48 protein-coding genes and 2 tRNA genes are annotated in these 41342 nt (G+C 39.9%); 14 read left to right on the plus strand and 36 right to left on the minus strand.

What is annotated here, in order from left to right:
- The 9 genes from WC753_04565 to WC753_04605 all read right to left on the minus strand — a co-directional run.
- The coding region (locus WC753_04565; GenBank protein MFA6080717.1) for a hypothetical protein at positions 1-376 on the minus strand (376 nt) is incomplete at its 3' end.
- 140 nt (positions 377-516) lie between these two features.
- The gene (locus WC753_04570) at positions 517-1311 is read right to left on the minus strand and encodes a hypothetical protein (GenBank protein MFA6080718.1); all 795 of its coding nucleotides are present in this window, start codon (positions 1309-1311) and stop codon (positions 517-519) included.
- 43 nt (positions 1312-1354) lie between these two features.
- Positions 1355-2680 carry a hypothetical protein gene (locus WC753_04575; GenBank protein ID MFA6080719.1) on the minus strand — a complete coding sequence of 442 codons (1326 nt, stop codon included), beginning with the start codon at positions 2678-2680 and terminating at the stop codon, positions 1355-1357.
- Between the two features lie 63 nt (positions 2681-2743).
- Complete coding sequence (locus WC753_04580; GenBank protein ID MFA6080720.1) at positions 2744-3415, minus strand: hypothetical protein; 672 nt, start codon at positions 3413-3415, stop codon at positions 2744-2746.
- Between the two features lie 135 nt (positions 3416-3550).
- The gene (locus tag WC753_04585) at positions 3551-3763 is read right to left on the minus strand and encodes a hypothetical protein (GenBank protein MFA6080721.1); all 213 of its coding nucleotides are present in this window, start codon (positions 3761-3763) and stop codon (positions 3551-3553) included.
- A gap of 252 nt (positions 3764-4015) precedes the next feature.
- Positions 4016-4156 (minus strand): hypothetical protein, encoded by a 141-nt coding sequence (locus WC753_04590; protein ID MFA6080722.1) that lies wholly within the window; start codon positions 4154-4156, stop codon positions 4016-4018.
- 18 nt (positions 4157-4174) lie between these two features.
- Positions 4175-4300 carry a hypothetical protein gene (locus WC753_04595; GenBank protein ID MFA6080723.1) on the minus strand — a complete coding sequence of 42 codons (126 nt, stop codon included), beginning with the start codon at positions 4298-4300 and terminating at the stop codon, positions 4175-4177.
- A gap of 180 nt (positions 4301-4480) precedes the next feature.
- Positions 4481-6628: a portal protein gene (locus WC753_04600; GenBank protein MFA6080724.1), complete on the minus strand. Its 2148-nt coding sequence runs from the start codon at positions 6626-6628 to the stop codon at positions 4481-4483.
- A gap of 15 nt (positions 6629-6643) precedes the next feature.
- Positions 6644-7822, minus strand: a complete 1179-nt coding sequence (locus tag WC753_04605; GenBank protein ID MFA6080725.1) for a hypothetical protein — start codon at positions 7820-7822, stop codon at positions 6644-6646.
- Between the two features lie 1507 nt (positions 7823-9329).
- Here WC753_04605 and WC753_04610 point away from each other — a divergent pair.
- The gene (locus WC753_04610) at positions 9330-9506 is read left to right on the plus strand and encodes a hypothetical protein (GenBank protein ID MFA6080726.1); all 177 of its coding nucleotides are present in this window, start codon (positions 9330-9332) and stop codon (positions 9504-9506) included.
- 6 nt (positions 9507-9512) lie between these two features.
- Here WC753_04610 and WC753_04615 read toward each other — a convergent pair.
- The 6 genes from WC753_04615 to WC753_04640 all read right to left on the minus strand — a co-directional run bounded on the left by WC753_04615 (position 9513) and on the right by WC753_04640 (position 12575).
- A tRNA-Asn gene (locus tag WC753_04615) sits at positions 9513-9585 on the minus strand.
- A gap of 202 nt (positions 9586-9787) precedes the next feature.
- A complete protein-coding gene (locus tag WC753_04620) occupies positions 9788-9997 on the minus strand; it encodes a hypothetical protein (protein ID MFA6080727.1) in 210 nt (69 codons plus the stop codon).
- A 135-nt stretch (positions 9998-10132) separates the two neighbouring features.
- Complete coding sequence (locus WC753_04625; protein ID MFA6080728.1) at positions 10133-10423, minus strand: hypothetical protein; 291 nt, start codon at positions 10421-10423, stop codon at positions 10133-10135.
- Between the two features lie 2 nt (positions 10424-10425).
- Complete coding sequence (gene dcm / locus WC753_04630) at positions 10426-11301, minus strand: DNA (cytosine-5-)-methyltransferase (GenBank protein MFA6080729.1); 876 nt, start codon at positions 11299-11301, stop codon at positions 10426-10428.
- A gap of 395 nt (positions 11302-11696) precedes the next feature.
- Complete coding sequence (locus WC753_04635) at positions 11697-11945, minus strand: hypothetical protein (GenBank protein MFA6080730.1); 249 nt, start codon at positions 11943-11945, stop codon at positions 11697-11699.
- A gap of 354 nt (positions 11946-12299) precedes the next feature.
- Positions 12300-12575, minus strand: coding sequence for a hypothetical protein (locus tag WC753_04640; GenBank protein ID MFA6080731.1), 276 nt, complete (start codon positions 12573-12575; stop codon positions 12300-12302).
- A 1368-nt stretch (positions 12576-13943) separates the two neighbouring features.
- Between WC753_04640 and WC753_04645 the strand changes: the two genes are divergently transcribed.
- Positions 13944-14159, plus strand: coding sequence for a hypothetical protein (locus tag WC753_04645; protein ID MFA6080732.1), 216 nt, complete (start codon positions 13944-13946; stop codon positions 14157-14159).
- 65 nt (positions 14160-14224) lie between these two features.
- Positions 14225-14295, plus strand: a tRNA-Thr gene (locus WC753_04650).
- Between the two features lie 193 nt (positions 14296-14488).
- Here the strand turns inward: WC753_04650 and WC753_04655 are convergent.
- From WC753_04655 to WC753_04665, 3 genes are all read right to left on the minus strand, one after another.
- The gene (locus WC753_04655) at positions 14489-14659 is read right to left on the minus strand and encodes a hypothetical protein (GenBank protein ID MFA6080733.1); all 171 of its coding nucleotides are present in this window, start codon (positions 14657-14659) and stop codon (positions 14489-14491) included.
- 1072 nt (positions 14660-15731) lie between these two features.
- Positions 15732-16154 carry a terminase small subunit gene (locus WC753_04660; protein ID MFA6080734.1) on the minus strand — a complete coding sequence of 141 codons (423 nt, stop codon included), beginning with the start codon at positions 16152-16154 and terminating at the stop codon, positions 15732-15734.
- A gap of 254 nt (positions 16155-16408) precedes the next feature.
- Positions 16409-16723, minus strand: a complete 315-nt coding sequence (locus WC753_04665; protein ID MFA6080735.1) for a hypothetical protein — start codon at positions 16721-16723, stop codon at positions 16409-16411.
- 797 nt (positions 16724-17520) lie between these two features.
- Between WC753_04665 and WC753_04670 the strand changes: the two genes are divergently transcribed.
- The 5 genes from WC753_04670 (at position 17521) to WC753_04690 (ending at position 19511) form a co-directional block, all read left to right on the plus strand.
- Entirely contained in the window at positions 17521-17811 is a 291-nt protein-coding gene (locus tag WC753_04670; protein MFA6080736.1) for a hypothetical protein, read from the plus strand.
- Entirely contained in the window at positions 17812-18138 is a 327-nt protein-coding gene (locus tag WC753_04675) for a hypothetical protein (protein ID MFA6080737.1), read from the plus strand.
- A gap of 280 nt (positions 18139-18418) precedes the next feature.
- Positions 18419-18676: a hypothetical protein gene (locus WC753_04680; protein ID MFA6080738.1), complete on the plus strand. Its 258-nt coding sequence runs from the start codon at positions 18419-18421 to the stop codon at positions 18674-18676.
- Between the two features lie 53 nt (positions 18677-18729).
- Positions 18730-18861 (plus strand): hypothetical protein, encoded by a 132-nt coding sequence (locus WC753_04685; GenBank protein MFA6080739.1) that lies wholly within the window; start codon positions 18730-18732, stop codon positions 18859-18861.
- Between the two features lie 365 nt (positions 18862-19226).
- Positions 19227-19511, plus strand: coding sequence for a hypothetical protein (locus WC753_04690; protein MFA6080740.1), 285 nt, complete (start codon positions 19227-19229; stop codon positions 19509-19511).
- A 239-nt stretch (positions 19512-19750) separates the two neighbouring features.
- On the opposite strand, the gene WC753_04695 is transcribed toward WC753_04690, so the two are convergent.
- The 4 genes from WC753_04695 to WC753_04710 form a co-directional block, all read right to left on the minus strand.
- On the minus strand, positions 19751-20230 hold the full coding sequence (locus WC753_04695; protein ID MFA6080741.1) for a hypothetical protein: 480 nt from the start codon (positions 20228-20230) through the stop codon (positions 19751-19753).
- The gene (locus WC753_04700; protein MFA6080742.1) at positions 20205-20762 is read right to left on the minus strand and encodes a glycosyl hydrolase 108 family protein; all 558 of its coding nucleotides are present in this window, start codon (positions 20760-20762) and stop codon (positions 20205-20207) included. Before WC753_04700 ends, WC753_04695 begins: the two co-directional genes overlap by 26 nt.
- 222 nt (positions 20763-20984) lie before the next feature.
- Positions 20985-21296, minus strand: a complete 312-nt coding sequence (locus WC753_04705) for a hypothetical protein (GenBank protein ID MFA6080743.1) — start codon at positions 21294-21296, stop codon at positions 20985-20987.
- Between the two features lie 100 nt (positions 21297-21396).
- The gene (locus tag WC753_04710; protein MFA6080744.1) at positions 21397-22338 is read right to left on the minus strand and encodes a hypothetical protein; all 942 of its coding nucleotides are present in this window, start codon (positions 22336-22338) and stop codon (positions 21397-21399) included.
- 330 nt (positions 22339-22668) lie between these two features.
- Here WC753_04710 and WC753_04715 point away from each other — a divergent pair, with 330 nt between their 5' ends.
- The 6 genes from WC753_04715 (at position 22669) to WC753_04740 (ending at position 28344) form a co-directional block, all read left to right on the plus strand.
- Complete coding sequence (locus WC753_04715) at positions 22669-23001, plus strand: hypothetical protein (protein MFA6080745.1); 333 nt, start codon at positions 22669-22671, stop codon at positions 22999-23001.
- A 1376-nt stretch (positions 23002-24377) separates the two neighbouring features.
- Entirely contained in the window at positions 24378-24719 is a 342-nt protein-coding gene (locus WC753_04720) for a hypothetical protein (protein ID MFA6080746.1), read from the plus strand.
- 3 nt (positions 24720-24722) lie between these two features.
- The gene (locus WC753_04725) at positions 24723-25622 is read left to right on the plus strand and encodes an AAA family ATPase (GenBank protein MFA6080747.1); all 900 of its coding nucleotides are present in this window, start codon (positions 24723-24725) and stop codon (positions 25620-25622) included.
- On the plus strand, positions 25622-26128 hold the full coding sequence (locus tag WC753_04730; GenBank protein ID MFA6080748.1) for a siphovirus Gp157 family protein: 507 nt from the start codon (positions 25622-25624) through the stop codon (positions 26126-26128). Before WC753_04725 ends, WC753_04730 begins: the two co-directional genes overlap by 1 nt.
- A 143-nt stretch (positions 26129-26271) precedes the next feature.
- Positions 26272-26751 carry a hypothetical protein gene (locus WC753_04735; GenBank protein ID MFA6080749.1) on the plus strand — a complete coding sequence of 160 codons (480 nt, stop codon included), beginning with the start codon at positions 26272-26274 and terminating at the stop codon, positions 26749-26751.
- A gap of 156 nt (positions 26752-26907) precedes the next feature.
- Positions 26908-28344, plus strand: a complete 1437-nt coding sequence (locus WC753_04740; GenBank protein MFA6080750.1) for a hypothetical protein — start codon at positions 26908-26910, stop codon at positions 28342-28344.
- A gap of 48 nt (positions 28345-28392) precedes the next feature.
- Here WC753_04740 and WC753_04745 read toward each other — a convergent pair whose 3' ends face one another.
- The 14 genes from WC753_04745 to WC753_04810 all read right to left on the minus strand — a co-directional run.
- A complete protein-coding gene (locus tag WC753_04745) occupies positions 28393-28992 on the minus strand; it encodes a hypothetical protein (GenBank protein MFA6080751.1) in 600 nt (199 codons plus the stop codon).
- 10 nt (positions 28993-29002) lie between these two features.
- The gene (locus tag WC753_04750; GenBank protein MFA6080752.1) at positions 29003-29596 is read right to left on the minus strand and encodes a hypothetical protein; all 594 of its coding nucleotides are present in this window, start codon (positions 29594-29596) and stop codon (positions 29003-29005) included.
- An 11-nt stretch (positions 29597-29607) separates the two neighbouring features.
- Positions 29608-30321 (minus strand): hypothetical protein, encoded by a 714-nt coding sequence (locus WC753_04755; protein MFA6080753.1) that lies wholly within the window; start codon positions 30319-30321, stop codon positions 29608-29610.
- A gap of 35 nt (positions 30322-30356) precedes the next feature.
- On the minus strand, positions 30357-31304 hold the full coding sequence (locus tag WC753_04760) for a hypothetical protein (GenBank protein ID MFA6080754.1): 948 nt from the start codon (positions 31302-31304) through the stop codon (positions 30357-30359).
- A gap of 32 nt (positions 31305-31336) precedes the next feature.
- Positions 31337-31756 (minus strand): hypothetical protein, encoded by a 420-nt coding sequence (locus tag WC753_04765; GenBank protein ID MFA6080755.1) that lies wholly within the window; start codon positions 31754-31756, stop codon positions 31337-31339.
- 10 nt (positions 31757-31766) lie between these two features.
- Complete coding sequence (locus tag WC753_04770; GenBank protein MFA6080756.1) at positions 31767-32117, minus strand: hypothetical protein; 351 nt, start codon at positions 32115-32117, stop codon at positions 31767-31769.
- Between the two features lie 184 nt (positions 32118-32301).
- Complete coding sequence (locus WC753_04775; protein ID MFA6080757.1) at positions 32302-32679, minus strand: hypothetical protein; 378 nt, start codon at positions 32677-32679, stop codon at positions 32302-32304.
- Between the two features lie 10 nt (positions 32680-32689).
- Positions 32690-35071 (minus strand): hypothetical protein, encoded by a 2382-nt coding sequence (locus WC753_04780; GenBank protein MFA6080758.1) that lies wholly within the window; start codon positions 35069-35071, stop codon positions 32690-32692.
- Positions 35055-36920 carry a hypothetical protein gene (locus tag WC753_04785; protein MFA6080759.1) on the minus strand — a complete coding sequence of 622 codons (1866 nt, stop codon included), beginning with the start codon at positions 36918-36920 and terminating at the stop codon, positions 35055-35057. Before WC753_04785 ends, WC753_04780 begins: the two co-directional genes overlap by 17 nt.
- Positions 36883-38328, minus strand: a complete 1446-nt coding sequence (locus WC753_04790) for a hypothetical protein (GenBank protein ID MFA6080760.1) — start codon at positions 38326-38328, stop codon at positions 36883-36885. Before WC753_04790 ends, WC753_04785 begins: the two co-directional genes overlap by 38 nt.
- A gap of 9 nt (positions 38329-38337) precedes the next feature.
- The gene (locus WC753_04795) at positions 38338-39006 is read right to left on the minus strand and encodes a hypothetical protein (GenBank protein ID MFA6080761.1); all 669 of its coding nucleotides are present in this window, start codon (positions 39004-39006) and stop codon (positions 38338-38340) included.
- Between the two features lie 10 nt (positions 39007-39016).
- Positions 39017-39175, minus strand: coding sequence for a hypothetical protein (locus WC753_04800; protein MFA6080762.1), 159 nt, complete (start codon positions 39173-39175; stop codon positions 39017-39019).
- A 147-nt stretch (positions 39176-39322) separates the two neighbouring features.
- A complete protein-coding gene (locus WC753_04805) occupies positions 39323-40954 on the minus strand; it encodes a hypothetical protein (protein MFA6080763.1) in 1632 nt (543 codons plus the stop codon).
- Positions 40955-41009: 55 nt separating this feature from the next.
- Positions 41010-41342 (minus strand): hypothetical protein (locus tag WC753_04810; GenBank protein MFA6080764.1); only part of this gene is annotated, 333 nt, incomplete at its 5' end.

The following is a 41342-nucleotide window of genomic DNA, read 5'->3' on the forward strand; positions in this document are numbered from 1 at the left end:
GATAGTCTACGTAATATTCATCGTATATGAGAAGTAAATCTTGATTAAACGTAACGTTATCAAAGCCGAATTTACCCCAGATCTTGATAGGGTAATTCGTATTAGGGACGAAATATAAAAATATATTCGATCCACCAAGTACACGTTCTGCGTGCCAATCAAAAGGTAATGATTGAATATTATCGACACGACCTGATCCGAAATATGCTTTACGACCCATAGGCGATGTTGAGTAACGCACGGGGCCGATATTAAATGTTAATGTCTCTGCGTTAACAAGATTAGGAACGAAATATTCTTCTTGTCCTGCTACCGCATCGAAATCATATTCTTGATAGTAAGGAATGACGCGTGTGTAAGCTGACTTTAACGACAATAACGCATTCAACCATATCAACGCATCTGCTTGTTGTTGACCCGTGACTTGTTCTAGGTCACGGGAGACAACTTGAGATAAATAATACGCTCGATTTATCAGCTCTATTGTCGTATAGCTCATCGGTCATTCCTTAGACCTTACAGTGCAAATTCAAATCCAAGTACTAATACATCACTGTCACCAGTTGCCGCTGAGTTAATGTAGAGAATCTTAGCGGTTGTATCTAACTTGGAGATCAATTCGACTTGTCCAATTTGTTTCACTGTAGAAACAGCGCCACTGAACGCAACTAAGTTAGCAGTAGCAGCAGTTGATCCAAATGGTGCGAATGCAACGTAATCAGCAGCAACGTTTGGTGTAAATTCAACACGCAAACTTACTGGCAATAAATCGATTGGCGGAACTGCCCCTGCTAGATCGACTGCTGTTAATGCTGTTGCTGTACCATTTGATAAGACAGAAATCGCAACATCCCAATACTTCTTACGATAATTTCCGTTGCCGTAATTATAGTTAGCTAAGAAGTGTGCTGAACCATCAGTACGTTGGATATCGATCCATCTAAATGAATCATAGCCAAATGGCATAACTGGTGCTGTACGACTGGTTGATAACATAGCCGCAACTGGCATTTTGTTTGATGAATCGCCGATCACATGAACGTAATACCAGGTTGAGTTCGCAAGTGATCCAGTGTCTAAACCATTCGCACCATTTACTGCTGCGTTTAAAGTTGTCGCACTGTTTGCACTAACAGACGGATTACCTTGGCTTAAGTAATTACCTAAGTTCATGTCGATTACATCGTTTTTGTCTTTAGCAAGACCTGCTGCGATAGACAAAGTTGTGTTTGATGCAACAGAGACTTGCATATTTGTAATAGACAAATACGCGTCATTGATGATTGGATCTAATTGACTCATGATTTTCATCCTTTAAAATCAGTGAAAGAAATGGGGGACTAGCCCCCACACATTAGTTATTTGGGAATGCAATACGCATGGAATATTCAGGTACTAACACTGATCCCCAAGTAGCGTCATGGATAAGACCCATTTGGTTTTGACCAAAGAGAGAACCATAAGTCATACGCATGGAGACACCGGTGTCAGCATCATATTCCGCTGCTGTTGGGAACGGATATTGATCTGGCAAACGTGGCATAGCGAGATAGAACGCATCACCACCAATAACAAGACCGCAACGATGGCTTGGAAGAATTTTCACTTGCATTCCAGCAACGATGTTGTTGTTAATGTTTTGTGTTCCACCTGCAGTTGATTGCAATGCTGGTGCAATGCTGATTGTCACACTGCCAGCACTTGATGCAGCATTCGCAGTTGCACGTACTTGCACAGGTTGATTTGATACTGAGTGACCGATGAATGTCAGGAAGCGCATATTTGGCTGACCAGATACTGCGTCTTGGAATTGTAACAAGTCACCTGATTTCACGGCGTTAGCATCTGTGCCTGCACCACTGAAAGTAATTTGAGTGATGTTTGCACCTGTTGGATCATCAGTTGATACGACAGTTAATACTGTACCTGCATCACCCAATGTTCCTGCTGTGTGAATTGGCAACAAGTTTGATTGGTAGTACATGACAGGTGGTGTACCAAATTCACCGACTTCCCATGACATTGCCATGTTGTCGTTACGTTTTGGCGCAAATTGATTTAAGCCAGTACCAACGATTGGCGGAACAACAGTGTCAGGAAGAATAACTTTAATTCCTTGTCTGACAGCACCGTAGTTCTTAAAGTTCGCAATCATCTGAGCGAGCTGTTGGAAAGAATTAATCGCTGTGAGTCCATCACCGAAGAAACGATATGGGCCTGATTCCGTATGCAACGCACCTGTTGGAACTGTTTGTCCATTAACAACAGTATTAACTGGCACATGTGAATTTGAATTCAGTGCAAGATTAACTTCGATGTTTGCACCCATTTCTGCAATTGCAGAACGACCGAATTGTTCCATGTAACTTTCAGTGTCTTTTTCGACATTGAAAATTCTTTCTTGTGCGGTAAACGCATAAGAAGTATTGGTTGCTTGGTCGCAAGTGAGTGTTAACAAACGTTGCACTGCTGGTTGGAATGACGCAACCAAACCTTGCGCGGTTGTAAAACGTGGTGGCAAATCGAATGTCACACTAGAACCAAGGTTCGCAGTTTCATTCTGGAAGTTTTTGAAACGAGTATTCGAAATGTTCATAAAACAATTCAAATTTTCGAGTAATGCTAGGTTTGCACGTTGATACGTTTGTACCTGTGTTAAGATATTTGTTGGCGTAGCCATCTCTATTTCTCCAAGTTAAAAAATCCATTTTTTGGAGGTAACGGCACGCTAAGAACTAATGGACTATCCTCTAGCCCATGATTTATTCCTGAAGTCCTTAACATTATACTCGCCATTATCCTTTCCAACCGTAGAAGGTTTTACTTGGCTTAATGGTTCGGAAGCTGAAGGAGAATCTTGTGCTGAGTCATTCATCTTGATTGAGTCAGCTAGTTTCTTCATTTCCACTTTAGCGAGTTGAGGATTAATATACGCAAGCGTTGTTAACGATGCTACTTTGCCAGGATTCTTTCCTAGCTCGTACATCACATCACCTGCCATCCCTGTTTCTGTTGCCATCTGAACTACATGAGAAATGTTTTGCAAGTCTCCGAGTCCACCAACAGTCTCGTCAAAATCAGAATATTTCCCTTTCCCTGCACCCATTTGTTGAGCAAAGTTATTCAGCATATTATGTGCTGCTGTGACTTGAGTTTGCCGTTGCGCTTCGTCTGCAATCATTTGCCTGACTTGCTCTTCCGTGAGCTGAGGCATTCCACCCATGCTTCCACTTTGTGGTTGCTGAGTATGTGCATCAAGTGCTTCACGCTTCCCTTTTTCATAAGCTGCGTGTTTGGCTTTCCCTATTAACTCATTCACATCACTTTGTCTTAACATCTTCTCTTGAGCGGACTCTTGAGCTGATGACCCAACTGGCGCTATATCCTGAAGTGGTAATCCTTCGGCTTGATCCATAAGCCTTATCCCTCTATTTTGACGATTTCCGTTGTCAACGTGCTTCCTCAGAGTTTATGTCTCGAGTAGACAGCTATTTATTCCGCGATAGCTTCGTGTAATCACTGTAACAACAAATGATCAACTGTGTCAATACTAAGCAGAATCGAAATTATGATCTATATTTTCGACAATGTTATTATCTTTGAGAGGATAGGAGTGTGCCATTGCATTAATCCACATCACTGCTTCTTCTAAACGAGTGATAGCGATTGATCCGTGGCGATTTGGTTCGTAGGTGTTAATGATTTCGATAATACTATCAACGTGCGCAACTGTATCAGCAATAACCTTTTTTGCATCTGACATAAATTGTCCTTTTTAGTCAAAATTGTATATTCACACATTTCACGTGGAACATTTCAAATGGGTATTTCAATGAGATTTGAATCATTCAAATCCAGTTTACACACTACAGTGAAATTTCTGCACTTGCAATAACATGAATCGGGAATTGTTCCTTGCCAGACAGGGCTGTGACAATGACAACCACATGAATGTGAGTTGTATGGAGTAGCTCTAGGCGTGACATCTAAAGCATTATTACCGGTGAAATAAGGGTTATGACATCCGCTCATTATTCTTATTCTCTTGACGTATTTCAAACATTCGAGAAATCATCGTTTTAAGTAAATCGCTAGAAAGAGTTTTGTATTCTTCAGGTGGATCATCATCCAGATACCATCCTCTTCCTATAGACATAAAATTACCTGCAAATTGTTAACGCTTGTCTTTTCGTTCATATCTTTTATCATCTTCCTTTCTGTCTTTTTTCTCAACTTTCTTTTGGAACTCTTTTAAGTCTTTCTTCTTCACAATACGTTTCTCATCGTTACATTTTTTCATGATCTTTCCTTACAAGTGATTTTATCCAAGCAACCATTAATCGCCATTTCACACACGCGCGCAATCGTATTGATTTCACCAGATTGAAAAAGACTGCCATCAATTGCTGTATGTATACAATTATCATCGTTAAATTTATCCCCGTTACAAAATGTAAAAACTATCATTTCATTATCATTTTTAATCATACTCTCTATTTTGCATCTCATCTTTTGACGCTTCCTTGATATTATGATCAATTTCTTTCTCTTTCAATCGATGCGTGTGTTGCATATCAGCATGTTTAATCGCAAGATCGACAGCAGCTCGCGTTTCTTCAGCCTGCGCACGTGCTTGTGCTACTTCTAATTCTATCTTGCTGCTTTGCATCTCTGTTAAGACTTTTAGGAAGTTCGTATCAGCTTCTTGTTTCTCGATAGCAATCCCTGCGGCTTTTAATTGATTCTCAACCTGATCTTGTTGAGCGTCTAATTGCAGCTTCATCTGTTCGTTTCTAGCCTTCATCGCCATCGGATTATTCTGCATCGCTTGTTGTTGCTGCTCTTGCTGCATCTGTTGTTGCTTAGCCATTTCTTCCATGAACTGATCGGCTAATTCTTTTAATTGCTCTGTACCTGAAATCTCAAGATTATCGATGAGTACTTTTAATCCCTTGGAATTCATGAACTGACCAAAAATAGGCATCGCTTGAGACATTGTTACAATTTGATTCAATGATCTCGACTTTTGGATCGCAAAGTTTACACCCGCTTCGACTTTGACACTCAATGCGTTCTCATCGTAATTGGTATAAACACCACCTGGCTGATTAATCTTTTGATATTCGCGTTCACCTTCGCCATTAACGACAGGAATGGTTCGAGGCGTAACGTAATATTTCGGAATGAGCTGCACTACGATGTTCGCAACCTGCGTTAATGCTTGCAAGAATCCCACAATGTATGGCATTGCAGCAGCATTTGATTGCGTAGCACCCTCGACAATGGCAGTACCAGATAGCTGATTATCGTTAATCCCAAGGGACGCATCGTACGAACCCAAAATAGATTGCGCCATCTGATCGACCAACGTGAATGTATTAATAACTTCTGCTGGTGGCGGAACACGTTGAATCTCCATTGGCGCTGGGACTGCTTGTGTCGGATCATTATCTTTGAACGCTTTATAGACGAGCGTATTAGCTAATTGAATATTCGTATAAGCATCTAAATATGCTTGTTCATCGGGTAATGATTCTTTAGCGACTTTGAATTTATGCTGTACGAGGTTTTCTAATTCGTTCGCAAGTGTTTGTCCTGCGAAATTCTTTAATTGTTGCAGTCCTTTCAGATGATAAATGTAAGGTCTTGTCATCTGTATGAACGATCCTTGGTTTGATCCATCACGAATCAAGATAGAATTACCGTCTACAAAGACGATAGGAAGCGCAGGATAGTCTGTTTCTACATACTCAATTACTTTGTTCTCTATGAATCGGTACCGGCAGATCGTCTCTATTTCAGTCCAGCGTGGTTTCCCTTTAATCTTAGGTGCTTGTTCAATCAATCCTGACTCATTCCAGTGGAATAGAAACTGTTCGTAGTCATCGACTGTCATCGTGTAACCATTAACAAGTTCTACAATTCTCTTTTTTCTCTTTTTCTTCTCATAGTAGTCACATAGCAATAACACGTCTTCTTGATTATTACTGTATGACCAGTTAAACCCTTCTACATTGCGTGTGAAGTCTATTCCGTGAAGATCGACATCAGGGTGTTCCTCTTCAAACTCTTCCCTTGATTTCGGGAATAACTCAAAACACCATCTGCCATCACCCTTGTGTGGTAAACGTGCTAAAGGATCAAATCCCACGAGTGTAGGATCATATACTCGATCAAACTTAATGACTTGATTGAATGACATGGGATGAGCGTACTCAGTCCAAATCTTGATAGCAGAGAACCCACCACTCAATATGTCTGTGTAAACGTTATATTCGCAACTGTTCTTATTAGCATCGAATAATATGTGTTTTAAGTGTGCGCCGACAACATCGATTAATTCTGCTGATACTTTAGCACCGTCATCTGCTGTCACTACGATTGATGGTTGTTGTTTGGAGAACTCGCCACGTAAGCGGCTAATATAAGCCTCACCAATGTTGAACTCTATTTTAGGCTTCTTTAAAGCATCCAATATCATTCTATCGTCATCAGTTAATGATGAGTCAAATACGAATCGTCTGAATTCATTGAATCGTTTGTAATTTGGCTGAAAGTTCTGATAACTGTTACGAACGTTTTTCTTTAAACGATCTAACTCTTTGGAATACCTCTTCGCAACATCCATGTTGCTTTCTCCTTGCTAACGCTGTCCTCTCAATTGAAGTACTTTCTGGAAAGTACCCATGATTCCCTTGGCTACACGTTCTTCATCTTGAAGTCTCTGAGGATTATATGCCATAATAACGTTATCGATAATACCTAATTTAATCCCATCATATATTGTATCGCAAATATCATCTTTCCTGTGTGAGTTATTAGCAGTAATCTTCCTCATGTGTTCTATACACATCTCAGTATGCTTGCCATCTTTCGGAAGAGACACCTGACCACTTGCAATATACGGTTGAATCTCTAAGAACCGTGCCGTCTTACTACCCGATACTCTTGTCCTTGGGATATCCATTATTTGTAATCCACGAACATTCTTCAGTACTGACAGTAATGTCACACCTGTTGATTTTCTTTCAATCGCAGCAACTCTTGGTCTTACTTTATAGCGCATACAGTCTGTATAGAAATTCATGAACTCAGACTCAAGGTCTTTAGGTTCAATCCGTAACTCAATACAGTTAAGCCAATGTATACCCATGAGATCAGTCTCAATGTTTCCATGTTTAATCTTGTATAGTCCAAAGAATGAGAACACGGTTGCATCATTGTAAGACTTATCTGTCTCTGCTGTATCTGCTGTAATGAACGTTGTAAGTATCTCTGGTTCCTCATCTAATACGTAAAACCAATCAGCCTTAAAGATACCACCACCTGCTGGCATTGGGTCTTGTTGATACTGTGAGGCATAAACGTATGGCATCATCTCACGCATCTTAGCGAGCGACTCAGCATTGTGCATACTTGGGTGAAGTGGGTTCCCAGCTTCATCTAAAGCAGGAATGATCACAGTCTCCCAATCACCCGTCTTTATCAGATTAGCCGCAAGGTCATCTTCATGCAGTCTTTGCCCAATGAATATAATGGGTGTCTTGTCAGGATCATTTAATCGAGACTGTAATGTGCTGAAGTACCATTCATTGACTGATTTACGGATAGTGTCAGAAGTAACTTCAGATGGCTTATGAATATCATCGATGATAATACAACCACCAAAACGATTAACACCTTTAATCCCTGCACCACGGCCTGTGATCTCACCGTCTGCACCTGCAGCATAGACTGTACCCCCAAGTGTTGTCTCAAAGTTCCCTTGAGCTGACGTGTCCCCAGAGACACCTAAGCCAAACAAGTCCCTGTACTCTAACATCCCGACTATTTGCCGTATCGTCTTAGTCTGTTTCTTAGCAAGTCCGAGTGAGTACGACACGTATAAGAAGTTCGAATCTGGGTATTGTGCAAGTGCCCATGCGACAAAGTTTATTAACAGTTCTGTATTATGTGTGAGTATTAACCCTTCACCCACAGCAAACAAATGGTCATGTGCATCTACCGTAAAGCAAACCATTTCTGTCGGTTCGCAATCAACGACTGACTCGATCAGTCTTCGAGGTGCGCATCGTAAGCCTTTAGAGACATATTGCTGCTTTCTTGCCAGTCTGAATGGATCGATATCATCTGGTAACCTGATATTTAAAGTCTGAGTACCACACCTTCTCGTATATACCTTGTACGTGCCACCTAGTGAGTTGACTAGATACCCTACACCATCAATGATGTTATGGTTTGTATTAGTAAATGAGACTTGCCCGTTCTTTCCGCAAGTGCCATCAGTATCCATTAGTCCCTGAAGTAACGCCAATCTGTCCCAAGGTGCCCATAAATAACAATCGACTGGAATGTGTTTATTCTTAAGTAAATTACTTTGTCTTAATATTCTACTTAACCCCAATATTCCGTACGTCTTTGCTTGTCCACTGTTTTGATGAGTATGCAGTCTCATCTCATAACCCTTGTCACGGAACGCTTGTATAATCTCCTCATCCATAGAAGTGATAGCAGCATAGTGTGAATGACCATCACCAAGCCAACACCCAAATAAGTATGGGTCTATGAATGGCATATTATTCCCATAGTCCCCATTGACTAGTGGTACTCTCCATCTCTTATGTCCATCTGGCTCATATAATGAGTGCGCAATCTCCGATGTTAATAGCGTCTTAGGATGATCTGGAAAATGTCTATTATAGACAGTCCACATGTGTTGATCGTTACATACAACCGACTGGCCATCTGAGAATAAGACTTGTTTTGCGGGTAATACACCTTGGGGAAATACGCCTGTTACCTTAGTAAAACCCTGTGAACCCACAAGGTAGTCACCTATCTTTATGTCCCCTGCAGCACACCATCCTTCAGAGGTAAGCATCATAGTATTAACGTCTATTGCCTTACCATATCGCGGTGGTACGTTGATTATAAGCCTTGTGGTCTCACCCATCATCACCTTGGTTAGGGCTCGACAGATCGTTATGTAATGACTCTCTCGTCCTGAAGGCTGGGATAGTTCGAACTTTCTGCCTGTACGTATGAAGAAGAATTGCTGGGTAAACCTAAGAAGGGACGAGAATAGAGATTCCTTCTCTGTCATAAGACTCTTTTCAGCCATAACATTCCTTGTTATATGATCTTTAGTAGTTATACTACGTTACCGTAAGTACAGTAAACACAGTGAGTACGGTAAACATGGTAAACACAGTGAGTACAGTAAGTACAGTAAGTACAGACAACACTGTGAATACAGTAAACACAGTAAAGACTATAAACTAAGACGAGTAGGTATAACAATGAAGAATAGTAAGTACATACTAAAGAGTGTGTCGATACCCATAACACAGGAAAGTCTTAAGAGACTGAAGATACAGGCAATACAGGAAGATAAGTCTATGTCGACACTTGGTCAAGAATTGCTCGAAAAGGCGATTAATACTAAGAGGAAAAAAGAGGTAGACGAACCCTCGGAAGGCGCTGTTACTGCTCAATTATTCGACTAATCATATCTGGCATGGACGGGCTCGAACCGCCGACCAAGTGGTTAACAGCCACTTGCTCTACCAACTGAGCTACATGCCATATCTGTTGTAGTAATAAATGAATTCGATTAATTTGTAAATTAATTGTAATAACCAGATTACACCAAAACATAACATTACTGAAATAAAACAAGCATAGGAATACGGTTTAATCGCTAATGTGTAATCAATAAAATAATTACATACACACATATATATTATCGCGCCTAGGATATATAAAATACGATTAAAAATACGCGGCATTATTCGTTTTCCTCTAATCCTTCAATTAATGACAAGAAATAGTCTTTTAAATCATCACAAACCATCCCTTTTAATAATTCTTTCGCTTGTCCTAATCTATGGGTTTTATTTTGATAATTGACTAAGTTATCTTTTACAATTAAATACCATTCACCTATTTGATAGCAAATCCAATCTTTTTGTTCTTGAGTGAAATGCGGTCTATTCATAATGTGTATCAATCCGCATCGCAATTCGTTGTAATGTTAATGAGATATAAAACAATGAGAATAATATACTTGATTCATACACCGAGCAATCAATGATGAATCTCATAAGAAGACACCAAATCGCCGTAACAATAATTAATGATGCAGTGTGCTTAATACTATTGTTCATTCACTCACCTTCTTGTCTGACACTTCTGACTCATGTGTGCGTATAATTTCATTCAATCGTTCTCTTGCACGTATTAAATGCTCATCTATCTCTCTTTCGAGTAAAATAATTCTGCCTTGTTCATGAATCGCAAGTATATCGTCTAGCATTTTAGACATTTTATCAGCATTCTTAGCGTCTATAGTTGTTTTTATAATATTAATAATGCACATGACAATAATAATTAATATTGCGATTATTTGAGCGATGGTTTCCATTATTATGACCTCTCTATTTCATAAATTAATTTCATAACAGGATAAATAACTTGTGGAACTATCGCGTTGCCTAACGACTTACATCTGTGTAGTCCTTCGGGTAGCCCATCATCCATTCCAGAAACTGGGGGTTTATCTTTTTCCCATGCACCGTACTTGTTAATATCATCGATAACATTATTTGCTTCCCGTTCTCTATCCTCTTTTGTATACATTGATTGTTCAGTGTCCCCCGTGATCGATTGTCGCTCGCTTGCGGTGTTGGAAGTAAACCATTCTTGAGCATCAAAAGTCTTCCAAGACTCAGGGACGAACTGTGTCCATTCTTTGTATATCGCCTTAAAGTATTGTTCGATGTTATCTTGAATGTGTCTTCTTTCCCTATTATCGATGCGAATGTTGCATCGCTCACTGTCACGGTTGGCAATAATCCATACCCGTTCCCTTTTGTGCGGGGCTCCGATAGTGCTAGCTGGAATAATAAACGCTTGTGTTTCGTAGTCTTCTCTTTCCAAGTCTTCGAGCATGATGTCAATATTGGGTATAATGCCAGTAACATTTTCCGCAATAACCCAAGTTGGCTTACATTCTCTGATAATTCTGAACATTTCTGGCCACAGGTATCTGTCATCGTCAATTCCTTTTTTCTTTCCAGCAACGCTGAATCCTTGACACGGGAAGCCACCTGTTAATAAATCAATATTATCATGATAGTGAAACGTCTTTACATCATCATGAATAGGTACGTGAGGCCAGTGTTTTCGCAATACTTTCTGACAAAATAAATCTTTCTCTACGAATTGTACTGTCTCAAAGCCAGCCCATTGTGCTGCTAATGAGAAACCACCAATACCAGAGAATAGATCGAGTAATTTCATCGTTTATTGTCCATGCAAATATTAGTTAACACGTCTAGTCGTTCGTTTATTTTGTTATAGCTATCATCAGATACTGATAAAACAGCTTTCAGTATAAATGTATTACTTATTAATAAACCTATCGCTAAAATAATAATTAGTAATTGTTTATTCATTAGGTTTCTCCGGTAATTCCATCCAATGTGTAGTTACAGATTCAAATTTACCGTTTCGCAATGCGCCTACGCCGATCCATAGCATGCGATTGTAATTTTCGCAAACTAAATATCGCCCGTCTTTATCGGGCAGTCGATCTTTGGTGCTGATCCACTCAGTCATGTTTTTTTCTACTATGAATAAAAAAACACAACACAGTAGAGACACATATCATGCCCATCATAATCGCGTCATACGCATTAGTCGCATTGCACATTCATCTTCTCCCCATTTTCTATCATAAGATGAAGTGTATCTAAGATATTTTCTTTTGTGAAAAAAGATTCGTCCATTAATACAAAGCTTCCTATAAGTGCTTTTAATGCAGCTTGTCTTCCTTCTATGAATGCCTCTTGCTGGAATTTAAATATTTTTTCCTTTACCCATTCTTGCATTTCTTTTGATAAGTTCATTCACCCACCTTCACATGGCCGTTCACGATTAGCCATATCAGCATCTTTGCGCGTGCGTTGGCTTCGTTGTCATCATATATTGCATGGGTTAATAATTTATCAAATAACCAGTTGCGAAATTCATTCGTAGAATCACATATATAATTAACAGTCCACACAATAATAGGAATTGATTCTTTTATTATTACATTTTTACCAGTAACCAATCTAAAATTACAAAATTCTGTTTTATTTTCTTCTTCTGAAATGATAGACACTGCTCTAGGTAATATGTTGCCGAGTTCTGCTACTGTGAATGCAGAATATACTTCATAATTATTTATGTCGTCGATCTCAGCGAAATGATCAATGTACATAATTCCGAATATCCGATCACTATTAGCGAATAATTTATCTCTTTGTGCTACCCAATAAAATAATGATGATTGTATTACACCAAGTTCTTTCAACTGTTGCGCAAGCTCTAGGCTGCATACCTGATCATATAGGTTCATCTGGTGATTCGTCCATAACACGATTATTTATCTTGGTGATATCATCTAATAAACTTAATACGTCTATTTGGGGATCTTGTTTTAATGCTTGAGTAATAACAAATACGATATTCTTTGTCCCAGCATAATATCCTTGTCTAAACGAATTTAACTGAATGCGTTCTTCACTCATTTTCTTCGTACTCGTGCTTAGTGTTTTTTAACTGTTCGAAATCTTGCAAAAAACCATTCATAAAACATTTAGATTGATTTATGTAATCATCATACATAATATAGATACGATTTCGTTCTTCATCATTTTCGAAATCATCGAGTGATATTTTCACTGAGCAAACTAACAATGACCAAAGTGTGCATTCAAATAATTCAAAGTTATATTTATATTTCATAATATCATGAATAGGAAACCTAACTGACATTAATGTACCAATACTACTCATCGTTGATTCTTGAATTTGAATAATCGATTTTGGAGTAAGCACGCCTTCATGTTTAATCGTTTTTTCTTTAATACCGATACCCATAATATTTCCTTTATTAAGCTCACCCCTCGTGAGAGGGGGTACGTTGAGCGGATTGACTGGCGAATAATAACACAGTTTATGGTTGAAACAATATATATTGCGTTACCAATGGTTATTGATTATTATTTCATCGACAACAGAAACTCAGAAAGACATGCGCCTTGATTCAAGCATATGATCGAAGAGTCTCTGCTAGTGCGGTAACGCGAGGTCGTGCCCCTTAAAAGATGTGGGTTGAATGGATTGGTACCAGCGGCTAACCAGAGAGGTCGTAGGTGAAAACCCTACCTGTTGTCACCCAAATACATAGCATACGATTGCGAGTCAATTTTAACCATTTTTAGCGCATCATTTATTATCACAACTCGTTCTGGCGATAATCCTACTGGGGTAGTAGACAATTGTGTAGCAGACATAAAACCACTCAGCCAAAATATGAATTGTTCGGGTGTCATACGTACTCCAATGTGATAATATCCGCGTGGTTATAATTATAAGGAAAATAACATGAAAAAATACATTCTTCTAGCTGCTATATTAATGAGCAACTCTGTCTACGCAGAAAGTGGACACGGCTATACAGTGACAGGCGAAACCTTTACTTGCTCACCAGGGGCTAATTGCGGATTGGAACATTTACCAGCGAATCATAGTCTAAAAAAAAACATGAGCGCGTCGACAAAAGCCCAAGCACCCAACAGAAACGGGGTGATACGAAACTATAACCAAGTGGATGGGTACCACGACATCACTATCGTGAATCGCACGCATGTCTCCCAAAGCTATCAGTATTCCTATAGCCTAGATTGCGCAGACGCTAGATTCAACTACTCCAAATACGTTACATTAACCCCAGGTGGCACGTATAGCACCAGCGACCACTCATACGCGACTGTGCAGAAAGATCGCTCAGGAAGCCATAGAATCACGGCTAGCACGAAAGTGACAGGAGAGTCCTCTGACAGCGCTACAGGTACAGGTACCCTTACTATCAGCAATAGGTAATGGAGAATATTATGCTAGAAATTAAAGACCCATGTGATGAGATATTCAGCGCATTAAGAACCGTCAATGAAGAACAGGCTGCGTTTATTGTATCCTTAAGAGACAAGGCGAATGAGATTTTAGAACTGTTAAACGAATTACCAAATTCTCGTCGTAAATCGATTGCTATCACAAAACTGGAAGAATGTGTCCTATTCGCCAATAAAACAGCAACGTATGGCGCTTAAATAGCGTATTATGGGGGGATTTCGGAACTGGGGGGCTATATTAAAGCCCCTCACCCAAATGACATGCCCTAATAGTACAATGGTAGTACAGGTGACTTGTAATCATCAGACGATAGTTCGATTCTATCTTGGGGCATTATTTATTCATCATATCGAGTAAATCTTCGAACCGTTCGACAGTTGTTTCTACGTCATCGAAATTTTCGATTAACATTAAATTCTGATCATTTATACCCATAATATACATGTCAATTTTTAATAAATCGTCATAATTAACTACATATATTATTCTATCAACAGGTATTATCGTGTTGCTGAATAGGATGAATTTAGACATCTTTGTCCTTGTTTAGCCATTCATTTGCATTAACTCTTACTTCATCAGTTATTCTGCCATGAGTCATAACATCAGTTGCTGCACTCATTAATAATTCATCAGGCATCTTTTCTAAAAACTCAATTAACTTTTGTCTTAGTATATTAGCGACAATTGTACTCATTCACCATTACCTCTAATCTGATTGCGAAGTGGGTATCGTACTATATAGGACGGAGTTTCACTACTATCGAAGAACTAGCACAGGTTTGAAGTGCTAGTGATGAGATAGTATACGACTATACCCTGTTAGGGATAATACTAGCGGGTGTGCGTGGGATAGGACATATACAGGACAACCATAGGACAACCATAGGACACGTATAGGACAACCATAGGACAAGTGTACGTGGGGCGAATGGGGCGAATGGGGCGAAATTACTTAACCCCAAGCACCGGAGTAGAATCCGTCGGATTTTACTCCTATCGTAACTTGTTGATAATAAATTAATAAACTTCGCCAGGAACCAAATCTACTCTGCCGAAATCGTTCGTGCCGAAAAATATCATTGAGTGCATAGGGATGCAATCATATTGGATAGCCACGCGAGGATACTGGGATGATACGAATATACAGGGATGATATGTGGATGGGTAACTGTACGGACGAGATATGTGGATGGGAGTGTTTCACATAACGAAATATACGAGGATCATATGTGGGTGTGTGATAAAACCATATAGACCAGCGCCGAAACCTTATATTACACCGTTGACATATGGGGTTATTTATCGCAAACGTGGGGACGAGATATGTGGGTGCGACGAATCTACTAGGGTACGAGACCAGATTCGAGTCAATGTGGAATGGCGTGAACCGAAGGAGACTATATGTGGGTGTGTGTAAGTACCCACTTCATTCCCTCCATTAAGCCCCCCTGTTTCTCCAGATGCTATCCCCCTGCCCTGCCACCCCTAGCGGCAAAACCCTAGCCACAGGGGCACACGTGCCTCTTACGAGGCGATCGCGTATCCTAATCGGAAGGCTAGATGAGGTAGCAACTTCCTAGCCCTTCTCGCATTCTTGGTATTGATTCCTATCTCTGCGTCTTGCTTAGCGAACATCTTGCCGGTCGCATACCACCATCTTAAACTGTACTTCTTCATCTTCTTTCTCTCTCGTCTCGTTAATGTGAGAGTAGAATAACATGGTTGACTTATTACGTCAACACTTATTATCAATTAATTTAACTTATTTAATACTCTTCATACACTCTCTTTGCTTCGATCAACTTCTCCTTGGTCATATCCACGTTAACGCTTAGCTTCTTGTCTGGTGCGTAATCACCTTGCATCTTGTTAAGCTCAGCAATCGCAGCAAGTGCTACCTTGACTTTATCTGTCTTCATGTCTATCTTGTCGTCGTCTGGTATGTAGCGATCAATGACTTTCTTTAGCTTGCCAGCCTTGTATTCCCAGCTCAAGCCAAGACAAGACTTCTCATCCGCTGTTATCTCAGTGATACGTTTCTGTATGCGAGGATTAGCGGGTAACTCATGCGACTTGATCTTTGCGAATGACTCACTGTACCCAGCACCGAGTGCAGCTTGATAAGCGTTGAACCCATTGGCTATATATAAGTGTGCGAATTTGTACTGTAATTCAGTTAACTTGGCCATATTTTACCCATGTAATAGACACTAATTGTGATAAAACGAGTGAAAGAACCTCCTCGTCGTCGCACCATCATCCTATCACACACATGCGCATAATATACGCACCATTGTCGCGTGGCTATTCGTCCCCTCCTCCCACACGCCCCTCGTCCCTGTTACCATCCCCCCGCCATATCATGCCCATCGCGGCCACGAATAGTATCAACACGGTCGCGCACCACACGCTCGCCATGCCAACAACGATCATCGTAATCATGCTACTCGCCATGGGCTTTATCCACCATAGGTTCGACAACGATCTCGCCCTCAGCCTCGGCCTTCATCTTGTCGATACGCCTTTGCTCGTGATATGCCTTCATCCTCTGAGCCCTCGCTGCATTGACCTCTTCAGCCCTAGCCGCACGCTCGATAGCACGCTCAGCACGTTCCCGTTCCTTCTCTTCCCACGTCTTTCGCCTGATGGCCTCTTTGGTGACACTCTCGCTATCAGTCTCAGCCTCGACAACACTAGGCTTAGCAGACAATGTAATATCATCCCGTTTAACACTCGCATACCCTATGCCATCACACATGACACACTTATGCTCAATATGTCCAAGTGGTGCATACTTCTTACGTCCTTGGCACGTATTACAACGTCTATACTCTTTAACGATCTCACTAGTCATTCCATTATCCCTGTGTAACCCGTTATTAAATATACACATTACACACTACCGACACAATAATGTAATAATACATAAATAATAGTTGACTTAATAGATCAACTATACTATCATTCTCTTGTCATAAACATTAACGAGAGATTAATCGAATGTCATATACATACTACAAAGTGATAGCGCAAAACAAACAGGGTGCAACAATAGAATTTAACGGTCACACACAAAAAATGGCATTAGATAAATTTGACAACGAATACACTCGCAAGGGATTTAAAATAACAATAACTAAAAATGGCGAATTAATAAAAACCATAAAAAAGACATATAAATAACGAGAGAGAATGAAAATGATTAAAAACACGAAACAAAATTGGTCAATCGGAAATACAGTAAAAATAGGCTTTCTATCATTAAGAGTATTAAGCGTACGTGATGAATATGATTCCATGCCGGACATATACACGCTCGAATCATTAGATGGTTCTAAGAAATATGAATTCATCCCACACAATGGCCTATCAAGAATCAACTAACAAGAGAGCATGACCATGACACAACAAGAAATGATTAATAACCAGCACCACAAGTGTGAGGACATAAAAGATAAAATCGCACACTTGCAGAATGAATACAATATCCAGCTAGCATACCTTGAACATATGAGTAAGACATTAGGCTTAAGCGCAACCGTGGGGAATGTATAAATGAAATATGAATTAATCGCAACTAATCGTGAGTCTGAAGCACGTAGATTAATGCCGTGGGCTGAACATTTCATTAAAACATCATACGGTTACTATGGCTTTGAGGTTAAATATCACATAGTGACTATGCAAATTAATATTAATAATTATTATCATGTGAGTAAAGACTTAGAAAATAGAATTAAATTGCTTCAGAAAGAACACAAAGAATTACTAGCTAAAATAAATAATATGTGTGCCATTTCTGGTTTAAAAGTAAGAGTATTAAAAGAAATAGTGGAGAGTGTATAAATGACTACGATAAAACAATGGGTACTCGAAAATTATGAATACGACGAAGTTGTCAATATCAATCAACACGGAATGGTTGCAGGATTCGCAGGGCTCACATACTACAGCGAAACGTGCGCATTCTACGACACCCACAAAGATGAAATATGGGACATGCTAAACGAAGACGCAGACGACCAAGGTGTGACTATCATGGAATTAATAGCCTCATTCAATGGTCAGAAAAACGTAGGCTCACATGACCAATTTAAGAATCTACTTACATGGTACGCAGTAGAACGCGTGTGCAATGAAATAATATCAGACAAAGAAAATGAGGATGCTTAACAATGAATAGAATCACAGAAAAAATGATAAATAAACGTGTGGAATATTTAAACGAAATAACCAATAACCCAAAAGAATACATGACAGATGGCAAAATAAATATCGGTTATTATCATGTAAGTGGTTGTTATGGTGGCTGGGAGTTGCACCAAACAATGAACGAAACGGGTGGAATACATGTTATATCAACCGGTGGCCACATTACTAAACGTGAGTTAATGAATCAAATTAACTGCATTATCAATACTATTTTTGAGTGCAAGGTTATGAAGGTTAAACCATGACTAAATACGAAGTATTAACTGACACTCTATGCCAAGGATGGGTTAATTGTTGGACTATCGTAGAAGATAAACCAATGACATTCGATACGATACAATCAGCACAAGAAGAAATTGATACGCACATTAAAGACATAGAAGAAAGTATTGCTTATGGGTTTATGAGTGAAGATAGCAAAGTAACACACGACGACTTTAAGATAGGAGAGGTCACACCATGACATACCGAAAAATATCAGGCAATAAGCCCGTCTTAACTTCAATCTCGATCACATGGCACATAGACGACGTGATAGAAGAATGTAAGGACATGAATATAAATACCGATATCGCACAAGAGGTATTGCGTAGACTAAGAGATAATCATGACGCATCAATAGGTATCAACTGGGAAGTAATACGCGCTACATGCGAATGTGTAATTTATGACTGTGAAAATTAACGAGAGGTAACCATGAATAAATTAAAATGTACATATGTACGAAAGACATTAAACAATCGTTTCGAAGTAGTCGCTAAAAGTACCCTTCGACTCTCAAAAGTCATGGGTCGATACGATACATTCGAGACGGCTAATCAGCAAGCGATTAAACTCGCCGAGAAGTTATCGTATCAGCATGTACAACTGGCGAGGTATTAATGGTTATCATTCTTATCACACTTGGGATTATTTTCCTTTTCGACGACGAATATTTGCTATCATTCATCTGTTTTTGTGTAGCAAATCAGTGTTAACAAACTTATTGCCCATCCCACTATCACCCTGTACAATCCGCACACAATAAAAGGACAGGGACTAACAGGGTGATGACAAATATAAAAGAAATAGTAGATGCTGTGAAATTAGCCAATAATACCGAGAGTGTACGAATGATGAATAAAAAAGAATTACAGCATGCCGTATTTGCAAGAAATGAAACCGTTTTGATAGAAAAAATAGAATCTATTAGGGCGGATCTTAATCAAGTTTGCGACTTAATACCACATGAAGAACAAATAACTAAACAACTTTCTCATGTTTACTATGCACTCGGTAATTTATGCGCAGAGATAGCAATATATGCGATAGGAGAGAAACATGACAGAAACTAATGGCACGTTGGTAATTGGTGAATTTCACCCCGCGACACACTCAGCATATAGATACGCTAAATCTAGATTAATGACCGACCTATATTTGTTAGAAGCTCTCGCGTCAACCGCACTCTCAGGAAATAGACAAAGTGAGATATGTTACGAAACCGCGCAACGAATATTGAGTAGCGCACCAGTGAGCGATCGATACGTTTTAGGCTTAGCATGGACACTTAAGATGATGGAAGAAATGGAATCTATTTCTCAATATGCTTGTGACTCGAACCAAAGTAATAACTTATAATCATTATCAATACGTCCTGAAACCTTGCGCTAATAATATCATTAGCGCTTGATTGATGGCTTACGACATAAAATTGCATCAGCGCGTAGTTAATGAGAAATCCTACGGCCAATATCGTCGGTACCCACGATTGCAACGTATGATTCTGCACGAGTGATGATTGAAGCTCTCGCGCACTCTTGCGATCGTCTACCTCCGTTTTGTAATTGGTAGCTTGAACATTTTCTAGCGCCTCCTTGTGATCGTATTCCAGTTTCTTTAACTTAGCGTCCGCCTCTGGGTCGCTCAGAATCTTTGCTACAACGTCTTGCGTGTCCTTTGGGTCAGCGCCAAATAGATTCGCGATGAGTCCCACGCCTAAGCCCGCAACCGGTGTTCCTAGCGCGCTCGCAAGTAAGGGTGCCGCTTTACCTACTATGTCCGTTAGATTCATACGCACGATTCAGCCATCCATCAATGTATCGTTCTTGGTCATAATCCTTTGCTGCGATAATGCGATAGTAGCCCGCGCGTTCTGAACGCATGGCTGGAAGCAACATAAAGTCGCACATCTTGATTGCGTTTAGAGTCTTATCACCCAAAAGGCCATCGTCAAGTATTTCTCGTCTGCGTTTGACAGCCCAACATGCCCGTTGTGCGCACTTGATCGCTGGCGCAATACCCATGTTAACCGACATGTCGAATATATAATTGCAGATATCTTGATTATTGATCTTGTCGAATGCGGCATGTTCCCAGAATTCGCCTTTGTAGATGAGCTTTGCTTGGTCAACCGTCAACTCTCTAATAGTTTGTTCCGTAACTTCGCCGAAAATCCCGTATCGTCTGAGATTTTCCGGTAACACGTTCCGCAAGAATCGCAACGAAATACCAAAGTGCGTAGTTCCCCCATGGTCATACGGGCTTTCACTGAGGCCGCCTTCATTTCTGAGCAAATAATTCACTGCTTCGTCAAAACTGGCCATGCTAATTCCTTTCTGTCAGATTCCTAAGATACAAGACTACCTCATCAATTGAATTAATTATAGCCACTTGACCATGCCACTCGTCAAAAAACGATTGTTCTTGAGGTGTTAACCTACGGGCTGATGGTGGTTTGCTACCGTCCTTCAGTTCAAAAAGTAGGTTTAAACCTTTCCAGCCCACCAAAATATCCGGACAACCTTTCCCCACATTGCTTAATATTCTTACACTAGCACCCATGTCTCGTAGCACCGCAACAATATGTTTCTGATTAGCGTCAACTCGTCTCGCCATCACATTGCATCCTCAATGTCTTGTTTCGTCCATGTCCGTATTTCATCGATTACCTGCGGCTCTGTCTTATCAGCAAAAGCAATACGTGCGCGTTTCTTGAGCAACGTGTACTTTTCACCAACAGCCCAATAACACTTTTGCCACTTGATATCAGCGAAGTATATCTCTTTGAGCAATTTGCAAACATCCGCACCCAATACGATACGCTGGTACTTCGGTTTTCCATTCGGCGCAAATTCCATCGCTTACAGTCCTTTTCTGACCTACCCCGCCTCTCGGTTGTTTTTACCGAGACAATCGATTGTAGAGCCTCCAATTGCGTTTAAATGGCATCCTTGCCCATTATGCAAAGTCTTTTTGTGGCAGCTTGCCAGTCTCCTGATAATACGCGAGTCGTCGTTTAGCCAACTCTGGGTTATTTATGTACTCTTTAACAGTATGTGAATAAATTTGATCAAGCTTGCGTCTTAAATCATAATCTTTGCCATTTCTCAACTCAAATGACCCGATTTGCTCGTACAACATAAACAATAATGGATGTATAAACCTACGATTGATCAATAATGGTAATACGTCTTCTTTCTTGGGTAAATTTTCATCAACCTCCGGAACATTCGCTACAGCTTCGATCTCATCTTCCCAACGATTGGCATTCAGATATGACGACGGTAGCGGTATAAATCGCTTTTCTTGAGCCTTCCATTCGCCTGCTAGCCGCTTCTTGACCGATTCGATGATCTCATCTGCGATGTCGTCTAACTTTCGCGCCCTCCATATCTTTAACGCCATATGCCTATTCTGTTTGCGTGGGTACAATTTCCAAAACTCATCAAATCGAACGTGTTCAGCTTCAGATGAACAAGAGCTTTTTAGCTTTTTGTTTTCTTTGTTATTTGTTTCTATTTGTAGTCCGCTATCTCCACTGGGGTGGATTTCCACCCGAGTGGTTTTATCTTCTTGAATATTAACGAATTTACTACCGTTCAAAACCAAAATTGAAATGTTTGAAATCTGACCGTTTGGAGTGCGATGCTTAACATATGAAATGAGTTTTGATTTGTTTAAAAAGCTCAAAGCATCGTTGAGTTTGTCGTCTCCGATTCTCAATTCGCGCTTTAAATGGACTTTGTTTACATTCCAATCGGGGGGAAGACTTGATAGATATATCCACAATGTCAATGCAAAATGATTATAAGCTATAGACTGTATTACCTTTGTACACACCATCGTGAATGGAATGTTTTCTTGCATTACTGTATTGAAACTTAATTTCTCAACGCTCATAAAAAATTCCTTGTATTAAGCATTGCACTTTTTATAATCCTAGTTATAATCCGTGATGCTTGTAATAAATTTAATAGATGTAATAAACGCATGTGTATTATACCTAGTGATACCATGTTGCTTGTATTAAACGTATTGCTTTTATTAAATGTAATTTCTTGTATTAAACTTGTAAAAAATGTTCTTGTAGTACAGTCAGTAAAGATTCATGATGAGTCTTCATTGACACCATTGTTGGAATAAGGGGCGCTAATCCGAGCCCCTTTATTCTTTAGACACATTCCGCTAAAGTGTTAATTCCGTTCGCAATGTTATCAAGGAAGAGATTAAATGAAAATAGAAATTAAAAGTACAGTTGATAAAGAATACGATGAATTATACTCAAACCTAAGAACACTCGATCAAATTATCGCCGCAAACCTTGCAAACAGTCCAAGAATTATCAATTTAATCGACTATCGCAGTAAAGTTTTTGAACACTACTACAAAAATTATATTGTCGCTGTGATTGAAGACAATACCGAAATGCGAGTACATGTGATGAAGAACATCAAAAATATGTACGATGAGTTAATAAATGACTTAAAAGAATTCAAGGGATATTGGGAAGATCACAAAGACTGTGATGGAAGTTGTAATCAAAAAGACAAAACGTTAAATTAATTACACAGCCTCTAGAACTTAACCCCTGTGTCCGACAGGGGTCTTTTTTTACTCATTCATTATCAATAGTAAAAGACAAGTATCCTTTTTCGATGACATGATCGATCATAGCCGATGGCTTGAAAGGTTTTTTTAATAGATTATGCCAGGGGATATTGATAGACCCCACTGCTGATTGTGTTTCTTTTGAGATCGTATAACCAGTATGATGACCAGATTTGCACAATAGAAATTGAAAAATATTATCAGGGTTATACATGGGCACGATTTTATCGCCATAATCCCAATTCAATTTATTTAAGACATGTGCCCCAATCCTGACGGTCATTCTGTCAGCAAATTCATTATCTTTTTTGCTCTTAGTAAATGCCACCGCGATATGATCAGGCGGTAGCTTACCACCGACACCACGATTCGCTTCGATAGTAACCCACTCAACCTTTTCGATTAAGTCTCGTAACGATGATGTCTTTGAAGTCTTAACAGGTGCAGCGTTAATATCATTTCTGTCTTTCTTTTTTACGTAAGCCATTTGAACCCCTTTGCTAATATACCGGCACCAGCGCCGGCTAAAGTGAACATTGTTGCAAGTAGCCAATAGAAGTTTGTCCACATTCGCTGATCAATCTTGCTTATATAATGATCAACTTTGTCCAGATTCTTTTCAATCTTATCGGCTTTCTCGTCTATGTGTTTTGTAAGTGTGTTAAATCGTCTCTCGGTGTTATCAAATCCCTGTAGCGCTACTTTCTCAAATCTATCTATACTATGATTAATATGTGATATCGATTGCTCAACTAGCGCTAGTCTCGTTTCCTGTGTGCTTTTCATCGGTAACTCCATTTTCTCTGCTACACTCATGTGATCATCCTTAACTGACTTGTATTAATGAGATCGAATATCTTCGATCCTGATCTTAACACCATATTTCTTCGCTATATTTACTAGGCGCAACATGACAGAGAAGCTAGGCTGCATCTGATGTGTCTCGCTTTCGTAACGAGATATAGTGAAATTCGTTATACCAAGCAATTCAGCCAGCTCTTTTTGGCTGAAACGTAATTGTTTTCTTATTTCCTTAAACCTGTTTTTAGTTTCCATGATTGCCTCCCCTTTTGACCAATTACTTATATATAAAGTGATTGTTACTGTCAACAATTAGATAGTACCTGATGATCTTACAGGATATTATAGTTTAACTATTTTAATCTATAATAGTTGACTATCAGATCAATGATATGTTATCGTCTCTCTCGTAATGTAAATAACAGAGAGAGTGAAATTATGATCAGTAGACAAATTATAACCAAGATTGTACCCAATGAGACAGCATTTTGGAGTTCTTTTGGATACTCAAGTGATGTATATTGTATCAAATGTGAACTAGGTCAAGACGACTGCAATTGCTCAAATGACAACGGATGGTATCCATTATGAATATCAATAAATACATCGATTGCTACTTAATCAATGAGTACGCAAATAAGTCACTGGCTGGCTATACGCTTGATGTAGAAACATTACCCGACAACGAACTATCTAGCTTTCTTGATCTCCTCATGAGTAAAGACGCGGCTCTCAGAGAGAGCGTCGTATCACACATGCAGGATTTGATCGATCAGCGCTTACCACTGTATGAAGCTGATGAGATGCGAGATATGGGTTATCGGGCAATGCAAGATAGTAATAATGGCGAATTAATTTGGATGAGGGCATAAATAATGATTATTAGAAAAGCAGAACGTAAGAAGATTAAGTTGCGTCTTGGCATATCAGGCGCACCCAATAGTGGCAAGACAAGATCAGCACTTGAGATCGCACGTGGTATTGGTGGAAAGATAGGCTTGATCGATTCAGAACATGGTAGAGGTGAGCTATACGCTGGCATGTTTGACTATGATGTTATTCGTCTTGAGGCACCCTTTACACCTGAAAGCTATATCAATGCGATTCTAGCGTTTGAGAGAGAAGGATACGATGTCTTAATCATCGATAGTATGTCTCACGCGTGGAATGGTAAAGGCGGCATCTTGGAAGAAGTAGATCAGTCAAAGGATAAGTTTACCAGTGGATGGAAAACCGCTACGCCTAAACAGAACGCGTTAATCGATACTATCATGAGTAGTAAAATGCACATTATCGCAACGTTCAGAGCGAAGACTGAATACGTCATTGAGAAGAACGAATATGGAAAAAATCAGCCAAGGAAAATAGGATTGGCACCAATTCAACGTCCTGAGATTGAATATGAATTCATGTTATTCATGACAATGAATCAAGATCACTTCGCGCAGATATCAAAAGACAATACGCGAATGTTTGATGAAAACACATTAATTCAGCCAAACAGAGAAATGGGTGAGAAGCTTTTAGAATGGTTGAATGAAGGAAGCGATGAGCCAGTAGTAGTAAAAAGAGACTTATTATCCATTGTCGAAGAAATAAATGAATGTGTCGATTTAGTTTCATTAGAGAATGTCTTCAAGAGCTTGTATACAGAGTTTCCCGATATGAGAAACCAGATAATCAGATCGAAAGACATGAAAAAAGAAGCTCTAATCAACGGTAGTATTATTCAACCAAACGAAATTGGTCACACATATGGCGGGAGATTATTGTAATGAATTTATATCAAATTAACAGCGAATACGAACAAATCCTAAATCAATTATACGATGATGATGGAATGATTAACGAAAATGCAATGGTTCAACTTGAACAAAACGAGCTAGTAATGGAAAAGAAGGCAATTGCTATCGCTTGTTATATTAAGAACATGGATGCTGAACGTGAAGCTATTGAGCAAGCTAAAAAGGCTATGGCTGAACGTGAGAAACGATTCAAGAAACGAATCGAATATCTCGAAGATTATCTGTTATCAGGTATGGAGAAACGGGGTATTAATCATATCAGTTGCGCATACTTTGATATCAAGTTAAAAAAGTGTCCCCCATCGGTTGATATTATCGATGAAGATTTATTACCGGAAGAATACAAACGAGTAAAAATAGAAACTTTACCAGACAAAATTAAAATAAAAGAAGAAATGCAAATGGGTGTCGTCATTCCAGGTGCATCACTCAAAACAGGAATGAGGCTTGATATAAGATGATTGGTTCTATCATAAAATTTATTGTTAGATGCTTATTTGCATTAGCGATCATCTTGATTTTTTGGTCTCCACCAATTGCCTTCATAGTATTTTTTGTAGCTATGGCGGGTTACTGTGATCTTGAACCATTAATGTAATATTTACTTAGGAGAGAATACATGCACGCATTTTCATTCACACCGTTGTCAGATGATGAGTTAGCAAGGATTGAGAACGAGAAAAATGGATTGTTACCCATCGGCACCTATAAGTTTCAGGTGAAAGAAGTAACGAGAGAAATATCAAAGACTAGTCAGAATGCTATGCTTAAAATACGTCTTTCTGTTAAAGCAGAAAATGGTGATATCGCAAACGTAACTGACTATCTTGTTAACACGCCAAAAATGTTGTTTAAATTGAAACACTTTCTGGAATCGATCAACATGCCTCATTTGTATACACAAGGGAATTTTGATCCACAGGTATTGGTTAACAAAGTCGGATATGCTAATATCGGCATTCAGAAAGGTAATCCAAAAGACGATGGGTCAGGTAACTTTCCTGACAAAAACAACGTTAAAGATTATGTTAAGTCGATTGAAGCAGTGGTAAAACCGGTTGCGAAACCCGTTCCAGTGTTCGATGATATTCCATTCTAAGAGCAATGGCAGAAGGCACAAAATGACAAGTCATATTACTCTCTCGTTATATTACCTTGTCGTGCTCTCTGCCGCCAAATAAAGTAGCGTAGATTCTCGAATGTCCCTATAATATGTTTAAATGGATTTTTTAAACTCTCAATAAGGACATTCGAGATGGCTATCGTACAATTCAATACACTGACACCAGGTTTAGTTGGTGTTAATCCACGCACACTTCAATTATTAACTACAGATAATCTCGCAACTGTTACTGCAGCGGGATATTTAAACCGTCAAGGAAATGTCTTACAAGGGATTGCGCTTTATCCTACGGATATTATTAACTGTATCTATTCATACGATGCCGCTTCTAATGATGGAACTTTCGCGATATTTCAACCAGACATCGCGGCAAATAATCAAATCACATTAAACGCATGGGAAAACCCAGGGAATGTGTTATTACCTGTTGTTGATGGTGATTTTGCAAACTTCAACGGTACAACTGGTCAAATCAAAGATGATGGATTCTTGCCATCTGATGCAGCTAAAACAAGAGTCGTTATGGCAAGCGCTGCAGTTCTTGCAAACCATATCGCATGTTTCTCTGACGTTAACGGTACTGTAAATGACGATGCAGCAACCGCAATTAACGGTGGTAATATCGAAGCTGGTCTATCAGGTACCGCTGGCACATTAGCGTCTTATCCAGCAACTGCAGCACGTGGTAAATTGATCGTAGCTGGTGTTGCAAATACAGGTAATACAAACGTTACAGTCAGTAACGCAGCACATGGCCAAGCAACAGTCGTTAGCATTCCAGATGGTGGTCAAGCAACCGCTAACTTCATTTTAAGCGAAAGCGCTGCAGGCCAAACGATTAACTCCGGTGGCTTAACAGTCGCTGATGGTAATATCACATCCGGTTCTTCTGGTGATGCAGGGACTTTTATTTCATTTCCAGCAACAGCAGCTAATGGCACCCTTATTGTCGCAGCAGTTGATGCAGGTGCCGCATTCAATACCACAATCAGCAATAGCGCAATGGGTCAAGCAAGTGTTGTTAGCATCCCAGATCCTGGAGTTGCTACTGCTAATTTCTTATTAGACACAGGCGCTGCCAATATTCTTGCGATGCAGGAATTCGTTGGAATCTCTGAAGTATTAACATTCGGCACAGGTACATGGACTGTTACACGTATTGCGCAAGGCAATTACGTATCACGCCATACACCAGGTAACGAAACGAGTATCATCGGTGTTGATATTACACCAATCATTCGCGTAGCTGCTAATAAAGGGTTCAGACTTGATAGTTTCGATCTCGTTTATGCAATTGCAGCAAACGCATTAGACGCTCATTCCGTTACTTTAGACAGAATTGCATACGCAAATAACGTTGCTGTCAGCGTAACAGCAGTCCCTGTGACAGGTGCATTGGCAACAGCAACACAAGCTAACCCTTATGTCACAAACGTTACTGTTAATACCCCAGCTTTCGATGTGACAGCAGATAGTAAATATATTATTGAAGTGACAGTAGATAATGCTGCCGCATCTGAATATGATTATTACGGGATTATGCTGAGATTCTCACAAACAATCGGATAGTAATAAACATCATTGAAAGAAAGCCCCTTTTGTTTCAGGGGCTTATTATTAACGTACACGTCTTGCACATATTTTTCCAAAACCATCTAATGTTGATACCAAAAAGGCATAGCTTGCTACTAGATAAATTGTTGTTGTTGCATTAAGACTCACTCTACATGGGCTTAAAGACAGACTTGGGACACCAGATCCCCCAATCGTCCAATTATTACCAGCAGTTGACGAAATGTTTTGAAATGACGCTCCATCTGCAGGAACTGTCGGAATGGTATTATCGACTGTGCTTATCGCTCCGACAATTTGATATACCTCCGTTACACCATTACCAGAAATATATACCTCTCCCCACACATCCCAATCTCCTGCAGTTAATGATATTGATGTTATTGTTTTATCGGTTAATGTGGTCATCGAAACTGCACTTCCACTAACAATAACAGAGGAAATATATTCGCCAACTTTACCAGCCCCAGCATTATCATTAGTGGTTGTTCCAACAATGCCACCAGTAGTGGGGCTGAATGTGAGTGAGGTGCCTGTTGCAGCCCCTAATGTTGGTGTAGTCAGACTTGGCGAAGTAGAACCAACAAAACTACCTGATCCGGTTTGTCCGGATAACCCTACATTTACCGTGTTATTCGTAGTCATATTTAATCCCTTATACGATAGTAATATTTCCAACCGCTGCTATGATTGTCCATTCAAGATTGGTGGCTGTACACACCATCGTAATGCAATCACGTGCATTGGTTGTTGCAAGTGATCCACCAACACCGACAGTCGTGGCGGCATTGCCTAATACAATTTGCTGACTCGCAGCTTGTGCGACTGTCCATCCATTTTGTTTACCAACAATATAAATAGTGTCACCGACAACTGCAGTCGCAGGAAGAGTGAATGCGACATTGCCAGCACCACGATTAGCGATATAACCATTGTTTACCGCAAGTGTTTGACTTACACCTGTCACATCAGTCCATCCAGTACCAGCACCGCTTACGCTAATTGTGATAGTTCCTGCGCCATTTGATACGGTAATACCGGTTCCAGCAGTGATACTTGCTGCAACAGGGTCGACACCCGTGCTACCAATGAGTAATTGACCATTAGTAAGTGGCCCTAAGAAGTTATACGCTGATGCACCTTGTGCAATAGGTAATGTGTGAATCGTTGGCGCTGATACACCAGATCCACCATTGGTTGCGTTTAATGGAGATGATGCGTTTGCATTAATCGCGTTATTAGTAGCCATTGTTAATCCCTTTAAACAATTGTTAATACGCCTTGTACGCCGCCTACTGTCACCCAAGTACTATCAGCTACAGTACACACGAGTCTGATGCTATCGTATCGATTGGACGATGAAACGCTTCCACCTACGCCAACGGTACTAGCGACATTGCCGACATTAATCACTTGACCACCATTTTGTGCGATAGTCCAACCGCCTGCGCCATTTCCTACGACTACAACTTCGCTACCAACTGCAGCAGTTATCGGTAATGTGAGTGTGACTAAACCTGCGTTATTTGCAATGTAACCAGAATTGATGGCGATAGATTGTGTAACGCCAGCGACATTTGTCCAGCTGAAACTTCCTGAACCCGTTGCAGCAATAACGATAGATCCTGCGCCGTTAGTGACAGAGATATTTGTACCAGCAGTAATGTTTGCAGCGACAGGATTAGCAGCAGTATCGCCAATCCATAACTGACCGTCTGTTAATGCGTTGAGTCCAAGATTAATGCGCGATGTCGCAACGTTAGCAACATCAGACAAGTTTGATGCTTTATCCATCTTGAGTGCAAGGCTAGCTGTTAGACCAGTTACCTGAGCTTCTGTGATTACTAATGCTGCGGAGATATACGTATTGACTAAAGATGCCGTAGCCTTCTTAGTCGTACTACCTTGCACGATAGCAAATAAGTCTGCTGCTGCAACTGATGTCGCTGCTGGCAGCTGTGATATCTTTGGCATAATTTACTTCCTTGTAAATTAATTATTAAATTCTATTACCACCATTCTACTATAATACAGCCTGGGCCACCGTTACCGCCTGTTCCACCTGTTGTTCCAGCACCGCCACCACCACCGCCTGAACCTATGCCACCGTCACCACCACGACCACCAGTTCCAGCAGAATGGCCACCACCGCCACCACCACCTGTACCATAAAAAGGAAAGCCAAAAACATTATCGATTGAATGAAAATTTAAATTGGTAATTCCTTGATTCCCAGCGTTTCTAACACCACTTGTTGGAATTAAAACAGTACTATTGTTTTGTAAAATATTAACTGCATTATCAAATGAGATACCACCACCTGCTGTTTCTAAATCAGCAACAGTGACAGCGCCACCACCCGCACCATTGCAAAAATATGCTCTCTGTAAACCGTTAGTACCAGCAGTACCTGTGGCACCACTACCTCCAGGTGCAGTACTATTATTTGGTGCTGGTGCCCCACCACTATATGAAATAAAAGCATTTGTGCCACCAAATGGCATACTTAATCCATTAGTACTAGCACTACTATTACCACCAGCACCGCCCCCTGTTCCTGAAGAACCAGCACCAAAAATACCACCGACTGCAACAAGTAATGTATTTGATACAGTAGAGGACACTGATGGGCAAAGATAGACTGAGCTCGCAGCTCCAGATGAGCCTGCACCACCAGCAGCCGCAGCACCAGCACCGCCACCACCTGGAGATAAAAATATAGTAGATGGAATTGCAGTTGATCTCATAGTAAGTGAAGTATATCCGCCAGCTCCGCCACCACCACCTCCACCTTTCGCTGTTAACGCAGCGGCTGTTCTACCGCCACCACCGCCACCACCACCTCCAATACAAAATATATAAATAAAGCGCGCTTCTTTTGGTATGGTAAACGGATAAATATCATTATCTGCTGTAGCACCAGTCCCTTTTCCCATACAGACAAATTGTCTAGTCATTAATCCATGAATATAACCAGGCATATACATTACTAATAGTCTCCACCGATGGCTGTTAACGCAAAACCACTAGAACCTGCAACAGTTGCAATCGTCGCAAATATTTTATAACCTGCTGGCAACATAAAGTTAATTGGAAATTCCCAGTTTAGCGTTGCAGTTGTATCGCTAGCCGTAACAGTAGTTAATACAAACTCACGAATCAAAGTATTATTAGCAGGCGTTGCATTAGTTGAACCATTATTAATGAACAATCTTAACGCACCTGCTGCACTGGTCGCAGTCGTAGTATTTGATTTAACGATAATATTTGTAACATACGCACCATTGCTTCCTGCAGTATAAACAGTCGCAACCGTACCTGTACCATCCAATGCAGTATTCGCTGCTGTGATAAAATCCCATTGAACCTTAGGTGTTAAAACATAAATAGGTGCTGTATTCGCTGCCATGATAAATCCCTTACATGAAAAATCCGTTAGATATTGCTAATGCTAAACCGTTTGATATACCACTACCTGCACCTCCAGCCTGCCAGCTCGGCAATGCTGCAGCGCCATTTGATGTTAACACTTGTCCAGCACTGCCAAGTCCAGATACGTTCTGTAATGCACCTGTAGCTGTAGTACCTGCGCAGATAACAGCATAGGCAGTAAAATTTGGCGATGGTGTGAACTGTGCTGAAAAGCTGCTATATAACATAGCACAATCGTCTGTTAGTCCATAAGGTGATCTGCCAAAATACATTAGATCAGTACCGTTATTGGTAGTTATCGGATTGGCTATGTATACCTGATTAATGTTTTTTGACATAAAAATCCCTTTTTACTCTAGCAATAAGAAAAACGTGTTATCGAGTAATGAAAATGGCTCACCATCAAGTAACAAAAAAGAATTTGATGGAACGATTCCACCACCACTACCATTATTATAGGGTGTTTTAACTATTGGGTTATCTATAATGCCAAAATATTTATCGAAAAATATCATAAGTCACCTAGTCCAATGAGTAGAACATAACGCTAACGTCTGTATTAGCAGTCGCACAGAAAAAGTGTAATACGTCACCGCTTTTTACATATCGTACTGCCGGATTCATCTCAGATGATGTCGCGCCGAATGATGCAGCAACTGGCACTGCAGCAGTTGCACCGACTGCAACCCAAACGATTGCACCAGGTTCAAACGTAAATACTGCCATTAAATTAGGAATACTATTTCCATATGCGTTAGCATTTCCCATAGGTGATATTGCGGGAACGGTTAATGTCGTATCAGTACTTGCTGCAAGTGATGCAGAATATTTATTCGCTGAAAACGTCAAACCAAATGTATTTGTACCTGATATATCCTTTAGCAAATTAGCTGCTGTCATAATACTTTCCTTAGTATCGTGTTACCCAATTCATTACCATGTTATATGGCCTGTCTTCATTCGATCCAACATAAGTAGTTTGTGAGGTACTACCAATATTGCCGCCACCAACAGTATTTCCGCCACCAGTATTATTCGTAATAAAATTAGTTCCTGGTGCCGCTGGTGCATGACGATGCTCTAATAAAGCGTCTACTTCAAATGTCCCTAATTGATTACCGTAAATTCCTGCTATCGTTCCAGATCTACTGTCACCATCTAAGTCAAAATATTTCGATGGATCAAAACCACGTAGGAATAATCCTTGCAGATCAGGCACGCCAACATATGCGTAGTTGATAGCTGCTACTGTAGCAGTCGCAACTTGTGCTGCGGTATCTGATGCGCCGATTACAACCTTTATCCCAATCCTATTGGAGATTAAAGGATCTGTTCCTGAGCCACCTACTTGATACCATACGTAATAATCTTGAGTGTCTACATTCGTGCTGAATGTGAAGTAAGAGCCTGCAGGGACAGACGCACCGCCTATGCACAATATCGTAGACTCTTGGCAACTATTCATAACATAAAATAATATATTCGCAACTTCGACAGCACTCCACGTCGATAGTAAATCGACACGGACACCAGCTCCACCAGGTGCAGGATCAGCACCAACTCCATCTATTCTAAACCATACATAATAATTACTCGTACTTGTTGAAAACGTGTAATAGTGTCCTGGTGTAATCGCAGCTGCTGCAGTCGTTGTAATATTATACATAAGCGGAACACTTGGCGTAGCTCGAGCAACAGTCACAGTGAACCCACTATTACCTGACGTAGGCAATGCAAGCCCTGATGAAATTGAGTTCGTTCTCACGAATATAGAGTTAGCACTTGACATATAACACTTTTGATTTTTACTAGATAACCCCGTGACAATAGGCGTGAACGTGAAACCTGTTTGTGTTGGGACACTTACTGAATCAGCAGGGAAAGTGTTACCACCAGCTATATTTGTCGCAAGAAATATTAATGACGTATTAGTAGTACTCAAAATAGATGATGCAAACTCATATCCTGTACCAAATTTCATTTGTTTAGTACTATCGTTCCAGTACACATTACCTAGTCGTGAGTATGGTATGCCGAGATTGGAATAACCAATCGTCGAGTATCCGCTACCATTACATAACAACTCACCATCGCCTGGGGCTAATGGAGACGCGTATATTTTACCAATCATCCCATAATCGAATGTCATACCCTTTGCTGTTAGCACAACGGGTACGTAGAATGCTGATCCATCTGTCGGAATAGGTGTTGGTAACCACCCAGCGGTTGATTCATCCAATTGCTTAGCATTCGTTTGACTAGGGAATGCTGTTAATGTGCTATTAGTTATCGTTAACGCAAAGTTAGTTAATATAACTGTCTGCGTTCCTTGTGGTGGAAGTCGAATGATAACTTGTACGAAATCATCATCACCAGTACCAATGGTATACGTCTCATTCGTACCAAATAATAATGTCGTGTTATACGCTCCTATACTTGGCTGTAATAGGACTGATGTAATGTTCTCTTCTATACTAGCGCTACCACCAGCACCAAAATATTTTCTGATATATATTTCGGCTGTGATATCGCCACTCGATGTTTGACCCTGAAAATACAAGTTATATTCTAAATTATCCGATGAGAATGTATTCACGTCAGGAAATGTCAGACATAAATCCTTAGCAGTATCAGATCCAGCTAATGTCGTGGCAATCTTTACCGCATATCGTGGATTCCCTGTTGGTTGCTGAACCGATGAACCATAACGTTGGAATGTCACGCTATCGGTGGCTGTAGAGCCTTGATTTCGCTCAAACGTCCACCCACCTTGTGCGATCTCGTATACTTCCATCGTGCCAATAGTGCCACCATATGCGACTGTAGTGGCAACCTGAGCGCCTGATAACGGATCATTGTCAGGTGCATCGTTGTGCAAAAGGAATTGTCCATTAGGGACGAAATTCGTGATGTCTTGGTCTGCTTCGACATTAGCCTCAGTGTAGTTTGGCCATCCTTCACGAGTGAATTGAAGTACCATGTCTGAATCGTATACTTCGACGTAATAGAGATCGATGTTACCTTGTACATCAAAAGGATAGTAATAAGGTAATATGTCATTACCACTTCCATCTTGGAATGTACCGACAGAGCTTAATTGACAAGGATTAGGAAGAACTGTGTACGTGTAATTTTGTTGAGTACCACTTAATTGATATACCTCTTTTGGGACATTGCGATCTTCATCACGATAGAAGTAAACAAAACCACCTGACAATGGCAGGCCGCTGTCTTTATTGACAAAGTACATCTCAAGCGATGGTGCCAATACATATTTAGGGTCGAGTGCCATTTTGTTCACTTCCTTGTGCGTTTTGATATGCCTGACTACTTCCTGTAGCCGATATTTTAGCTATTAATCTTGCTAATTTAACGCCGCGATCTTCGCGTGAATTAATATTAGTAATGTTATTCAATTCTCCTCGCCAATGAGGATTAGTAATTAACTCAGAAATAGCAGTATTATATTTATCAAAATATGATTTTGTCATAAAACTCTTAACTATACCACTCAAGTCCATACCACTAATATCAGATGCTTGTTTAGCTAATTGTTTTGATGAAATATTGACCGTATTATCAATTAAATCAGGTAATATATCTCGCATATCTCTAAGAGATTGTTGAGCTGGAGTTACTTGATGAGGTGCATTGGGATTACCCAATCTACCATACAAGTCATCATACGATCCTCTGTCTTGTATAATCTTTTGATATAAATTAGCACCAGTAATTTGACTTTTAGACATTGCTTCTTCTATCTGATCACGAGCTTGTCTTTTATTTGAAATGTCAGAAGCAGCGGCATATTGAGGACTTGCTTCTCTCATCATAGTATTTAATTCAGTACGTATTTGTTTTAGTCTACCTTTTGCTGCTGAATCAATTGCCTCGGAACCTTTTTTATTGATCAACGCATCTAATTCCATTTTTGCATTATGCAAACCTTGTAATGAGTGTTCATATTGAACACTTTCCGGCGGTAAATGTACACTCCTAGATGACGGAACCGCTTCTAATCTGTCCATTGCCTTATTCAATACTTTATTTACTTCACCACCTTTTACATGATTCTGTAGCTCATAATTTATTCTTTCTATTATTGGTCTTGTATCAATACGCAATCTTTGTTTATCAGCAATATCGCTTGCTCGTGCATAAGCTGCTGTTTCTAATGTTTGACCAGAAAAAGGTATATCAAATGCTGTAGATGGATGATTCGGAGATACTTGATTTAAAAAGTTATCATATAATGTTTTTTCTTGTTCTTGACGATTCAATCCATATGGATATAGCACTTGGCTTCCTGAAGGTGTATTAGCAGCTTGCATTTGCATTTGTTTTAATACAGGATTACCCGTTGTTTCTGCTGCTGTAACATCTAATCCAAGACGTTGAGCAGCTTGCTCTCGTTGAGCTGCTCTTGCAATTACTTCAGGTGTTAAACTTTCAGCTATTTCTGAAGCTGCCATTTGCATTGGTGCGGCACCTCTCATACCAGCTTTAGCGCCAAGAAGGCCACCTATACCAGCACCAATATTTTCGTGACCTAGTAGGGAGCCTGCTCCGTAACCAGTGGCACCTCCTGCTAATGTACGAGCGCCAAATCGCAAAAATGGGTTTAACGATCCTGTTGCTATGCCAATTGGTGTCAATACACCAGCAGTACCAGCGCCTACTCCCGCAGCTATATTGGCTGCATTATCATCAGCACCTGGCATAAGTTTTGTTCCAGCATGTGATCCGATGCCCGTCTTAATCATGCTATCTATTATTTGTTTTGCAATACCACCACTTCTAGTCGCACCCATTTCAGGGACAGCGAATGAAGTTAATAATGATGCAGTTTGTGCTGGCTGTTCTAAAGGCATATTGTGGGAAGTCAGTAAATTGTATGCTGCTTTTATGTCTTTTGATTTAAAGCCTAAATCTTCAGATACTTTTCTATTGTAATCGCCTAACTTATCAAAGAAACTTTTTTTATCTTGTGGCTGAGACATATCAACATTGTTATCTTGTACAGGCGATGATAAATCAGGATATTCCTCTTTCGAAGATATCGGAGACGATAAATCAGGATATTTTTGTTGAGATGAACTCATATTATGTTCTCTTGAATTTATATTGATTCATCGCTTCATTAACTCTACTTTTATGTACTGCTACTCTTTCGCCATCAGGTCTTATCATCCATACGGTGCTATCTGGTGATGCTTTGCCTTCTTCTGAAGGTTTAACAGGTTTTCTCTCTGTTGTTTGATTTCCAGATGATTTCTTAGATGGAACACCCATTATTCTCTCAGCAATATAGTCTTTATATGATTGATCAGTTAAGTTTTTATCAATCATTTTTCCTTTATCAATATCATAAAATGGAACTGACTGATTGTAGCCAATCCAATAATCTTTTATTAAATTAGCATCATTTATACCTAACTCATCTTTCATGAAACGATTGAAATCACTATGTTGCAAGTTCCTTTTACCCATTGCTTTTATGCCAGTATAAACACTATTCTCTGTTTCTTTAGGCATATCAACGCCTAGCTTCAATGTGCTAGCCAATCTGTCTCTGTAATCAGAATGCTTGTTACCAAATAATTGAGATGCCATGCTAACTGTCATATTATTAGCGGCATTCATCGCTTTATATGTCTCGGGAAATAGTTTTAATACTTTTTCTGGTAAAAATTGTGCGCCTTGTCCTTTAACTAATGCTTTACCATAAGCACTATGAAATTTATCGGCATCATTAAGTAACTGTTGTGATTGTTTCGCTTCAGTTGATACTTCATCTTGCATGTCATTAAATTTTCTTACATTTAACTTTCTTTGTTCTATTGTTTCAGCTTCCTGACCAGAAGCATACGATTTTTGAAGGGCGGATGGAAATTTCATAGCCATTGCGCTATTTATTTCAGGCGATCCAAAGTCTTTGTTGTACGCATTCATATTTGGCTTTGATAAATCAACGTTACCATTTGACTGTTGTGGTATGTTTCTATAAGACTTATTCCCGTGAGTAGCAATATCATTAACTTCTTCATCAGTAGCTCGAACTGTTTCATTAGTAGTAGGAGAAGCAGTCTGATCAGGTTGTTGTGTTGGGGCTGATGGGGCTGTAGTAGCTCCAGATGCTATCTGTGGTGCTGGAGTAGATGGAGATGTTTGTTCACCTGACCCAGTTACTTTGTTCCACATTGATTGCAACCAACCTCCAGATTGATTTTGTTGCTGTGGATGAAATGAATTCTGCATAGCAATAAGAGGATTTTGGCCTTGACTAGCTAGAGCTTGATTTGCATTCTCTCTTTGTTGTTGAGTTAATGTTGCATAAAACAAAGGGTTTTGCATCGCTTTAGCTAAAGCAGATGCCGGTGCATTTGACGCAAGTGCAGCTTTATAATAAATATCAGCCTGTTTCTGCATAGGCGCATAAGCCGCTTCAATACCTTGGCCATACGTCTGTAATCCTTGTTGCACCGCCTGATTAAACGGATTCATCTGGCCTGGCGTTAATATAGGAAATTGCTGTACTGGAAATTGCATATTATTCTCCTACATAAACGCAGCTAATGTACCAAGGCCGCCGATGATATTACCAAATTGCGATCCTTGGCTTTGATTTTGTGCTGCTTGTGATGATATCGCCATATTCCCTTGGTTCATTAAATTACTTCCAAGTAATCCAGCTAATCCAGTGGATGCGTTATATCCCATTTGATTGATGCCACTCATGCCACTTAACCCTGAACCATATAACCCAAGCATATGACCTAGATAATTATTGAAGTCTTGGTTCGCAATTCCCTGTGTCATTTGTGCAGCATTTTGTTGATGCTGTGGTGTTCCAAGCATACCACCTGCTGCTGCAGCATTATTAACAGCATTCATACCTTGACCTACTTGCCATTGATAACCAGGTGATTGTTGATAGCCTGAACCTAATTTATTGTACATTGCGTTAGGATCGTTAATCAGATTGCCGTATTGGCCTTGAACTTGCCCCATAGCATCTTTGCCAGCGCTTATGTATGGATCAAAATATGGTTTGATAGTATCTGGAATTTTATTGTAATAACTTTTTCCAGCGTCATATGGATTATCGCCACCGCCGAATAGGCTACCTAAGCCACCACCAAGCATTCCCCAACCCATAGCCTTCCCAAATTTATTGGGGTTTAATGGTGTTGTTCCACCTGCTGCTCCCATTGCTGCTGAAAACATATGTCCATCCTTAGACTACTTGCACGACCTTGAAGGTTCCTGCAATATTCACTTTTAATTCATCCGTTGTACTATCATATAATAAATCACCGTAGTACACACTAGGATCAGCGGCTGCTGCAAACTGTGTCTGTAAATCAGTGATTGTGGTCGTTGGTTGTTGTGGCACTTGATAACCTTGGTTCGAAACATTCGTTTGTAATGCAGTGATTAATTGCTGCATGATCAATGACCATGAGTCAGACAAATAACCACTATCATCAACGAAAGGTACATTTTCATAATTTGGTATATTCACTGACTATTCTTCCATGAGTTACTGATAAATTGAAACAATACCGTCCGTTGCTACAAACCGGCTTAATCCCCAGAATCTAAATTGTGGCACGAAATCATTCGCTGCACCGAGGTTCCAATATATCAATCGATTCTTGAAGTTCCCACGTGCGTTTAATTCTTTATTCCATATCGTACCGAAACTTTCGCCACCGTTCTTAGACGCTGATAAGTGAACTGACTGCGGAATAGGTTGTGCTGTTTCAACTTCAACAGCTATCTGCAATTCTTCGCCACTCTCTGTTAATAGTATCGTTTCATCTTCAGCTTGCAATGGTAAGAATTCAATGACAGTTAAACCATTGTTAATAGTATATAAATGCTCGCCATCTTCAGTGTCTAATATCTCGCCATCTTCGGCTAATAGGAATTCTTCCTGATAGATATTTTCCTGAGTGCCTTGTTCTATAGTAAAGGTAAGATTATTGACAACAAAACGAGAAGCATCAGGCAAACGTATATTACGACATACCCTAACACGAGGAATCTCCCTGCCATTGTAGGAAGTGAATTGAGAACCGAGCTGATACAAATTCCCATCAATAAAACTAACAAAGTAATATGCATCATTGAAGAACGCCACCCTTTTAGCGATATGAATGTCTTGGTTCTCATCACATAAGGTGAAGAACTTCTTAGTATTGAAGTCATAAATATATGTGAGATTATCAGTTGGGAAACTGATCTGATAAATCAAATGTCCATCTTGTCTGAATAAAAACCCATATGAATCTTTCGGATTAGTGAGCTGCGTGAACTTAAAATCGATACCGTCTGTCGATATACGATTAATATCGCCACCAGTAGAATATGCGATAACGGGGCCTGACTTTTCATTCGCAGCAAGCCATACCATGATATTTTCATTGTATGCGATAGTCGCAGGGTTTAAGCACCCATAGTCAATATTGACAGACGACATTCGTTGATACGGGAATAAAGCAGCACCAATGTCTTGCCAAGGCTCTGTGACGGTGTTTCCAAATACAAAGAGTAAATTACCACGACCTGGGAATCGTTGAACTGCAATAACGTTATCAGGTTTAGTCTGCAATGATCCAACGTATGACGCAGTACCTGGCCATAATAATCCATTACCAGCGACACATAATTGATAGGTTGAGGTGCTTCCTAATACCGCCGCAATGAATCTACCATTCTGATATGAGATATATCCAGGGATAAATCCAAGTGGTGTCGTGCCATCGACTGTCGCTTTAGCAAATGCACCTGTTATGTAATTATAAATATAAATGTTTTGCTTATCGCATATCGCTATCTGATTATTATTATTCTCATCAATGTAAACATCACCCAAGTAAGTGTCTATTTGACCAACTCGTGTGACAGACAAATTTGTCGATATCGTGTAAACATTATTTGAAATGACAGCAATCATGTGATTATATCGATTACTCGTATATATCGCACGACCTTGAGCCTGTTGTAATATCTCAGCCACTAACGAATGACCAGCATATGGGACAAGGAAATTATCCGATATGATCATGTTGAATGTTTCTTCACGGGAGATCTTGGGGTAACGCCCAAACTTCGTGGAGCCCACAATGTCGAGCGCTACCTGTGAGAATGTAGGTGATCTTCCTTTCATACAGCAATTCATCCATGAATGTATGGGTTCCAACCTAAACCAACGACCAAAAGGACTAGGACGGACGCCACCCAAGCCCAAGCGACACATCAGCCCAAGTCAAACCTTGCTTACCTTGGAATGTACTTAATTTCGTAATAGTCATATCAGGTGGACTGACATCAGTCATCGCTTCTTCGAGTTCTTTCAGCTCTAACATTGCCTGAGGTTGCATCGGTATGCCAAACTCAGAACATATCCTTTGCGCTAGTCTGTAGCGAAGATAGTCTACGTAATATTCATCGTATATGAGAAGTAAATCTTGATTAAACGTAACGTTATCAAAGCCGAATTTACCCCAGATCTTGATAGGGTAATTCGTATTAGGGACGAAATATAAAAATATATT

The organism is Candidatus Gracilibacteria bacterium, assembly GCA_041660965.1.
Taxonomy (GTDB): domain Bacteria; phylum Patescibacteriota; class Gracilibacteria; order BD1-5; family JAGOOR01; genus JAGOOR01.